46 protein-coding genes (1 of these 46 cut by a window edge) are annotated in these 46,917 nt (G+C 43.8%); 31 read left to right on the top strand and 15 right to left on the bottom strand.

The features are described 5' to 3' along the window. Nucleotides 1-363: 363 nt before the first annotated feature. The 6 genes from rpmH to SHAL_RS22315 all read left to right on the top strand — a co-directional run bounded on the left by rpmH (nt 364) and on the right by SHAL_RS22315 (nt 5,599). Nucleotides 364-501 carry a 50S ribosomal protein L34 gene (rpmH, locus tag SHAL_RS22335; protein ID WP_011867659.1) on the top strand — a complete coding sequence of 46 codons (138 nt, stop codon included), beginning with the start codon at nt 364-366 and terminating at the stop codon, nt 499-501. Nucleotides 502-513: 12 nt separating this feature from the next. Then, nucleotides 514-870 (top strand): ribonuclease P protein component, encoded by a 357-nt coding sequence (gene rnpA, locus SHAL_RS22330; protein ID WP_086020069.1) that lies wholly within the window; start codon nt 514-516, stop codon nt 868-870. Next, complete coding sequence (gene yidD / locus SHAL_RS22880; protein WP_012279355.1) at nt 837-1,091, top strand: membrane protein insertion efficiency factor YidD; 255 nt, start codon at nt 837-839, stop codon at nt 1,089-1,091. Before rnpA ends, yidD begins: the two co-directional genes overlap by 34 nt. Nucleotides 1,092-1,094: 3 nt before the next feature. Further along, nucleotides 1,095-2,729: a membrane protein insertase YidC gene (yidC, locus tag SHAL_RS22325; protein WP_012279354.1), complete on the top strand. Its 1,635-nt coding sequence runs from the start codon at nt 1,095-1,097 to the stop codon at nt 2,727-2,729. Between the two features lie 115 nt (nt 2,730-2,844). Then, nucleotides 2,845-4,206: a tRNA uridine-5-carboxymethylaminomethyl(34) synthesis GTPase MnmE gene (gene mnmE, locus SHAL_RS22320; protein ID WP_012279353.1), complete on the top strand. Its 1,362-nt coding sequence runs from the start codon at nt 2,845-2,847 to the stop codon at nt 4,204-4,206. 748 nt (nt 4,207-4,954) lie between these two features. Continuing rightward, entirely contained in the window at nt 4,955-5,599 is a 645-nt protein-coding gene (locus SHAL_RS22315) for a LysE family translocator (protein ID WP_012279352.1), read from the top strand. A 93-nt stretch (nt 5,600-5,692) separates the two neighbouring features. On the opposite strand, the gene SHAL_RS22310 is transcribed toward SHAL_RS22315, so the two are convergent. From SHAL_RS22310 to SHAL_RS22300, 3 genes are all read right to left on the bottom strand, one after another. Beyond that, nucleotides 5,693-5,986: a SemiSWEET transporter gene (locus SHAL_RS22310; protein ID WP_041416180.1), complete on the bottom strand. Its 294-nt coding sequence runs from the start codon at nt 5,984-5,986 to the stop codon at nt 5,693-5,695. Between the two features lie 41 nt (nt 5,987-6,027). Beyond that, a complete protein-coding gene (locus SHAL_RS22305; RefSeq protein WP_150102122.1) occupies nt 6,028-6,957 on the bottom strand; it encodes a DUF1186 domain-containing protein in 930 nt (309 codons plus the stop codon). A gap of 253 nt (nt 6,958-7,210) precedes the next feature. Beyond that, a complete protein-coding gene (locus SHAL_RS22300; RefSeq protein WP_012279350.1) occupies nt 7,211-8,182 on the bottom strand; it encodes a nucleoside hydrolase in 972 nt (323 codons plus the stop codon). Between the two features lie 419 nt (nt 8,183-8,601). Here SHAL_RS22300 and mioC point away from each other — a divergent pair, with 419 nt between their 5' ends. From mioC to SHAL_RS22215, 17 genes are all read left to right on the top strand, one after another. Continuing rightward, the gene (gene mioC / locus SHAL_RS22295) at nt 8,602-9,042 is read left to right on the top strand and encodes an FMN-binding protein MioC (RefSeq protein ID WP_012279349.1); all 441 of its coding nucleotides are present in this window, start codon (nt 8,602-8,604) and stop codon (nt 9,040-9,042) included. 457 nt (nt 9,043-9,499) lie between these two features. Beyond that, nucleotides 9,500-11,389, top strand: coding sequence for a tRNA uridine-5-carboxymethylaminomethyl(34) synthesis enzyme MnmG (gene mnmG / locus SHAL_RS22290; protein WP_012279348.1), 1,890 nt, complete (start codon nt 9,500-9,502; stop codon nt 11,387-11,389). A 119-nt stretch (nt 11,390-11,508) separates the two neighbouring features. After that, nucleotides 11,509-12,132: a 16S rRNA (guanine(527)-N(7))-methyltransferase RsmG gene (rsmG, locus tag SHAL_RS22285; RefSeq protein WP_012279347.1), complete on the top strand. Its 624-nt coding sequence runs from the start codon at nt 11,509-11,511 to the stop codon at nt 12,130-12,132. Between the two features lie 228 nt (nt 12,133-12,360). Then, nucleotides 12,361-13,149, top strand: coding sequence for a ParA family protein (locus SHAL_RS22280; protein WP_012279346.1), 789 nt, complete (start codon nt 12,361-12,363; stop codon nt 13,147-13,149). A 9-nt stretch (nt 13,150-13,158) separates the two neighbouring features. Next, nucleotides 13,159-14,049, top strand: coding sequence for a ParB/RepB/Spo0J family partition protein (locus SHAL_RS22275; protein WP_012279345.1), 891 nt, complete (start codon nt 13,159-13,161; stop codon nt 14,047-14,049). 224 nt (nt 14,050-14,273) lie between these two features. Continuing rightward, nucleotides 14,274-14,657, top strand: coding sequence for an ATP synthase subunit I (locus SHAL_RS22270; RefSeq protein ID WP_012279344.1), 384 nt, complete (start codon nt 14,274-14,276; stop codon nt 14,655-14,657). A gap of 12 nt (nt 14,658-14,669) precedes the next feature. After that, nucleotides 14,670-15,500, top strand: a complete 831-nt coding sequence (atpB, locus tag SHAL_RS22265; protein ID WP_012279343.1) for a F0F1 ATP synthase subunit A — start codon at nt 14,670-14,672, stop codon at nt 15,498-15,500. 32 nt (nt 15,501-15,532) lie between these two features. Continuing rightward, nucleotides 15,533-15,790 carry a F0F1 ATP synthase subunit C gene (gene atpE / locus SHAL_RS22260; protein ID WP_012157432.1) on the top strand — a complete coding sequence of 86 codons (258 nt, stop codon included), beginning with the start codon at nt 15,533-15,535 and terminating at the stop codon, nt 15,788-15,790. 27 nt (nt 15,791-15,817) lie between these two features. Then, a complete protein-coding gene (gene atpF, locus SHAL_RS22255; protein ID WP_012279342.1) occupies nt 15,818-16,288 on the top strand; it encodes a F0F1 ATP synthase subunit B in 471 nt (156 codons plus the stop codon). Nucleotides 16,289-16,304: 16 nt separating this feature from the next. Further along, a complete protein-coding gene (atpH, locus tag SHAL_RS22250; RefSeq protein ID WP_012279341.1) occupies nt 16,305-16,838 on the top strand; it encodes a F0F1 ATP synthase subunit delta in 534 nt (177 codons plus the stop codon). A 14-nt stretch (nt 16,839-16,852) separates the two neighbouring features. After that, nucleotides 16,853-18,394 carry a F0F1 ATP synthase subunit alpha gene (gene atpA / locus SHAL_RS22245; protein WP_012279340.1) on the top strand — a complete coding sequence of 514 codons (1,542 nt, stop codon included), beginning with the start codon at nt 16,853-16,855 and terminating at the stop codon, nt 18,392-18,394. Nucleotides 18,395-18,442: 48 nt separating this feature from the next. Continuing rightward, entirely contained in the window at nt 18,443-19,303 is an 861-nt protein-coding gene (gene atpG / locus SHAL_RS22240; protein ID WP_012279339.1) for a F0F1 ATP synthase subunit gamma, read from the top strand. Between the two features lie 35 nt (nt 19,304-19,338). Next, a complete protein-coding gene (gene atpD, locus SHAL_RS22235) occupies nt 19,339-20,715 on the top strand; it encodes a F0F1 ATP synthase subunit beta (RefSeq protein ID WP_012279338.1) in 1,377 nt (458 codons plus the stop codon). 31 nt (nt 20,716-20,746) lie between these two features. After that, on the top strand, nt 20,747-21,175 hold the full coding sequence (locus SHAL_RS22230) for a F0F1 ATP synthase subunit epsilon (protein WP_012279337.1): 429 nt from the start codon (nt 20,747-20,749) through the stop codon (nt 21,173-21,175). A 569-nt stretch (nt 21,176-21,744) separates the two neighbouring features. Then, nucleotides 21,745-22,974 carry an efflux RND transporter periplasmic adaptor subunit gene (locus tag SHAL_RS22225; RefSeq protein ID WP_012279336.1) on the top strand — a complete coding sequence of 410 codons (1,230 nt, stop codon included), beginning with the start codon at nt 21,745-21,747 and terminating at the stop codon, nt 22,972-22,974. A gap of 14 nt (nt 22,975-22,988) precedes the next feature. Then, nucleotides 22,989-23,693 carry an ABC transporter ATP-binding protein gene (locus tag SHAL_RS22220; RefSeq protein ID WP_012279335.1) on the top strand — a complete coding sequence of 235 codons (705 nt, stop codon included), beginning with the start codon at nt 22,989-22,991 and terminating at the stop codon, nt 23,691-23,693. Further along, on the top strand, nt 23,690-26,098 hold the full coding sequence (locus SHAL_RS22215) for an ABC transporter permease (RefSeq protein ID WP_012279334.1): 2,409 nt from the start codon (nt 23,690-23,692) through the stop codon (nt 26,096-26,098). The genes SHAL_RS22220 and SHAL_RS22215 overlap by 4 nt, the downstream gene beginning before the upstream one ends. On the opposite strand, the gene SHAL_RS23360 is transcribed toward SHAL_RS22215, so the two are convergent. Then, nucleotides 26,076-26,216 carry a hypothetical protein gene (locus tag SHAL_RS23360; protein ID WP_190273614.1) on the bottom strand — a complete coding sequence of 47 codons (141 nt, stop codon included), beginning with the start codon at nt 26,214-26,216 and terminating at the stop codon, nt 26,076-26,078. The two genes, SHAL_RS22215 and SHAL_RS23360, sit on opposite strands and share 23 nt — an antisense overlap. On the opposite strand from SHAL_RS23360, the gene SHAL_RS22210 reads away from it, so the two are divergent. From SHAL_RS22210 to glmS, 5 genes are all read left to right on the top strand, one after another. Further along, nucleotides 26,215-26,571: a DsrE/DsrF/TusD sulfur relay family protein gene (locus SHAL_RS22210; protein WP_012279333.1), complete on the top strand. Its 357-nt coding sequence runs from the start codon at nt 26,215-26,217 to the stop codon at nt 26,569-26,571. The genes SHAL_RS23360 and SHAL_RS22210 overlap by 2 nt on opposite strands. Nucleotides 26,572-26,686: 115 nt before the next feature. Continuing rightward, nucleotides 26,687-28,051 (top strand): bifunctional UDP-N-acetylglucosamine diphosphorylase/glucosamine-1-phosphate N-acetyltransferase GlmU, encoded by a 1,365-nt coding sequence (gene glmU, locus SHAL_RS22205; protein WP_012279332.1) that lies wholly within the window; start codon nt 26,687-26,689, stop codon nt 28,049-28,051. Between the two features lie 264 nt (nt 28,052-28,315). Then, a complete protein-coding gene (locus tag SHAL_RS22200; protein ID WP_012279331.1) occupies nt 28,316-30,448 on the top strand; it encodes a TonB-dependent receptor in 2,133 nt (710 codons plus the stop codon). A gap of 180 nt (nt 30,449-30,628) precedes the next feature. Continuing rightward, nucleotides 30,629-31,399, top strand: coding sequence for a DeoR/GlpR family DNA-binding transcription regulator (locus tag SHAL_RS22195; RefSeq protein ID WP_012279330.1), 771 nt, complete (start codon nt 30,629-30,631; stop codon nt 31,397-31,399). 96 nt (nt 31,400-31,495) lie between these two features. Beyond that, a complete protein-coding gene (gene glmS, locus SHAL_RS22190) occupies nt 31,496-33,325 on the top strand; it encodes a glutamine--fructose-6-phosphate transaminase (isomerizing) (protein ID WP_012279329.1) in 1,830 nt (609 codons plus the stop codon). Between the two features lie 154 nt (nt 33,326-33,479). Here glmS and hpf read toward each other — a convergent pair whose 3' ends face one another. After that, complete coding sequence (gene hpf / locus SHAL_RS22185; protein ID WP_012279328.1) at nt 33,480-33,848, bottom strand: ribosome hibernation-promoting factor, HPF/YfiA family; 369 nt, start codon at nt 33,846-33,848, stop codon at nt 33,480-33,482. A gap of 515 nt (nt 33,849-34,363) precedes the next feature. Here hpf and SHAL_RS22435 point away from each other — a divergent pair. Further along, nucleotides 34,364-35,926: a hypothetical protein gene (locus SHAL_RS22435; RefSeq protein WP_012279327.1), complete on the top strand. Its 1,563-nt coding sequence runs from the start codon at nt 34,364-34,366 to the stop codon at nt 35,924-35,926. A gap of 63 nt (nt 35,927-35,989) precedes the next feature. Here the strand turns inward: SHAL_RS22435 and SHAL_RS22175 are convergent, their stop codons facing one another. From SHAL_RS22175 to SHAL_RS22145, 7 genes are all read right to left on the bottom strand, one after another. Next, the gene (locus SHAL_RS22175) at nt 35,990-36,781 is read right to left on the bottom strand and encodes a helix-turn-helix transcriptional regulator (protein WP_012279326.1); all 792 of its coding nucleotides are present in this window, start codon (nt 36,779-36,781) and stop codon (nt 35,990-35,992) included. A gap of 264 nt (nt 36,782-37,045) precedes the next feature. After that, on the bottom strand, nt 37,046-38,089 hold the full coding sequence (locus tag SHAL_RS22170; RefSeq protein WP_012279325.1) for a GMP reductase: 1,044 nt from the start codon (nt 38,087-38,089) through the stop codon (nt 37,046-37,048). Nucleotides 38,090-38,385: 296 nt separating this feature from the next. After that, on the bottom strand, nt 38,386-38,667 hold the full coding sequence (locus SHAL_RS22165; protein ID WP_012279324.1) for a hypothetical protein: 282 nt from the start codon (nt 38,665-38,667) through the stop codon (nt 38,386-38,388). A gap of 250 nt (nt 38,668-38,917) precedes the next feature. Further along, nucleotides 38,918-39,667, bottom strand: a complete 750-nt coding sequence (pstB, locus tag SHAL_RS22160) for a phosphate ABC transporter ATP-binding protein PstB (protein WP_012279323.1) — start codon at nt 39,665-39,667, stop codon at nt 38,918-38,920. 13 nt (nt 39,668-39,680) lie between these two features. Then, a complete protein-coding gene (pstA, locus tag SHAL_RS22155) occupies nt 39,681-40,538 on the bottom strand; it encodes a phosphate ABC transporter permease PstA (protein ID WP_012279322.1) in 858 nt (285 codons plus the stop codon). Continuing rightward, on the bottom strand, nt 40,538-41,443 hold the full coding sequence (gene pstC / locus SHAL_RS22150; RefSeq protein ID WP_012279321.1) for a phosphate ABC transporter permease subunit PstC: 906 nt from the start codon (nt 41,441-41,443) through the stop codon (nt 40,538-40,540). The genes pstA and pstC overlap by 1 nt, the downstream gene beginning before the upstream one ends. Before the next feature lie 78 nt (nt 41,444-41,521). After that, a complete protein-coding gene (locus SHAL_RS22145; protein ID WP_012279320.1) occupies nt 41,522-42,331 on the bottom strand; it encodes a phosphate ABC transporter substrate-binding protein in 810 nt (269 codons plus the stop codon). A gap of 580 nt (nt 42,332-42,911) precedes the next feature. Here SHAL_RS22145 and SHAL_RS22140 point away from each other — a divergent pair. Continuing rightward, nucleotides 42,912-44,108 carry a potassium/proton antiporter gene (locus SHAL_RS22140; protein WP_012279319.1) on the top strand — a complete coding sequence of 399 codons (1,197 nt, stop codon included), beginning with the start codon at nt 42,912-42,914 and terminating at the stop codon, nt 44,106-44,108. Here SHAL_RS22140 and SHAL_RS22135 read toward each other — a convergent pair. The 3 genes from SHAL_RS22135 to SHAL_RS22125 all read right to left on the bottom strand — a co-directional run bounded on the left by SHAL_RS22135 (nt 44,105) and on the right by SHAL_RS22125 (nt 45,879). Further along, complete coding sequence (locus SHAL_RS22135) at nt 44,105-44,302, bottom strand: DUF2061 domain-containing protein (RefSeq protein WP_012279318.1); 198 nt, start codon at nt 44,300-44,302, stop codon at nt 44,105-44,107. The two genes, SHAL_RS22140 and SHAL_RS22135, sit on opposite strands and share 4 nt — an antisense overlap. A 182-nt stretch (nt 44,303-44,484) precedes the next feature. Continuing rightward, entirely contained in the window at nt 44,485-45,387 is a 903-nt protein-coding gene (locus SHAL_RS22130) for a 1,4-dihydroxy-2-naphthoyl-CoA synthase (protein ID WP_012279317.1), read from the bottom strand. A gap of 138 nt (nt 45,388-45,525) precedes the next feature. Then, on the bottom strand, nt 45,526-45,879 hold the full coding sequence (locus SHAL_RS22125) for a hypothetical protein (RefSeq protein WP_012279316.1): 354 nt from the start codon (nt 45,877-45,879) through the stop codon (nt 45,526-45,528). 88 nt (nt 45,880-45,967) lie between these two features. Here SHAL_RS22125 and ccoG point away from each other — a divergent pair, with 88 nt between their 5' ends. After that, on the top strand, nt 45,968-46,917 hold the 5' portion of the coding sequence (gene ccoG, locus SHAL_RS22120) for a cytochrome c oxidase accessory protein CcoG (protein ID WP_012279315.1). 472 nt of this gene lie beyond the right edge of the window; only the first 950 of its 1,422 coding nucleotides appear in the window; the start codon lies at nt 45,968-45,970; its stop codon lies off the right edge, out of view.

Genomic DNA, 46,917 nt, shown 5'->3' with positions numbered 1-46,917 from the left:
ATCCCCAGATAGATCAACTAACCATTAAGATCTCGATCTTAAAAGATCCCTTGCGATCAAGAAATATGAGCCAAGCTGCAAATCCAGCTTTATAAAGCGATCCAGATCGATCTATAATAGATGGCATTCGATCAGTTTTCAGTTCTACTAAACCACAACATGTAGTGGTAACTCACAGAGTTATCCACATATTCTAGTAGGCTCCAAGCATCGAAGTATATTCAAAGATGGCAATATTTAATCACTTGCGCTTATTCCTAGTTGACGTGCATAACTAAAGTGATTACAATTCGGCCTCTTTTTTGCCCTTAGCTCTTTTTTGGAGTTTAAGGTTTATTAACCTAACAAAGACGGATTGCCATAATGAGTAAACGTACTTTTCAACCTAGCAACCTGAAGCGCAAGCGTTCTCACGGCTTCCGCGCTCGTATGGCTACTGTAGGTGGCCGTAAGGTCATCGCACGTCGCCGTGCTAAAGGTCGCGCTCGTCTTTCTGCGTAAGTAGAAATGCAAGTGACTAGCTATACCTTTACGCGGGAGTTACGTTTGTTAACTCCCGCGCAATTTAAATCTGTATTTACCAAACCTATCAAAGCGTCCTCCGCTGAAATAACCTTACTTGCAATTCCTAATTCTGAACAACACCCTCGTTTAGGACTAACGGTTGCCAAGCGTTATGTCAAAAAAGCAAACCAACGTAACCGTATTAAACGCATAATTAGAGATAATTTCCGTTTACACCAGCATGATCTACCCGCTGTGGATATCGTTGTGCTTGTCAGAAATGGCGTGCTTGATATGGAAAACGCAGAACTAAAAAACTTAGTAGAAAAGCTATGGCGAAAACTCAGTCGCCGTTACAATGGCTAGCAACCACGATTATTCGTGGTTACCAACTACTCATAAGCCCCATGCTGGGGCCTCGTTGTAGGTTCAATCCAACGTGCTCACATTATGCAATCGAAGCAATTCGATTGCATGGTTTTGTGAAAGGGTGTTGGTTTGCAGCGAAACGCATATTAAGATGTCACCCTTTACATCCGGGCGGTGAAGACCCCGTCCCTAACAAAAAACATAGGTGCGATAAATAGGTTATGGAATCTCAACGCAATATATTGCTGATCGGTTTGCTGTTTGTCAGCTTCCTACTGTGGCAACAGTGGCAAGCAGATCAAGCGCCTCAACCGGTGGCAGCAGCTCAAACACAGTCTTCAATTCCAGCTTCAACAGTTGCTGACTCTCACAGTTCAGATGTGCCTGATGCTGATTCAGCCGTACCTGAAGCTATAACAGCATCTAAAGAACTGATCACCGTATTTACTGACCAACTAGAAATCAAAATTGATCCAGTTGGCGGTGATATTGTTTACTCTGCCCTACTTTCTCATAAGCTTGAGGAAAACGGAGATGACCCGTTTGTTCTTCTAGAGCAGACAAACGATATCTATTATATCGCACAAAGTGGCCTTATTGGTCGTGACGGTATCGACAGTAGCGTAAAAGGTCGAGCTCACTTTGACAGCGCTTCACGTGAGTACAAATTGGCAGACGGCCAAGACACACTTAGCGTGCCATTGACTTACGTTAGTGACAAAGGTGTAACTTACACAAAATCATTTGTCTTCACTCGTGGTAAGTACAACATCGCCGTTGATTACAAAATAAACAACACTTCTGATGCTTCGCTTCAAGTTCAAATGTATGGACAGATCAAGCACAGCATCAAGAAGAGCGAAAGCAGCATGATGATGCCAACCTATCTTGGTGGTGCTTTCTCTACAGATGATATTCGTTACGAAAAGTACAGCTTCGATGATATGGCTGACAAAAACCTAGATGATTCAACACTAGGTGGCTGGGTTGCTATGCTGCAACATTACTTCGTATCAGCATGGGTACCACCAGCAACTGAAAAGAACATTATCTTCTCTAGCATGAAGAATGGTCTTGCTAATATTGGTTTCCGTGGCGAGCTACATGATATTGCACCCGGTAGCGAACAGGTTATTAAGTCTGAGTTCTATGTTGGTCCTAAAGATCAAAAAGCACTATCAGTACTTTCTCCATCGCTAAACCTAGTTGTCGACTATGGCTTCCTATGGTGGTTAGCAGTACCTATCTACAAACTATTGATGTTCTTCCATTCAATCGTTGGTAACTGGGGCTTTGCTATTATCTTAATTACGCTAACAGTTCGTGGTTTGCTATACCCGCTAACTAAAGCGCAATACACCTCTATGGCGAAAATGCGCAATCTACAGCCTAAGCTTGCTGAACTGAAAGAGCGTTTTGGTGATGACCGTCAGAAGATGGGTCAAGCTATGATGGAACTGTACAAGAAAGAGAAAGTGAACCCTATGGGTGGCTGTCTACCAATCTTGCTACAGATGCCTATCTTCATCGCACTTTACTGGGTACTACTAGAAAGTGTTGAATTGCGTCACGCGCCATTCATGCTTTGGATTACTGACTTGTCAGTACAAGATCCATACTACGTACTACCTATCCTAATGGGTATCTCGATGTTCGTGATGCAGAAAATGCAGCCAATGGCACCGACGATGGACCCAATGCAAGTTAAGATGATGCAGTGGATGCCAGTAATCTTTACCGTATTCTTCCTATGGTTCCCAGCGGGTCTGGTTCTATACTGGTTGGTAGGTAACTTAGTCGCGATTACGCAGCAGAAAATTATCTATGCGGGTCTGGAGAAAAAAGGGTTAAAATAACCTTTAGCTCCGACTAACAAAAAGCGGTCTAATACTGAGTATTGACCGCTTTTTTGCTTTCTATATAGAAGCCGTATTTTTATAAACACCTGAAATTAGATTAGGAAACACAGTAATGACTACAGATACTATCGTGGCACAAGCGACCGCTCCAGGACGTGGTGGCGTAGGTATTATTCGCGTATCTGGCGACTTAGCGAGTAATGTTGCTATGGCTGTTTTAGGGCATATTCCTAAGACCCGCTACGCCGATTACTGTGACTTTAAAGAAGATAGCGGCGAAGTTATCGACCAAGGTATCGCGCTATTCTTTAAAGGCCCAAACTCCTTTACCGGTGAAGATGTACTCGAGCTTCAGGGGCACGGCGGTCAAATCGTTCTCGATATGCTGATTAAACGTGTTATGGAAGTTGATGGCCTGCGTATTGCGAAACCAGGAGAATTCAGCGAACAAGCTTTCATGAATGATAAGCTTGACCTAACTCAGGCCGAAGCCATTGCCGACTTAATTGATGCCACCAGCGAACAAGCCGCCAAAAGCGCTCTAAACTCACTTCAGGGTGAATTCTCTACTCAGGTACATGATTTAGTAGAAAAGGTCACCAACCTGCGTCTATACGTCGAGGCAGCAATTGATTTCCCTGATGAAGAGGTCGACTTTCTCTCTGATGGTAAAATTGCCGCGTCTTTAAATGGTATTATCGGTAAACTTGATGGTGTTCAAGCCAGCGCAAAACAAGGTTCAATCATACGTGAAGGTATGAAAGTGGTAATTGCGGGTCGACCTAATGCTGGCAAATCGAGCTTATTGAATGCCCTTGCAGGTAAAGAATCGGCTATTGTGACCGAAATAGCCGGTACCACTCGTGATGTACTGCGTGAACATATCCATTTAGACGGTATGCCACTGCACATTATCGATACCGCAGGCCTGCGCGATACCGCCGATACCGTCGAAAAAATTGGTATTGAACGCGCGTGGGATGAGATCAGAACTGCCGATCGAGTGCTGTTTATGGTCGATGGCACCACCACTCCCGCGGTTGATCCTCATGAAATCTGGCCAGACTTTATCGATCGCCTACCTAACAACTTAGGTGTGACGGTGGTGCGTAATAAAGCCGATCTTACTGGTGAAGATCTTGCTATCACAACTGAAGCAGGTCATAGCGTTTATCGTATCTCAGCCAAGACAGGTTTAGGGGTCGACGATCTCAAGCAGCACCTAAAATCATTGATGGGTTACCAAAGTAACCTTGAGGGTGGCTTTATCGCTCGTAGACGTCATTTAGAAGCACTCGACTTGGCAAGCAGCCACTTACTTCTAGGTAAAGAACAATTAGAAGTGTATCAAGCGGGCGAGTTACTCGCCGAAGAGCTACGCATGTGCCAGATGGCGTTATCTGAAATAACCGGTAAATTTACTTCTGACGACCTGCTAGGTAAGATCTTTAGTTCATTCTGTATCGGCAAGTAAAACCGCTCTAATTAAGAATAATCCCACAAAATATAAAGCCACAATAGACTTAACTACTGTGGCTTTTTGTTTATCTAAATTATGATCATGTTGCAGATAAGATCTATAACGATCAAAACAAAAAAACAATGATCGAGATCACCAAACGAGAGATAAGTATCAACAGAGATATCAACAAGCTGTATTGATCTGTGAACAGATCCATCCTCAAACACATAAACCAATATAAGCAGTTGAATAAAAAGACTTTAACCAACACTTAAAAACACGATCTATCTAGTATTTATTTTTTATTTGGATCTTTGCAGATAAGTTATACTCAGGACAAAAGTAAATGATCTCAGTTTAAATAGGATCTCAATTTGAAAGTAAAAAATAGAGTCTTTAGCTCGAAAATCCTCGAGGAATAGATCTTAAGTTCTCCCCGTAATTGACGTCTTGCCTATTCTTAATCATTTTCCCTTTACTCATACTGGTACGTTAGTTCCACGTGAAACCTTTTATCTTCAAGAATGCACACCGATGATCAGCTCTGAGTTTAGATAAACAACGTCTAGTTTTCATACCCCCCCCCATGACAGATTAAAGAGAACGCTAAAATAACGCTAAAAGTAGTCATATAGACAACAGCGTAAACAAAGGCTGCCAATCGAGTGAATGCTTTTACTAGCTGTATCACTTTCATTCCAATTCGATCACTGTAAAATCCGCGCCTTGTTATGATTTTTTACCTTTATACAGCGTATTTATGATGATCGATTTGGCTCTACTACCACTATATTTAACGACAGTCGTCGCCCTCCTACTTATCCCAGGTCCAGACATGCTATTAATAGCGAGTTCTAGCCTAAGCTACGGTAAAAAAGTCGGAGTTTACGCGAGCTTTGGTAATGCAACATCGGGACTCATCTTAACCTTATTAGCAGCTATGGGTGTGTCAGCGGTAATAGCCATGAACCCCATGGCACTCGAAGTACTACGGGTATTAGGTGGCGCCTATCTGCTAAAAATGGGTTGGGACTGCATGCGCAGCTCAGCTGCTGAAGCGCCGGAAATTGAACAGCAAAACAATCTCGCGAAACTGTTATATCGCCGAGCGGTAGTAAGTAACCTACTAAATCCCAAGGCATTGATCTTTTTTGTTTTATTTCTGCCACAGTTCGTTTCAACTCAATTAACAGCTAGTTCAGGCGAGCAAATGCTAGCACTTGGGTTATTACTTAACGTGATGGGATTAGTCTTTAACTTGCTGCTAGTGGCTCTCGTCGGTACCGTTGGTAAACCACTACTCAAGAATGAAAAATTCAGAACTTATCAGAATAAGTTTATGGGTATGATCTTCTTTGTTTTAGCCATCTGGTTACTAGCCTCTCAGGTACAAAATATCAGTTGATATCGTAAAACTAATATTAAAAAAGCGGGTAATTACCCGCTTTTTTGTCCGCTGAATCCATTGAGTCATATTTTCGTTCGCTATGGAGAGAAGTTAAAAAGTCCCTCCCGTTAGAATCATTATCCCAACCACCATGGCAACATACATTATGAAACCAAGACAATTACCAACCCAAATTGTTGGATTTTTATGGTATAGCCCATATGTCGTCCACAATAATGCAATAAAGGCATAAAGCACCCAAGTAATCAGTGATAGACCAGCTGCGTGTTCGCTGTGGGAGAAAAAAAGTTTGTATAGCTGCGGCAAAGTGGCAAGTGGGCTAACCAGCCCCATGACGAGCATAAGAGGCTCTAACGCTTTACCTACACGGTCAATGATAGACATATTAACACCTCTTTATTATCACTCTTATGTCGCGCAAATACTTAATTTAAACAACACTTTTTATATTTTTTACCACTGCCGCAAGGACAAGGATCGTTACGTCCAGTTTGAATACCTGCTATATATGGTTGCTGAGGCTCAACATTCTCAAAATAACTTTCGTCAAGTTCATTTGGGGTATTCATAAGATCATCAAAAACCGCCATTAATGCTTCATCACTCATCTCTGATTCAGCGTTGAACCCCGCCCACTGACTCAGAGAGTCAATAACATCGTATTCACCACATATCAGGCCACTTTCCCATTCAGAGTAACCAATACTGTTGTTGTTCCAATCAACAATACATTGATTCTCGACTGTACCTTCATCTATCACTTTACGCTCTACGTACTCTACCATTTGCGTGTGATACTGATTAAACTGGTTAGAAATTAATAGATTAACCAACTCAAACAACGCTATAGAATGATTATAAGTAACAAGATTTTCAATAAAGGCTGGAATATATTGATTAAGTGTCTCTTTATCAATTTGACCAGTATGAAACTGTGAGAATAGAGCCCCCAAAGCAGCCATTTTAACTATTTCACCGGCTTGCTTGGAGTTAACGAGAACGCAAAGCTGCTCAGGCTTCCCTTGAGCTAAGATATAATAAGCAGTAGAAAGTTCAGAACCAATAAAGTCACCGAGTAGTGTATCTAAAGGACTATTGCAGTCATCTTTGTTGGTTAAATTGATCAGAGAATCAAAACAACTAAATTGCTTACGGTCGACAAGAAGGCAAATACCGAAGAACAACAAATTAGCCTCAGGTTCCGTCAATGTTTCTTTGGCAATGAACGTCTGCATTAATTCATCAATAACGGGCAATAACTCTGACCACTGCAGCCTAGCGGATTGTAAAGCTTCAACCGGAAGTTCTGTTAAATCACCACGACTTAGGGTACTAATTATCTCATCTAATTTCATATTACATTCAAGGTTCATAAGGTATTTAGCATTCTAGAACACTCAAAAAGAAAGCTAAAGCCCTTATAAATAAAGCGCTACACATGGCTACGCTTTAACGAGCACCGATAAATGGCAATACATTGAATATTAAAATTAAATTTATTCAGATGCCGGAAAAATGGCGAATAAAAAAGCGGGAATTATCCCGCTTTTTTATTCTTAATGCGTTAGCCAAGATATGAAAATAATCAGTTGCTAACGCCTGAGTGACTTAGATTCTATGACCATATTCAATAATAGTTTCACGATAAAGCTTCAGTAGCGCCTCATCTTTTACTGCCACTCCAACTTGCTGAACAGTTTTTGATTCCCAGTCATCATGAGAATGGATACGACCATCAAACTTTTGGATTGTCATCCCTTCAGCAGGTCCATCGGTAACGACGCGAATAGGCCCCTTTCTTAATGTAAATAAAGAGGGATCGATAACATAAGCGATGGCTGATGGATCATGCACATGGCAGCCTTCTAAGCCGACTTTTTCAGAGTAAAACTTAAGGTAATAACGACTGATATCCCAAATAAACTGGCCAACTTCAGCGGCGTCATCTCTTAACTGATCAAGATAGTCCTTACTAAAGAAACTTTCTTCTGTCACATCTAAACCTATAACAACAACCGGCCAAGGCGCTGTAAACACGATATCAGCAGCATGAGGATCATCGTGAATATTAGCCTCTGCATAAGGCGTCACATTGCCTCTATGCTCGTTCACCCCGAAGGCGCCCCCCATCACAACGACCTCTTTTACTAAGCCAGCGATCTCAGGCGCCGCATCGAGTGCTAACGCCAAATTAGTTAACGGCCCAACAGCGACTAAAGTAATCTCACCAGGCTCAGCTTTTACGGCATCAATAATGTATTGATAAGCAGGACGAGGATCCGCAGTAATACTTAATTCTGTCGGTGCATGCACATCACCAAAGCCTGTTTCACCATGCACGACAACAGTTGGCCCAACAGGTTCGCGAACGATAGCTTTACTTGCTCCTTGTGCAACGTCAGCTTTAAAACCATACTTTTTCTTTAAAAACAGAGCATTGTTAGTTCCGTTCTCAATAGTGGCATTACCGTAAACAGTAGTGATAGCTTTAAGTTCGATAGCAGGATGAGCTTCAGCAAACAAGATTGCCATAGCATCATCAATCCCCGGATCAGTATCGAGAATTATTTTATTTATCATTTTTTCAGATCCTAATAATTACATTTCTATCATCTGTAGGTAGCCGAGTAAGATACCTTTATCCAGATTTCACAAACGTGATCTAAGCGCTAGAGTGGCAACATAATTACCACAACGCGCTAGAGTTATTGATTCAATTATCTATATTGTCCAGTTTTCACACTGACTAAACTAGCGAGTTATTCCTGTTCCGCTTTAAATAGCAAATCCAATACTAATTTTAGACCCTGCAGAGCAAAAAAATCAGCCATTAAGCTGGCTATATAGCGTGTAAATCACATCAAGCTAGAAGAATCAAAATCAAATTTACCTTATGATGCACGTAAATAATGAGCAGCAATAATCTATAATTTGACCTTAATATAGCAAGGGAATAGACAGATTAAGCTCTATTTAGACAGTAATAATTAGGACAAATAATGGCAAAAGTAGACATTTTAGTCGGCACCACACTAGGCAGCGCAGAATATGTTGCGGATGAAATATCCGATCAATTAAGCGATTTAGGCCATGAAACTATCGTTCATTTAACCCCAAATCTGAGCGATCTTAGCCAAGATTCACTTTGGTTAATCGTTTCTTCAACCCATGGAGCAGGCGATCTCCCCGATAATATAGTGCCATTTTTCGACGAGATCCAAGCCCAAAACCCCGATCTTAGCGCAATCAAATTTGCCTTATGTGCCATCGGTGATTCTAGCTACGACACTTTTTGTCAGGGCCCAGAAAAATTAGTCGAGCAGCTTAAATTATGCGGTGCACAAGTCTATGTGGATAAGATCCAGATCGATGTGCAATACGATCCTATTCCAGAAGAGCCAGCATTATCATGGCTTAGCAGCTGGCAAGATCAACTATAAGATCTCATTTCACCCCGCTTTTGTTGTTTATCTTTTCTGTAATGCACAGATTAGATCTAACTTATCCACATATAACCTTTTTATTTAATAAATATGTGGATAAGCTATTATTTTGATCTGATCAACTTCTGCATTACTTCACATCAGATCTGCTCAATGATCCACCTTGTGGATAAGTAGGCGATCTATCCCCAAGCTTAAGGCAGTTAGATCGCGATCAGATCACAAGATCGTTTTAGTGCTACCTGTTGATTTTAAACGGTTAATAGAGTTATCCACCGAAAACAGCGATCCTAATAGTAAACATAATAAGAGATCTATATAAAGATCTTAAGATCTATTAAGGCGATCCACCCTGATCAAAACAAGCTAAATAGATCGTTCACCTTAAGCAAAGCAAATGCTAAAATGATCCGCTCAAAAACAATTTATCCTTTTAAGAATCGAAGGCTGTCGAATGCAATTTCATGAACGGTTTGATGTAATCGTTGTTGGTGGTGGTCATGCTGGTACAGAAGCCGCTTTAGCTTCTGCTAGAATGGGCTCCAAAACACTTTTACTGACCCATAACATAGATACTTTAGGACAGATGTCCTGTAATCCTGCTATCGGCGGCATAGGTAAAGGACACTTAGTCAAAGAAATTGATGCATTAGGTGGAGCAATGGCTGTTGCTACCGATTTTGCAGGAATTCAATTTCGTACATTAAATTCAAGTAAGGGGCCAGCTGTTCGTGCAACTCGCGCACAAGCAGACAGAGCACTTTATCGACACAAAATCCAAGAAATTTTACAGCACCAAACGAATCTACGTATTTTCCAACAAGCGGTAGACGATCTTGTTGTTGAAAATAACAAAGTGATTGGTGTTGTCACACAGATGGGCTTGGCCTTTGAAGCTCCAGCAGTTGTCTTAACTGCTGGGACATTCCTTGGTGGAAAGATCCATATCGGACTCGAAAACTACAGCGGTGGTCGAGCTGGTGATCCACCGTCAATAGCCTTGGCTCATCGACTAAGAGAATTACCGATCCGTGTTGGACGTTTAAAAACGGGGACACCTCCACGTATCGATGCCAATACCATTGATTTCTCTCTAATGACAGAGCAAAAAGGTGATAATCCATTACCAGTGATGTCATTTATCGGCGATGTTAACGACCACCCTGAACAAGTTTCTTGTTACATCACTCATACCAATGAGCGTACTCACGATATTATTCGTGGTGGTTTAGACAGAAGTCCAATGTATTCAGGGATCATCGAAGGTATTGGTCCGCGTTACTGCCCTTCAATCGAAGACAAGATCAATCGCTTTGCAGACAAAACGTCGCATCAGATCTTTATTGAGCCAGAGGGATTAAATACGACTGAGATCTATCCAAACGGTATTTCGACCAGTTTGCCTTTTGACGTTCAGTTGAACTTGGTTCGCTCAATCAAAGGTATGGAAAATGCTGAGATCATGCGTCCAGGTTATGCGATTGAGTATGATTACTTTGATCCTCGCGATCTTAAAAATTCATTAGAAACAAAAGCCATTAGTGGCTTGTTCTTTGCTGGACAGATTAACGGTACTACCGGCTACGAAGAAGCTGGCGCACAAGGTTTGTTAGCGGGCATGAATGCTTCGCTGCAGGTTCAAGGTAAGGAAGCTTGGGCTCCACGTCGTGATCAAGCGTATCTAGGTGTATTGGTAGACGACTTATCGACGTTAGGTACCAAAGAACCGTACCGCATGTTTACCAGCCGTGCGGAATACCGTTTGTTACTACGTGAAGATAACGCCGATCTACGTTTAACCGAGAAAGGCCGCGAACTTGGCTTAGTTGACGATAAACGTTGGGCACTGTTTAGTGAGAAGATGGAATCGATCGAAACTGAACTGCAACGTTTACGTGGTCAGTGGATCCACCCTAACTCACCGTTAGTTGAGGCGCTTAATCCGAATTTGAATACGCCGATCACGCGTGAAGCGACATTCGAAGATCTACTTCGTCGTCCAGAAATGGATTATCCAAAGCTAATGTCTATCGATGGCTTCGGTCCAGGACTTGAAGATCAACGTGCTGCAGAGCAAGTACAGATCCAAGTTAAGTATTCTGGTTATATTCAACGCCAGCAAGGTGAAATTGATAAAGCGATTCGCCATGAAACCACTTTGCTACCGCTAGATCTGGATTATCAAGAAGTACCAGGTTTGTCGAATGAGGTGATTGCTAAGATGAATGAGCATAAGCCTGAGACGATTGGCCAAGCTTCACGTATCTCTGGAATGACTCCTGCTGCAATCTCAATCTTGTTGGTCCATCTGAAAAAACGAGGTTTATTGAGAAAAAGCGCCTAGTTCGTTACAGATTCGCGAGCTTTGCATGATAAAGGGAAGCTTTGAGGCTTCCTTTCATCTTTTCCGCGATTCATAATACTGATTGATTTTTGATTCGCTTTATTTTGAGGACACAAACTGTGTTATCTGCCCAATTAAATGATTATTTGGCCGAAGTTGGCCTGACTGCTACCGAGCAGCAAAAGAAGCAGCTTGTAGACTTTGTCGGCATGCTTAACAAGTGGAATAAGGCATTTAACCTGACATCTGTACGTGATCCTGAGCAGATGTTGATCCGTCATATTATGGACAGTTTAGTGGTGTCGCCTCACCTTAAGGGATCGCGTTTTATAGACGTAGGCACCGGCCCTGGTTTACCTGGGATCCCGCTGGCGATCTTAAATCCTGACAAAGAATTTGTACTGCTCGATAGTTTAGGTAAGCGGATCCGTTTTCAAAAGCAGGTGCAGTTTGAGTTAGGTATCAATAATATTTCTTCAATAGAAAGCCGTGTTGAAGCTTACCAACCTGAAGAACTATTCGATGGTGTGTTAAGCCGTGCGTTCGCTTCTATTCAAGATATGCTGCACTGGTGCCACCACCTCCCCAAAGCTGATGGTTGCTTCTATGCGCTCAAGGGGCAATTGAGTGAAGATGAGATGGCACAACTGCCTGCGGGTTTTGTGGTAACAGATATCTTTGAGCTTAAAGTGCCTAAATTGGATGAACAGCGTCATCTGTTACGTGTCATTAAGCAAGATTGATTAATTTTTAATGCGGTTGTTACTTTTTGATGACCGTAGCTTATTTTATCTCTGTCGCGATAAAAATAGACTAGGTGAAGCCAGTGGTTGCAGACAAAGCGAACTGAAGAGTTGCAATCTTTCGGCGCTTCAAGCAATTTGTTACTAATAACCATTAGATTAGTGCGCTAATTCCCTGCGTGAAACAACGCTCGGGAATATAATAAAAGTGACTTACAGGGTGATATTGTGGGTAAAGTGATTGCCGTGGCCAACCAGAAAGGTGGCGTCGGAAAAACAACAACGTGTGTGAATTTAGCGGCTTCTCTAGCAGCGACTAAACGTCGTGTTTTGTTGATCGATCTCGATCCTCAAGGTAATGCGACGATGGGCAGTGGTATCGATAAATATACTGTCGAGAACACCGCTTATGAGTTATTGGTTGAAGAAAAGCCATTTGAGGATGTTGTTTGCCGAGATACTACTGGAAAATATGATCTCATCGCCGGCAATGGTGACGTTACTGCTGCGGAAATTAAGCTCATGGAGTTTTTTGCCCGTGAAGTTCGTTTGCGTAATGCTCTCGCCCCTATTAAAGATGACTATGACTTCATTTTTATCGACTGCCCGCCTTCACTAAATATGTTAACAGTTAATGCCATGTCTGCAGCCGATTCTGTATTGGTTCCTATGCAGTGCGAATATTACGCGCTGGAAGGGCTGACGGCACTAATGGATACCATTAGTAAGCTTGGGGCTATGGTTAACTCGGGCCTTCATATCGAAGGGATCTTGCGCACTATGTATGATCCCCGTAACCGACTCTCAAATGATGTTTCTGATCAACTGAAACAGCACTTTGGTGACAAAGTTTACCGCACAGTGATCCCTAGGAATGTTCGGTTGGCCGAAGCCCCTAGTTTTGGTGCTCCAGCGATGTATTATGATAAATCGAGTGCTGGGGCTAAAGCCTATCTAGCACTCGCAGGCGAAATTATTCGTCGTGCAGAGCAGCTCACCCAGGCTGAGCAAGTTTAAGGATAAAAAATGACACTGAAAAAAAGAGGCTTGGGTAAAGGTCTAGATGCATTACTAAGCACAAGCCAAGCTGCAAACCAGCGCGCTGAACCAACTGTTGCAACTGAAGTTGAACAAGATATTAGAAACGATGATCTAATCACGTTAGATATCGATAGATTACAACCGGGTAAGTATCAGCCGCGTAAAGATATGTCGTCTGAGGCGTTAGAAGAGCTTGCTGAGTCCATTCGCGCTCAAGGTATTATTCAGCCTATCGTTGTCCGTAAAATATCTCCTGAAAGCTATGAAATTATTGCCGGTGAGCGTCGCTGGCGTGCATCTCAGCTTGCCGGACTGCCTAAGATCCCCTGTATTGTAAAACAGGTGGCAGATGAGGCTGCTGTTGCTATTGCACTTATCGAGAACATTCAACGTGAAGATCTTAATGCGATGGAAGAAGCCATTGCGTTAAATCGTCTTATTGAAGAGTTTAAATTGACCCATCAGCAAATTGCCGATGCTGTAGGCAAGTCTCGTGCGACAGTATCAAACCTATTGCGCCTTAATGGTTTAAATGAACCTGTAAAGCGTATGCTGGAGTACGGTGATATCGATATGGGGCATGGTCGGGCACTGCTCGCTATCAGCGGTGATGAGCAAACTAATTTAGCTCGATTGGTTGTAGCCAAAGAATTAACTGTTCGTGAAACGGAACGATTGGTCAATAAAACCTTAAATCAAACTGAAATCGCCGAAAAACCAGCTAAAGATCATGATGTAGTCCGTTTAGAGACCCAATTAATTGAAAGACTAGGTGCTAAGGTTACGTTAACACATAACAAGAAGGGCAAAGGCAAAGTGGTAATTAATTACCAAAATCTAGCTGAATTAGAGGGAATTATCAGCAAAATCCGCTAAAAGCTCAAAGTTAACACTATATTATGTAACTTTGTGACATTCGTTAATCTTACTCTTTTAGACTTTTGGCGTAGATCACACTAAAAGTCCCCTTTTTCTAGCGGTTGAACTTGCTTTGAAAGCCTGAAACGGTATACTTTCGCAAGCTTTTTGTACCTAGGGTTTGTGCAGGGTATTTGTAATCCTGTCATCTAAACAAGAAGTTATAATGCGGAGAAGGTAAATTGAGCAAGGTTTTAGCACGTCGTGGCCGGCGGTCAGCCTATAGATTAGTTTTACTGCAGGCGGCGGTTGCTGGATGTGTTTCCCTTTTCTTTTTCGCTATGTGGGGGGTTCAGTATGGTCTGTCTGCTTTGGCAGGTGGTGCTATCGCTGTACTCCCTAATTTTGTGTTCGCAACCCTAGCTTTCTCCCATTCGGGGGCACAAGCATCAGGAAAGGTCGTACGATCATTTTTCCTGGGGGAAGCGGTAAAGTTGCTGTTAACCATTGTATTATTTTCACTTGCATTTGGTTTGATGAAATCGTCATTTATGCCGTTATTCGTCTGCTATTTACTTGTGCTAATTGTGCCTTGGACAGTCCCTTTACACTTCAAACAAAATTAAGTGAGATTAATCATGGCGACAACTGGGGATGATACGTTAACTATAACGGCTTCCGACTATATCCAGCATCACCTGACTAATGCGAAAATGTGTTCCACTGATGGTGGGATTGCTTTTAACTATGCATGTCAAGATGCTGGATTTTGGACTTGGCACATTGACTCACTTTTATTTTCAGTAGGTCTAGGGGTTCTATTTTTGTGGTTATTCTACAAAGTAGGACAAAAGGCAACAATTGGCGTTCCAGGCAAGCTTCAATGTTTCGTTGAAATGTGCGTGGAAGGTGTAGATAAAATCGTTAAAGACTCATTTCATGGGAAAAATGCGGTTATTGCACCATTAGGTCTAACTATTTTCGTCTGGGTTTTCCTGATGAACTTAATGGACTTGATCCCTGTTGACTTTGTACCTGAGGCCGCCAAACGATTATTAGGCGTACCTTACCTAAAGATTGTACCTACAACTGACTTGAACGTAACTTTGGGCTTAGCTTTGAGTGTGTTCGTGTTAATTGTTTTTTACAGTATCAAGGTTAAAGGGTTTAGTGGGTTCACTAAAGAACTGACTATGCAGCCTTTCAATCACTGGGCTCTGATTCCAATTAACTTTGTTTTGGAAACAGTCACCTTGATTGCGAAGCCGATTTCATTATCGCTTCGTCTGTTTGGTAACCTGTATGCAGGTGAGTTGATCTTTATTCTGATAGCACTGATGCCTTGGTGGGCGCAGTTTGCATTATCAGTGCCTTGGGCCATTTTCCATATTTTGGTAATTGTGCTGCAGGCGTTTATCTTCATGATGCTTACGATTGTATATCTAAGCATGGCACATGAAGACCATTAATTTAATAAAATTAGTTACTTATCGGAGATAAAATGGAAACTGTAATTAGCTTTACAGCAATAGCTGTTGCAATTATGATCGGCTTAGCAGCGCTAGGTACTGGTATTGGCTTTGCTATTCTAGGTGGTAAATTCCTAGAAGCTTCTGCTCGTCAGCCAGAACTTGCTCCTGCACTTCAAACTAAAATGTTCATTGTAGCTGGTCTACTTGATGCGATCTCAATGATTGCAGTTGGTGTTGCATTATTCTTCGTATTCGCTAACCCGTTCTTAGGTCAATTAGCAGGCTAATCGTCCCCCTTAGAAGGAGTTGTCGTTATGAGTATTAACGCTACCCTGCTAGGCCAAGCGATTTCTTTTTTACTCTTTGTGTGGTTTTGCATGAAGTTTGTATGGCCGCCATTGATGAACGCTATCGAAGAACGCCAGAAGAAAATTGCTGATGGTCTAGCTGATGCAGGACGTGCTGCAAAAGATTTAGAGTTAGCTCAGGTTAAAGCAACAGAGCAGCTAAAAGACGCTAAAGCAACAGCAAACGAAATCATTGAGCAAGCGAACAAACGCAAAGCTCAAATCGTTGATGAAGCAAAAGTTGAAGCCGATACCGAGCGAGCGAAAATTATTGCTCAGGGACACGCTGAAATTGAAAACGAACGTAATCGCGTGAAAGAAGATCTACGTAAGCAAGTAGCTGCACTGGCTATTGCTGGCGCAGAAAAAATTCTTGAACGTTCGATTGATGAAGCCGCACACAGTGACATAGTTAATAAACTTGTTGCTGAACTTTAAATAAGGAGCTTGAGTTATGGCTGAAATAACCACCATCGCTCGTCCTTACGCAAAGGCAGCTTTTGAGTTCGCTCTTGAACAGAAAGCAGTAGAGAGTTGGGCAGAAATGCTGAACTTCGCCGCATTAGTGAGTGAAAACGAAACGATGCAGCCTTTACTGTCTGGCTCTGTAGCCAGCGGTAAGCTTGCAGAACTCTTTATTGGAGTTTGTGGCGAGCAGATCAACGAGCAAGCTCAGAACCTGTTAAAGGTAATGGCTGAAAACGGTCGTTTAGTTGTGCTACCAGCTGTTGCTCAACAATTTGTTGAGCTGCAACGTGAGTATGCGAAAGAAGTTGAAGCGCAAATCGTTTCAGCTACTGAGCTAACCTCTGAGCAACTACAAGCGCTTAGCGTTTCTTTAGAGAAACGTCTAGCACGCAAAGTTAAGCTGAATTGCAGCATAGATACCAGCCTTATTGCTGGTGTAATTATCACGGCAGGAGACTTAGTCATTGATGGCTCGGTCCGCGGAAAAGTTTCGCGTCTGTCTGATACGCTGCAGTCGTAATTGGGAGTTTGAGCATGCAACTGAATTCCACTGAAATCAGCGATCTGATTAAACAGCGGATCGAGCAGTTCAACGTCGTCAGTGAAGCTCGCAACGAAGGTACTATCGTTGCAGTAAGTGATGGCATCATCCGCATCCACGGTCTAGCCGATGTGATGCAGGGTGAGATGATTGAACTGCCTGGTAACCGTTTCGCAATCGCGTTGAACTTAGAACGTGATTCTGTCGGTGCCGTAGTGATGGGGCCTTATGCTAATTTAGCAGAAGGTGATAAAGTTAAAACAACTGGTCGTATTTTGGAAGTCCCAGTTGGCCGAGGTCTATTAGGCCGCGTAGTCAACACATTGGGCGAGCCAATCGACGGGAAAGGACCACTCGAACACGATGGTTTCTCTCCTGTTGAAGTTATCGCACCAGGTGTTATTGAACGTAAGTCAGTAGATCAACCAGTGCAAACTGGTTATAAAGCCGTTGACTCTATGATCCCAATCGGTCGTGGACAACGTGAATTGATCATTGGTGACCGTCAGATCGGTAAAACCGCTCTTGCGATCGATGCCATCATCAATCAAAAAGATACTGGCATTAAGTGTGTATACGTAGCAGTAGGCCAAAAGGCTTCTACCATCGCTAACGTGGTACGCAAGCTAGATGAACATGGCGCTTTGGCGAACACCATTGTTGTTGTTGCTACAGCTTCTGAAGCTGCTGCTCTACAATATTTGGCTCCATACTCTGGTTGTTCAATGGGTGAATATTTCCGCGACCGCGGTGAAGATTCACTGATTGTCTATGATGATCTTTCTAAGCAAGCAGTTGCTTACCGTCAGATCTCATTGCTTCTTAAGCGTCCACCTGGACGTGAAGCATACCCAGGTGATGTATTCTATCTACACTCTCGTCTGTTAGAACGTGCTTCACGTGTTAACGCTGAGTATGTTGAGAAGTTCACTAAAGGCGAAGTGAAAGGCCAAACTGGTTCTTTGACTGCATTGCCGATTATTGAAACTCAAGCGGGTGACGTTTCTGCATTCGTACCGACTAACGTAATTTCGATTACTGATGGTCAGATCTTCCTTGAAACCGATCTATTTAACTCTGGACTACGTCCAGCTGTTAACCCTGGTATCTCAGTTTCTCGTGTTGGTGGTGCGGCTCAGACTAAGATCATCAAGAAACTGTCAGGCGGTATTCGTAGCGCACTTGCACAGTATCGAGAGCTTGCAGCGTTCTCACAGTTTGCATCTGACTTAGATGATGCAACACGTGCTCAGCTTGAGCATGGTGAGCGTGTTACTGAACTTATGAAGCAAAAGCAATACGCCCCTATGAGCGTAGCTAATCAGGCTGTGTCTATTTTCTCAGCTGAAAAAGGTTACCTAAAGAGCGTAGAGCTTAATAAGATTGGTGATTTCGAAGCATCTCTGCTCTCTTTCATGAACAGCGAGCATGCTGACCTAATGAAGACCATTAACGATACTGGCGATTATAACGCTGATATCGAAGGTGAGTTGAAGGCCGGCCTCGATAAGTTCGTCGAAACCCAAACCTGGTAATCGAAAGAGGTGTCGTAAGACACCTCAGGTCCAGATTGGAGAGTTAAGATGGCCAACGCTAAAGAGATTAAAACCAAGATCGCGAGTGTTAAAAACACTCAGAAGATCACATCTGCTATGGAAATGGTTGCCGCCAGCAAAATGCGTAGAGCGCAGGACCGCATGGCTGCAAGTCGTCCATATGCAGAAAATATGCGTAAGGTGATCGGTCACGTGGCGCAAGGTTCTCTCGAGTATAAGCACCCCTATTTAGAGGTGAGAGAGGCTAAGCGTGTTGGTTACATTGTTGTGTCAACCGACCGTGGTCTTTGTGGTGGTCTGAACGTTAACCTTTTCAAAAAGGTTATCGCAGACGTGAAGAAGCAGCGTGAAGCTGGTGCAGAAGTCGAATTCTGTACGATTGGTGCACGTAGTGCGCAGTTCTTCAACAGTTTTGGCGGACAGGTTTCTGCTTCTGCTTCAGGTTTAGGCGATGCTCCAAAGCTAGTCGACTTGATCGGAACAGTACGTGTGATGCTAGAAGCATACAACGAAGGCAAGCTGGATCGTTTGTACGTAGTATTCAACAAGTTTGTAAATACTATGGCTCAAACGCCGGTGATCGAGCAGCTGCTACCTTTGCCTAAGTCAGAAGAAGGTGAGTTTACTCATCAGTGGGATTACATCTACGAGCCAGATCCAAAGTTATTGTTAGATACTTTGTTGGTTCGTTTTGTTGAATCTCAGGTTTATCAAGGTGTTGTTGAGAATATCGCATCTGAGCAAGCAGCCCGTATGGTTGCTATGAAAGCTGCGACAGACAACGCTGGTGAACTTATCGATGACTTGCAGTTGGTCTATAACAAAGCCCGTCAAGCTGCTATTACGCAGGAACTGTCGGAAATTGTTGCTGGCGCTGCAGCCGTTTAGGCTAGGTAACGAATACAAGTTTTAGAGGATTAATCATGAGCACAGGTACTGTTGTCCAAGTCATTGGCGCGGTTGTGGACGTAGAGTTTCCACATGATGCCGTACCTCAGATATATGACGCTCTAGAGATCAAAAGTGAAGGCTTGGTGCTGGAAGTTCAGCAGCAACTTGGTGGTGGTGTAGTTCGTACCATCGCTATGGGTACTTCAGATGGTCTGCGTCGTGGTCTTGAGGTCGTAAACTCTGGTTCACCAATTTCTGTTCCGGTAGGGTCAGCGACTCTTGGCCGAATCATGAACGTTTTAGGTGATCCTATTGATGAATGTGGTGAAATCGGTGAGCAAGAACGTTATGTTATTCACCGTGAAGCGCCTTCATATGAAGATCAATCAAGCTCAACTGAACTTTTAGAAACGGGTATCAAGGTTATCGACCTTGTTTGTCCATTTGCTAAAGGTGGTAAAGTTGGTCTGTTTGGTGGAGCTGGTGTTGGTAAGACCGTCAACATGATGGAACTTATTAACAACATCGCTAAAGCACACTCAGGTTTATCTGTATTTGCTGGTGTAGGTGAGCGTACTCGAGAGGGTAACGATTTCTACTACGAGATGAAAGATTCTGGTGTTCTCGACAAAGTGGCCATGGTTTATGGTCAGATGAACGAGCCTCCAGGAAACCGTCTACGTGTGGCACTTACCGGTCTAACTATGGCTGAGAAGTTCCGTGACGAAGGTAAAGATGTTCTTTTCTTCGTTGATAACATCTATCGTTACACCTTGGCAGGTACTGAAGTATCTGCACTGCTAGGCCGTATGCCATCAGCAGTAGGTTACCAGCCAACATTGGCTGAAGAGATGGGTGTACTTCAGGAGCGTATTACATCGACTAAGACAGGGTCTATTACCTCTGTTCAAGCCGTATACGTACCTGCGGATGACTTGACGGATCCGTCACCAGCAACAACCTTCGCTCACTTAGATGCGACTGTTGTACTGTCACGTAACATCGCCTCTATGGGTATTTACCCAGCGGTTGACCCATTGGATTCGACTTCGCGTCAGCTAGATCCTTTGGTTGTTGGTCAAGAGCATTATGATGTTGCGAGTGGTGTGCAGACTGTACTTCAGCGCTATAAAGAGCTGAAAGATATTATTGCGATTCTTGGTATGGATGAATTATCTGATGAAGATAAGACAACTGTAGCGCGTGCTCGTAAGATTGAAAAATATCTTTCACAGCCTTTCTTCGTAGCAGAAGTATTCACCGGTTCTCCAGGTAAGTACGTTTCTCTTAAAGACACAATCCGTGGCTTCAAGGGCATTCTAGAGGGTGAGTTTGATCACCTTCCAGAGCAAGCGTTCTACATGGTTGGTTCAATCGACGAAGCTGTTGAGAAAGCTAACAAAAAATAACTAGGTCTTTGACTTAGTTTAAGGAGAACGGATGGCAGCCATGACAGTACAGCTTGATATGGTAAGTGCAGAGAGCAATATCTTTTCTGGTCGAGTAGCTCAGCTACAAGTATCAGGTACTGAAGGTGAGCTAGGTATTATGCCTGGTCACGCCGCTCTGCTGACAAGTATCAAGCCTGGCATGGCGCGCATCGTCAAGCAAGATGGAAGTGAAGAAGTGTTTTATCTTTCAGGTGGTATCCTGGAAGTTCAACCTTCTTCAATTTCAGTATTGGCTGACGTCGTATTGCGTGCCGAAGAGATTGATGAGCAGGCAGCTGTAGAAGCTAAGCGTCGTGCAGAAGCCCATATGGCTAATGCTGGTGCAGACTTCAACTATGCAGCAGCAGCGATTGAGTTAGCTCAGGCTATCGCTCAGCTTCGCGTTGTCGAGACCATCAAGAAGAACATTTCCCGCTAAGGGATTGTTTGATGAAAAAAAGCGCCCTAGGGCGCTTTTTTTGTGTCTAAAAGAAGGTTAAAAGCAGGCCCTAGGAAAAGCTAAGAAAGGTCCTAGGTGCTAGGAAAAGCAGAGGCGAACGCTTCGCTGACGGATAACAGAACGTTCGCAAGCTTACTGACGGAAAAGACAAAAATATAAAGACTATAAAGAAACTTCTTAGGTTAAAAGATTAGAGGTTGTTAGCTTGAACCCAGAACCCAGAACCCAGAACCCAGAACCCAGAACCCAGAACCTAGAACCTAGAACCTGTTAACACTCAAGCCTAGAATCGACTAATAGATAAGCTAGAGCAGGAACAAGCTGCTAATAGTGGTATTTCTAGCCATATATATAACTATAGATGTCTCGAGTTAACTCATAAGTAAATGAATATCAATGATATTTTTGAATGTTATTTAGTCTGTTTAAGTATCAATGAAAAAATGAAAATGCTAATGTGTGGACAAGTTTTAACCGCTTCATTACAAGTTTGGCTATCTGCTTAGGCTTGTGTTGCGTTTATACCTAAGAAATTCATGGAGCGGTAAATGAAAAGGACTAAAGGCCGTATTATCTACGGCGCAATTCTGATGTTGTCAGGGGCACTGCTTATCAGTGGCTGGAGTATCGGCTTTTCCGGTAGTCGTCACTATATCGATGCAACAAGCGTGATGACAGCTAAAGTGCAAAGTGGCGAGTTTACTCAGCGGATCAGAGGTTATGGCACGCTGATGTCACAAAACCAGCGACTCATTACCGCCAGCAGTTTGGCTGTGGTCGATGAAATAAAGCTCCATCCTGGGGCCGAAGTTAGCGCCAATAGCATCTTACTCATCTTAAAGAATCCCCAGCTCGATAGTGCGCTACAGCAAGCGGAAACCAATGTACATAACAGTCGTACGACCAAGCGAAAGCTGATGCTTGAGCAGCAGCGTGAACTGCTGGATCAAGCCTCTAGCTTGGCTGAGTTTAAGGCCGATGCCGAAATCGCTAACTTACAGGTGGAAGCCGAGTCGCCACTGGCGGCAGAGGGGATCATCTCTGCAATGGATATGCGGCTCAGTCGCTTGAGGGCAAAACAACTCAATGAACGCTTAAAGCTTGGCCAGGATAAACTGGGTAAGTTACGTGAGGTTCATGCCGAGCATCTGCTTATTCAAACAGAAATAATCAAGCAGGCAGAGTCAGAGCTCGCTACGGCGCAAAATCGACGAGAGCAACTTGTTGTGCGTGCAGGTATTGAGGGAGTGCTGCAACGCTTACCGATAAAGTTGGGGCAGAGCGTTAATGTGGGGGATGAGCTGGCTCTGGTGGGGAGCTTGTCGCCTCTGATCGCCGAGATTAAGGTGCCGCAGATGCTTATTCAGCTGGTCCGTCATGGTGCTAAGGCTGATATCGATACCCGCAGCGGTATTGTCAGTGGGCAGGTTATTCGAGTCGATCCCGTGGTCAGTCAAGGTGCAGTAAGAGTCGATATTCAACTGCTCGATGAGATATCGAGTGATATTCGACCCATGCAGATGGTTGATGCGGTGATCTTCGGTAAGAGTCGCGCCCAGGTCAATTATGTCGATAAGCCCGCAGGCGCTATCGAAGACAGATCCTTAGCGGTATTTAAGTTAGAAAGTGCTGAACGTGCTATCAAGGTGCAGGTGCAATTTGGCAAGGCGGTAGGTAACAGCATAGAGATCATCTCCGGCCTACAAGCTAACGATAAAATTATCATATCTGCATTGGATATAGACACAGATATTACCCAGCTGCAGCTGAGCCAATAAACAAGGAATGTAAGATGAAAAAGGAAGTACTCAACATAAAGCAGATCTATAAGTCCTTTGCCGCCGGACAGGTGAAAACGCCAGTGCTCAATGGTGTCTGTTTTTCTGTTTGTGAGGGCGAGTATGTCGCTATATCTGGGCCATCGGGTTGCGGCAAATCGACGCTGCTTAATATCTTAGGGCTGCTCGATACCCCTGATAGCGGTGAATATTATATCGATGGTCTACTGGTCTCAGATATGAATGCCAATGAGCGCGCTGCAGTGCGCAGTCGTCGGATTGGTTTTGTATTCCAAGCGTTTAACTTAATCGATGAAGAGTCGGTGCTGGATAATGTTGCCCTGCCGCTTAAGTATCGTGGTGATAATCTTAAGCAACGCCAGCGAAGAGCGTTGGAGTGCTTAGACAAAGTGGGGCTGTCCGATAAGGCAGCGCTATTTCCTAATCAACTCTCTGGTGGTCAACAGCAAAGGGTGTCGATTGCTAGGGCCCTGGCGGCAGATTCAGGCATCATGTTGGTCGATGAGCCTACGGGAAACCTAGACTCGAACAATGGTGACGCCGTGATGGCGCTGCTAAGCGAGCTTAACCGTCAGGGAACCACCATTTGTCTGGTTACTCATGATCCCCGCTATGCTCAGATGGCAGATAGACAGATTAACTTACTCGATGGCAAGGTCGTTATCGAAACGGCTGTCAATATCGAGTGTGTCGCATGATAGCGTTGAGTCATATGTTGACTGCCGCCCAGCGCCAATTTGGGCGGGCTAAACAATATTACCTTACGGTCACCCTAAGTTTGGCACTTACCTTAAGTCTGGTATTTAGCGTATTTAGTATCTTAGATGTGGCCTATCTGCAGCCCTTGCCTTATGGCGAAGCCGATGAGTTGTATTATGTTGAGGGAACACTCAACTACCAGCAGCAAATCGTTGTAGGCACTAACACCCAAAACCTGTTGACTCTGCAGCAGCAACAGAACATATTTTCCGATCTCGCTATTTATTTTAGCTGGAGTGAATATAAGCTACTGGATTCTCCTGAACGGCCCGATGTTCCGGTAATGTTGGCCTCACATAATTTGTTTGAAGTGTTACAACTTAAGCCTGTATTAGGGCGTTTCTTTAATGTCGATGAGACGATGGGCAACAAGCAGCCATCGGCAATCTTAAGTTATCAGGCTTGGCAGCAACATTTTGCTGCAGATCCCAGCATCATAGGCAAAAGCGTACAGCTTAATCAGCGTCGCTTCACCATCATCGGCGTGACTCCCGATAACTTGGTTCTACCCCAGCGCAGTGATGTTGCTCAGGCTATCTGGCTGCCTCTGGATATGGATGAGCAGTTAGACCCCAAAAGCTTTGGTGGCTATGGCAGCGCAATAAAGGCGCTGGGTCGATTACAAACTGGAGTCACTCCAGAGCTTGCCAGTGAGCGCCTTGGCGAGCAGATGCTGGCGGCGGCCAAGTTAAATACGCCAGAGTTAGTTAAAGAGTATGAGCTTTCCGGCCGGTTACAAGACTTTACTGCCGCGATGCGCGGTGACAGTGGCAAATTGATTGTTATGTTGGTCGGTGGTGTGAGTTTGCTGACTCTAATGGCTTTGATTAACTTGGGTAATTTACAGTTAGCCAGGGCAGTGGGACGAGTACAAACCGTTGCTATCAGTTACGCCTTTGGTGCGACTCGTAAACAGCTATTTAAGGATATTTTTCGTCACAACGGTTTATTGATAGGCTTGGCTTCACTATTCGCACTGCTGCTCACTAGCTTTGCTTTCAACATGATAGGTTATCTGGGTGAAGAGCTATTGCCACGCCTTGATGCGCTCAGTTTAAATGCCAATATGTTGCTCTTCGCCGTGTTGGTGACTCTGGTCATCGCTTTTGTCTTTAGCTGGATAGAGCTTAAGGCCATCGATGAATCTCAACTGCAAAGCTGTTTGCAGGCCAGCGGCAAGGGCACGGGCAAGCAGTTATCCAAAGGCGTTAGCCATGGACTTATCGGCTTGCAATTATTGTTTGCTGTACTCACCTTGGTCGCATCGAGTCAGGTATTGATGGCAAGTTTGAACGAGGCATTAAGACAAAACCATATAATTAGTAAGGATCTTTGGTCCATGGTGGTCAATTACGGCGCCATATCGGACAAGGAGGCCAGAGTTAATTTGCAGCGCGCGGTGAGTGAGCATTTAAGGGCGCAGTCAGGCGTAGTAAGTGTGAGTCGCGCCAGTGATACCCGCGTTCCCGATACTTTTAATATAGGGCCTATCTATAATGAAATGGGCGATAATATTGCCAATGGTCGAGTCACGGTAATGGATGATAATCAGCTGCCGTTATTTGGTATGCAGATCCAGGGGCGTTTCTTTAGTCGTGAAGATCTGCAACTAGAATATAAGCCTGTCATTATTAATCAGCGGTTGGCGGCTAAATTTGATGGTGATGCCATTGGTCAGAAGGTGATGAAGCACGATAAGGTGCCAATGGAGATTGTCGGCGTAGTCAGTAATACCGATTTTCCTGGTAGTGCTAGCTATGAGGCAGATGAGCTATTTATACCAGGAAATTATTCCGGATATCGCGTCGATACTCTTGTCATTAAGGTTAAGGAAGATCATGCAGGTTTTAATCAAGCCCTGATGTATGCCCAGTTGCTTAAGCTAGATCCTAGGCTGGATATTATGTTACTCAAATCGGTGGATGAGCATTTTGCCAATATCAGTCGTAATCAGCGTTTCTCTGCCTGGCTTGCTGGCGGTATCTCCTTGGTGTCGCTTATCATGGTTCTAGCTGGTATCAATGGCATGATCAGCTATATGGTGAGGATGCGTCGTTATGAACTTGGAGTCAGGCTCGCGATGGGAGCGAGCCAAAAGCTGCTACTGCGCTCTCAACTATTCGAACTAGCTAAACCTATGGCTACGGCTGCGTTATTTGGTTTTTCTATCAGCTATTTTGTGATTGGTTATAGTCGTACCCAAGTCGACTGGCGTTTTGCCCTCTATTGGCCTGAATTGATCTCCAGCCTAGCGCTGTTACTGGTGTTCGCTGTTATTGTGAGCTTTATTCCTATTTGGCGAATCCTTAAGACTGATCCCATTAAGGCGCTGCGTAACGAATAATCGCAATTTTATCGGTATAAGAGTCATTGCCGTCATCATTAACGTGATGACGGCAAATTTCTGGCTTGAGTTTGAGTGTTACATTGTTGGCATTATTTTTAATAAAGGGTTCTGCCATGCAACACGTACTTATCATCGCTAATGACGCTCCTTATGGTTCAGAAAAGCTATTCAATGCGCTTCGTCTCGCCATACAGCTCAATGAGCAAGACTATTCACCAGTCAGAGTGAGCCTATTTTTGCTGTCTGATGCGGTAACGGCTGTTTTACCTAATCAAAAGCCAGTCGAAGGTTATAACATCCAGCAGATGCTAGAGATTGTTATTGCACAAAAAACACAGGTTAAGTTCTGTGGTTCCTGTATGCATGCTCGCGGCCTAACAGAGCTTAAAGTGATTGAAGGTTGTGAAATGGCTACCATGGATGATCTTGCTCAGTGGGTGCTGGTGGCTGATAAAACCATTACTTTTTAATACTGATTCTGCCGTAAGTCGAGTCGCTTTTAATAACTGTATCGCTTAAAATCGGCTGTCTAATAAAGACCTCATTTTTCTAACATCAGTTAAAGCATTAGCTCAAGGATAATCCATGGCATTGAATGTAGTAATTTTGGCCGCAGGCAAGGGAACCCGCATGCGCTCAGATCTTCCAAAAGTTCTTCACCCTATCGCTCATAAGAGCATGGTTCAGCATGTAATTGATACTGCACATCAAGTGGGCAGTGATGCTATCCAGCTGGTTTATGGCTATGGCGCCGATAAGCTACAAGCAAAACTGGGTGAGCAGCAGCTAAATTGGGTACTACAAGCTGAGCAATTAGGCACTGGGCATGCGGTAGCGCAGGCTAATGATAATATTAGTGATGACGATACGGTGCTGATTCTTTATGGTGATGTGCCACTGATCCAAGCTTCTACACTTGAAGCTTTACTTGCTGCTCGAGAAGATAATGGTCTAGCTATTTTGACTGTTAACCTGCCTAATCCGACAGGCTATGGCCGTATAGTGCGAGAGGATGGAAACGTCGTTGGTATTGTTGAGCAGAAAGATGCCAATGCCGAGCAACTAGCTATCAGTGAGATCAATACTGGCATTATGGCGACGCCGGGTAAGCAACTAAAGGCTTGGTTAGGTCAATTATCATCAGACAATGCTCAAGGTGAATACTACCTTACTGATATCGTTGCCATGGCACACAAAGATGGTGTTGCCATTACTACTGCGCAGCCTGAATCCGCTGTGGAAGTTGAAGGTGCAAATAACCGCGTACAACTGGCGCAGCTTGAGCGTGCTTACCAAGCGCGAGCAGCTGAAAAGCTGATGCTTGAAGGGGCCAATCTGCGCGATCCTGCTCGTATCGACATTCGCGGTGACGTCACCGTGGGCATGGATGTGATGATCGACATTAACGTGGTTATCGAGGGTAAGGTGACTATCGGTAATAATGTCACTATTGGCGCGGGTGCCATCCTTATCGATTGCGAGATTAGCGACAACGCAGTGATAAAACCTTACTCGATTATCGAGAGTGCAAAGGTTGGTGTTGATGCCAGCGCAGGTCCTTTTGCACGCTTGCGTCCTGGCGCAGAGCTTAAACAAGACGCCCATATTGGCAACTTCGTTGAAATGAAAAAAGCGGTATTAGGTAAAGGCTCTAAAGCGGGACATTTGGCCTATATTGGCGATGCGACTATCGGTGCTGGGGTAAATATCGGTGCAGGTACTATTACCTGTAACTATGATGGTGCCAATAAGTTCCAAACGATTATTGAAGACAATGTATTTGTCGGCAGTGATACCCAGTTGGTTGCACCTGTGACTATTGGTGAAGGTGCTACTTTGGGGGCGGGTTCTACCATAACTAAAGATGTTGCGGCTGGTGAGTTGGTTATCACCCGCGTTAAACAGCGTCATTTGACTGGCTGGGCGCGACCCGTTAAGCAGAAAAAGTAAAGATTAGTTATTTCAAAAAAGCGACTCTAGTGTCGCTTTTTTGCTTTTTATTTAATCGATTATTTAGGCGTTCAGTTTATTGGAATAACGCCAATACCGATGATACTTGTTGATACACTTGTGTTGCTAAATGTTTATTTTCAATGGTAATTTTGAAGTGCGTCACCCGTCACCGTAAAGAAGTGTAAAGAAACTTAAATAAAAATAGTTCTCATTTATATTGCGACTCAATTAATACATTCATGTGTCATTTTGAGGTTGGATATGTCTGTTGGGACGTCATTTAAGTTTTCACGTTTAGGCCTAGCAATCGTTGCTGCATTGGCTTCATCTTCTGCATTTGCCGAGGATACAAGTGCTGAATCCACTATTGTAGCCGAGCCAAATATCGAGCGCATCAGCGTTACCGGTCGTAGCTTTAATGATTATAATGTTGGTTCATCTTCAGGCGCGATGCGTGGTGATATCGACATCTTGGACACGCCTCAATCTGTCACTGTAATCCCTGACTTCGTTACCGATGAGCAGCTAGCGACTAACCTTTCGGAAGTTCTCGTTAATGACTCAAGCGTGACAGGTGGCTCTGAGAAGTGGAACCGCCAAGTATTCAACATTCGTGGTTTCGAACTCTCTTCAGGCTCAGGTTTCTTAATTAATGGTCAGCAGCAGTGGTCTCACTATGTACAGCCAATCGAAACGCTGCAGCAGGTTGAGGTATTAAAAGGCCCTTCGAGCATGCTTTATGGTCAGTCTGGTCCTGGTGGCTTGATCAACATGGTTACCAAGAAGCCTACCTATGAAACTATGTTAGATATTGGCTTCGATACCGATGAGAATGGCTCGACACGTTTCCAACTCGATGCCGGTGGCAGCCTCAACGAAGCCGAAACAATTCGTTACCGCACCGTGTTAGTTAAGCAAGACACTACCTACTGGAGAGAGTATCAAGATGGCAGCCATCAGGAGCGCGACCGTTGGTTAGGTTACCTAAACCTAGAGTTTGATATTACCGATGATCTACTGCTATCGCTTAAGTATGACCATACTCAAGACAAGACTGGTATAGATCGTGGTGGCTGGCTAGATAGCAGTGGTGACTTGATTGGTGGCCGTGACATCATCTGGGATCAGCCATGGGCATTTACCGATAACACTATCTCTAACCTAGGTGCCGAGCTAACTTATCACCTAACAGATGATTGGAAAGTTAAAGCGGGCTATAACGACCAGCAGTTTAACCGTCAGCGTTTAGACTCTTCTCCATCACTAATTAGTGGTTCTGAAGATCCATTTACAGATGGTTATTACATAAGCCCGTTTGACCGTTATGATGATTGGCAACACAAGACGGGTTTTGTTGATTTCACCGGTAACTTCTACACGGGTGATTTAGAGCATCAACTACTTATCGGCGCTAACATGCTCGATTATTACTATGGTCAGTTAAAAGAGTCTGGTGAAAAGAAACAAGTTGTGATGCCTGGACAGCCAGTACCTAAGCCAGATCTTGATTACAATCGTGATGTAACTAAGTACGAGAGTGAATACAAGCACTACGGCTTCTACGTTCAAGACCTAGTGACGATTACCGATGAGTGGCAAGTGCTTGCTGGTGTGCGTTACGACGAGCAGAAAAAAGAGGGAGCTGGTAGTAACAGCTATGCGGTCTCGCCTAAGTTTGGTGTGATCTACTCGCCTGCTGATAACGGTAGCATCTACGTTAACTACTCGAAGAGTTTTACTCCTCAAGGAATAGTGAACAACATTGATGACGTTAACGATGGTAAGAACCTAGATCCTGAGTACGGCGAGCAATATGAAATTGGCACCAAGTGGGAGCTGTTTGATGGCAGTCTACTATTAACCGGTGCGGTATTTGATATCACGGTATCAAATGTGACGGTAACCGAAGAGATTGAAGGTAGTAGCCAAACCATTACTACTCAGTCTGGTGAGCAGCGCCATAAAGGTTTCGAGATGGGCGCTCAAGGTCAGGTCAGCGATAGCTGGTTTATGACGGGCTCTATGATGTACCTAGATGCAGAGTATCTTCGTCCAGAAACCGATAGCCTAAACGGTAAGACACCTGTCGATGCGCCAGAGTGGTCGGCAAACGTTTGGACACGTTATGAGATGACCGATGATTTAGCATTCAACTTCGGCGCTCTCTATGTGGGTGAGCGTTTTGCCAATACGAGCAACACGATCAGTAAAGATGGTTATGTACGTTTCGATATGGGCGCCGCATACACTATGGACGTAATGGGTAGCGATGTGAGTGTTCGTGTAAACGTGAAGAATCTATTTGATACCGATTATCTGGCCGGTGGTACCAACACTGATGTGACTGTGGGTGAAGGCCGTCACTTTAGTCTAGCACTGGAAGCTAAGTTCTAAATATAGGCTTCAAGTCTAATGAGTATTAAAAGCCTCAACCTTAGGGTTGGGGCTTTTTTGTATCTGTGATTTACTCACTTAGAGGTTAATGGCTATCAGTATAAGTCGCATCAAAAACTGGCAATTAAGTTTCGTTTCACTATAATACTTCTTTCGAATCGAAACTTAATGAAAGGTTTTATGAACAAACGAAACACTCAACAGCGACGTCACAGCATTATTAGCCTGCTAAATCAGCAAGGCGAGGTGAGTGTTGAAGAGCTATCTTTACGTTTCGAAACCTCTGAAGTCACTATTCGTAAAGACTTAGCCACCTTAGAGAAAACCGGCTTATTATTGCGCCGTTATGGCGGTGCAGTCGCTGTACCCGATGAGGTGACGCAGCAGTTTTCAGCCAAGATCGCACCTAACAAATTATCGATTGCTAAAGCCGCAGCTCAGCTGATTAAAGATCATAACCGTATCATTATCGACAGTGGCAGTACCACATCAGGTTTGATCGGCGAGCTTAATAATAAGCGTGGTTTATTGGTGATGACCAATTCACTCGCACTTGCTAACTCAATTCACGAGCTTGAAAACGAGCCGACGTTATTGATGACGGGTGGTACATGGGATCCGCACTCAGAATCTTTTCAAGGGCAGATAGCCGAACAGGTATTACGTTCATACAACTTCGATCAGCTGTTTATTGGTGCCGACGGTATCGATCTTGAGCGTGGTACCACAACCTTTAATGAGCTTACTGGCCTTAGTAAGGTGATGGCCGAGGTATCGCGAGAAGTGGTAGTGATGCTCGAGTCAGAAAAGCTGGGTCGACGCATTCCAAACCTTGAGCTGCCTTGGAGCAAGATCAGTGTGTTGGTAACTGACGATAAGTTACCGAGTGAAGCGCTAGAGACAATTTCTAATCATGGGGTGCGCGTCATTCTTGCACCTTATGCTGGGTAACGACTACAAGCATGCAGCTTGAGTTAATTATCTACTTTCAAATTCAATTTTTAACTTTTAATTTAACTCTCCTATAGAGAGGCTAGGTAACTAAATATGTGTGGAATCGTAGGCGCTGTAGCGCAAAGAGATGTAGCTGAAATCTTGGTTGAAGGCCTAAGACGTCTAGAATACCGTGGTTATGACTCAGCCGGTGTTGCAGTACTCAATAACGGTGAGTTAAATAGAACTCGTCGCGTGGGTAAGGTGCAAGAGTTATCGGCTGCACTCGATGTTGCACCTCTTGCTGGTGGCACGGGTATCGCGCACACACGTTGGGCAACCCATGGTGAGCCAAGCGAGCGTAATGCGCACCCGCATCTGTCTGAAGGCGATATCGCCGTTGTTCACAACGGGATTATCGAAAACCACAATAAGCTACGTGAGATGCTAAAAGGCTTAGGTTATACCTTCACATCCGACACTGATACCGAAGTGATCTGTCATTTAGTGCATCATGAGCTGAAGACTCACGACACGCTACTTGCGGCAGTTCAAGCAACGGTTAAGCAGCTAGAAGGCGCCTATGGCACAGTGGTTATCGACCGTACAGACAGCGAGCGCATGATTGTGGCTCGCTCTGGCAGCCCACTGGTTATCGGTTATGGTTTAGGTGAAAACTTTGTTGCCTCCGATCAGCTAGCACTGCTTCCGGTGACTCGCTCTTTCTCTTTTTTAGAAGAGGGTGATGTTGCTGAAGTGACTCGTCGGGCTGTGAGCATTTTTGACGTCGATGGCAATGCAGTCGATCGTGAAGTAAAAGAGTCGGAAGTGACTCATGATGCTGGTGATAAAGGTGAATACCGTCACTATATGCTTAAAGAGATCTACGAGCAGCCAGCGGCAATCGCTCGTACGCTTGAAGGTCGTATCGCTGGTGGCAAAGTGTTGGATACCGCCTTTGGTGAAAATGCCGCAGAATTCTTAAAAGAGATTAAGCACGTACAGATCATCGCTTGTGGTACCAGTTATCATGCCGGTATGGCTGCGCGTTACTGGTTAGAAGATTGGGCTGGTGTTTCTTGTAACGTCGAAATCGCATCTGAGTTCCGTTACCGTAAATCGCATCTATTCCCAAATAGCTTATTAGTGACAATTTCACAGTCTGGCGAGACTGCCGATACCTTGGCGGCAATGCGTTTAGCGAAAGAGATGGGCTACAAGGCAACGCTAACAATCTGTAACGCTCCCGGTTCATCACTGGTTCGCGAATCAGATATGGCATACATGATGAAAGCGGGCGCCGAGATTGGTGTTGCATCAACTAAAGCCTTTACTGTGCAGTTAGCTGGTCTATTGATGCTGACAACAGCAATTGGTCGTTACAACGGTATGTCTGACGAGATGCAAGCGGCGATTACTCAGAGCCTACAGTCTATGCCTGCTAAGGTAGAGCAAGCGCTAGGACTTGATGATGCTATTGCTGAACTTGCAGAAGACTTTGCCGACAAGCACAATGCGTTGTTTTTAGGCCGTGGCGACCAATACCCAATTGCGATGGAAGGGGCGTTAAAGCTTAAAGAGATCTCTTATATCCACGCAGAGGCTTATGCTTCTGGTGAACTTAAGCATGGTCCATTGGCACTGATTGATGCCGATATGCCTGTTATTGTTGTCGCGCCAAACAATGAGCTGTTAGAGAAGCTAAAGTCTAACGTCGAAGAGGTGCGTGCTCGTGGTGGCTTGATGTATGTGTTTGCCGATAAGGATGCTGAGTTTGAGTCGGATGACACCATGAAGGTGATCCCGGTTCCGCATTGTGATGAGTTTATGGCACCGCTAATTTACACCATTCCATTGCAGTTGCTTTCTTACCACGTTGCCTTGATTAAGGGGACCGATGTGGATCAGCCGCGTAACTTGGCTAAATCAGTTACTGTTGAATAATGCACTAAACTGACTTAAGCCTTATTGATTTGTTGTAAAGAAACCTCCCTCGTGGAGGTTTCTTTGTTTTCAGCCCTAAGAAACACGTTTTAGTTGTTGATTTAAAAAGGAATCGAGTTTAAGTAATGACATTGAAAAAATTAAAAATACAAGATTATAGCTTTCTTAATGTCTCTTCTTCTTTTTCTTCTTCATTAATCAGGCGCTCTTTTTCTTTTTCACATTTCTCAGAACGATGAGCATATGGTTTTTCTTTATGTTTAATAAGCTGACGGTCTAAACGATCAAACGCTTCATTAAATGCATCCATAAGTTCATTCGCTTCCCCCTTTGAATCTATTTTCCCAAGATCAGACTTAGTCGCAATTTCTACAATAAACAGATGGCCGGGTTCAAGCTTCATGAATACATCTTTGCTATAGAAGGATATTTTAAACTTATCGAATTTTACAAATGCTTCTTTAATGGTTTGCTCTAAGTAGTCAGGAAGTTCAAATCCACGTGCGGTAATTTTAATGCTCATAGTTAGTCACTCTTAATCCATTACATTTTGTGCTAATTACAATAGTCCAATCACATTAATGTAGTGTGATCTAGGTCATGTTTTTGCACGTGTTATTCATAAATTAAATTTCATTATCAAAAAGAATGAATAGCAGGTTCTGTAGTCATTTTAATTTTAACTTGGTTGTTTTTTTTATCGGTTTGCAGCTAAAAAGATACTATCTCAGGTCGATCACTTATCTGTGATATATGGAGTATCAGCTTGTTCAAGCACCTCTATTTTTAACTTCAGTGCCAATATTTCACTTTTCTTACCGCGTTAGTTTTTTCGGATTATATAGCAGAGGTATAGAGGTGTTCTTTACGTACTTTACGAATGTACGGTAGTTAAATGCTGTCTGCTTTTAACCGATAAGTATGGCCACTCTTCAGAAGTAAACTCGTTATTTATCCTAACCTATCCCCCTTAGGGGGGATGCCGCAGTCATTGGGTTATCGCATGCTAACCATAGGCCAATATCAAGGAGATAAATAATGAACAATTTATTAAGGCTTAGCGTATCGGCCTTGGCTGTGAGCAGCATGTTAGCGCTTGCTGGCTGTGGTAGCGATAACTCCCCTACACCGACTCCCGAACCTCAACCAAGGGTATTAACAGGTATCTTTTCTGATAGTCCTGTGGCGGGCATTGGTTATGAGACCACAGATCACAGCGGAGTGACCGATGCTCAAGGACTGTTTAGTTATAACGAGGGGGAATCGGTAGAGTTCTACATAGGTGCGACACGTTTTCCGAGCGTCACAGGTCAGGATGAGGTGACTCCGATGGACCTATATCAAACGGATACGGCTGATCATACCGGGGTGATCAATACCTTGCGTTTACTGCAGTCACTCGATACCGATAATGATCCGGATACGGGAATTCAATTAGCTGAAGATATTCATGAAACCTTAGCGGGTCATGAAGTGGATCCAACTGCGGATAACTTTGATGAGCAGGCGCAAGAAGCGCTGGTTGCATCTGGTTTGGCTGCTGAAGATCTCGTCGCTGCCGATGAGGCGCTAGCTCATTTTGGTCAGAGTCGAGGCTATCAACTGACGGACTTAACAGGCCAATGGCATACGGTATTCTTTACCACACCTGTTGCCGGAACATACTCAGCCGATGCCTTTAGTTATGTGGTCGAGGAGTGGATCATCGATGCCGAGGGTAATGTCACCATGGAGGCTAAGGTTAAGAGTTATGGTGAGTTAGATACCGATACGTTTAAAGTTAACTTAAGTGAAAGCGGTATGTTGAGTTTCGCAGAGATTGAAAACCTTGATATGGGCTTAAGCAGCAATAAAGATAAGATTGCGAACTACTTTGCTGAAGATGGTGAGCAAGAGCTTGGATTGTCTATAAAGCTAGCTGGTGGGCAGCAGTTGAGTGATCTCGAAGGCCAATGGTGGGGAACTGGGATTGAAACCCCTGTGAGTGCCAACTTTAATCAAAACGAATTTGGTGTCTGGATCGATAAGCTTGTAATTGACGACCAAGGTAAGGCTGATATTACAGAGCTTACTTTAGGAGATCAGCAAGCGAGCAGAGAGGTCGAGATAGTTCAGTTTGCTATGGATGAGATGGGCAAGATCACCATAGAGGACGATGATGAAGTTGCCGTGACTTACCTGTCTCGTGGTAAAGATCTAATCCTACGTCATAGCCACAAAGATACACGGCAGAATATGTCGGTATTGCTCAGGGCAAACCCCTCTCCTGTACTTGCTGACTTAGAGGGAAGTTGGCGCCTGTATAATTTACAGATGCCTGATGATGGCAGTATGAACTCCGATGGATTTGGTTACTGGATCGTAGAGCTTGAGTTTGATGCCGATGGTCTTGCCGTTTGGAGTCATGTGGCAACTTCTGAAGATGAGGTGTTGACCGAGCAATCTATGCAGATGAGTTTAGTTGATGGTTTGTTTATTAGTGAAGAGGATAAGTGGGCGATGAACCAAGACAAAGACATCATGGTCGTGGTTTCACAATGGGCTGAGGGGGAAAGTGAGTTTTCTGCCTATGCCATTGCCATTAAGCAAGTGACGCCATAAGTTTTAAAGAAAAGGGAAAAGCCTGCAAAATCTGCAGGTTTTTTTTATATTTTTGTTAGGTTATTAACTGTTAAAGCCAATTGTTACTAGTAGTTGGTCGTGGTTGTAGCGCCACAAAAGCTGGTTTTGGTGTTTAGATCCGGTTTTGTGTAATACGCTTTTTATCTGACTCTTAACGGTTTCCTTGCTGACACGACGTATATCGGCGATATCGGAGCCTGAGTGGCCACCCATTAATAGGCTTAACACCTGATATTCGGCGGGGGTGAGCTTTACTGGTTGCTGTTCGGTCGTGATGGGGAAGTCTTTCTGACAGCGGCACAGCGCTTTATCCTGCTCCGTGTCGGCTAACTGTTTGGCGTGAAAGGCGTTGACCCATGGCTGCATCGAGTGTCCTAGTTTCTCATGTAACCGTCGTGTGCCACGGTTAAACTCTTTATTGAGGTGATGAGCGGTAAAAAACAGGTATAGGTGCTGATTTATCCCTAAAAGCAGGCCTATGGTTGAGCGGTAATGCATATAAGGTAGAAGGCTTTCACACCAGTTATCATCTTGAACTCGAGCGGGTGCGACCAAACTCTCCATTATTTGTGAGCTATTGATAAGACCTTTGCGTAGATAGGCGTTGAGAAAGATATCGTGTCGCCAATGTTGCTGATAAAACCGAATATCGTTGTCGGAGATTTCAGGCGACCAGGTCTGTTGCCGCTTTAAGCTGGTATCAATAATTGTGATGGTAATGGCATCGACCTGTAGACAGTCTGAAAGGTAACTAAAATCTTCTCCCTTAATCTCTCTGCGAGTCATGGCCTCTATCAATTGATACTGCCATTTGGAAAACTTTTCCCAATTCACAAGCCCTCCCACTCTAGTCTAACTCAAACGTCCATGTAACCTTAATTTAACAAATTCGGTTGCATAAAAATTGATAGAGATCATAAATATGTTTAAGTTATGGAAGGGAAAATGGTAGAACAAATCGAATAATGTGATTGATGGGTAAGCTTTATCTAATTAGTTTTGTTAGGAAGGTTTTTGTTAAATTTATAGAGGCTTTATAAAAAGCCCCTATAAATTAGTTGGACATAATAATATGCCTAAAGTGAGTTGCCTTATGGCTTACTCTTTACCGTAAACGTTGTTTTCTTGTTCTTGAACACGAATAAACGTAGTGCGCTTAGTGAGCTCTTTTAGAGATGCCGCACCAACATAGGTACAAGTTGAACGTACACCGCCCATGATGTCATTAATCGTATTATCTACGCTGCCTCTAAATGGTAGTAATACCGTTTTGCCTTCTGCTGCACGGTACTTAGCGACACCGCCTGAGTGCTTATCCATAGCAGACTGTGAAGACATGCCATAGAACTTCACCATCATCTTACCATCTTGCTCAATGACTTCTCCGCCACTCTGTTCGTGACCCGCTAGCATACCGCCAAGCATGACAAAGTCAGCGCCGCCACCGAAGGCTTTAGCCACATCACCAGCGCAGCTACAACCGCCGTCACCAATGATTTGGCCACCTAGGCCATGGGCTGCGTCTGCACACTCGATGATAGCTGAAAGCTGTGGATAGCCAACACCAGTTTTAACGCGCGTGGTACATACCGAGCCTGGGCCAATACCGACTTTTACGATATCTGCGCCAGCAATAATTAGCTCTTCAACCATGTCGCCAGTAACCACATTGCCCGCACTGATCACGGCTTGTGGATGAGCCTGTCTCACTTTACGAACGTAATCAACCAGGTGTTCTGAGTAGCCGTTAGCGATATCGATACAGATAAAGTTGAGCTCCTCTGACATCGCTAGAATTTCACTTAACTTGATAAAGTCAGCATCAGAAGTACCGCTTGAAACCATAACGTGCTTTAGTACATCTGCAGTTTGGCTGGATACAAACTCACCCCATTGTTCAACACTGTAATGCTTATGAACAGCTGTCATCACATTGTGCTTGGCTAGGCTAATGGCCATCTTAAAGCTGGCTACAGAATCCATGTTAGCGGCAATAATGGGGACACCTGACCAGGTTTTACCACTATGCTTGAAAGTAAATTGACGGTTTAAGTCTACTTGAGAACGGCTCTTCAACGTTGAACGCTTAGGTCGGATAAGAACATCTTTAAAACCTAACTTTAGATCTTGTTCAATACGCATAGTTTATTCCTCACATGGATTTTGCGCGCAGCAAAACCGCCGATAAAAGTAAGTTTTATCGGATATTAAATTAATTCCTGAGCTTATTTCAGGCACAAAAAAACCGGAGCGTTTTGGGGCGCTCCGGTTTTAGGCATTATAGGAACAGATTTTCAATTAGCAAGTTCTTAAATTAAAACTGTCATTCCTTAAAAAAGGAAGGTTAATGCGCTGTTGGTGTCTGTTTGTATTTGTGTTTATTTTTGGCGGCCTAAGTTCTACTTTTAACAGTTGTTAAAAATGGGAGGACTACCCAACTATTTCTCTATAGCACCTTTCTCTTTAGATATTTTGATGTCGAAATTATCTAGTAATAGCAGGGTATCCGCTAAGGCTGATTTGAGTTTAGTTGCTGGGGGAGAGTTTAACTTTTTAGCTTGTTTCAAGGATTCTCTTCGAGTGACAAATTCTAACATTGTCTCGAGATTTTCTGGGCAATCGATATCAAGCGGGGGAAGTTTTTTGGTGGATGCATTGTTGTAGATTTCAAATTCTTTTTGCAGGTGTTCTTGAGCTTCTCTAGTTCTTTCCATGTCCATGTCTGAGCGCCTCTGTGTTCAATAAACCTATCTACCGAAGCTATCTTAATAATGCGGCTTAAACAAGTTTGTGGCGTAAATTTAGCCTGTTACTGCAGCTGAGGTTAGTAAAATCCTCCTTATGTATTAGGCTTCTTGCCGTATTTGTTGAATTATTAATAAAAGGTCTAGCTAGTGATGGGAGAGTAGAGCTATTTAGCAGGGGATATAAGGCGCTCACTTTAGTTGTGAGCACCATGCCGAATATAGATTAACCAAATTCGCCGCTTACGTAACCTTGAGTACGTTGATCTAATGGATGGTTAAATATCTGGGTCGTTTCACCATGCTCTACTAACTCGCCCATCCAAAAAAACGCAGTTTTGTCGGAGATCCGCTTTGCTTGGTTCATAGAGTGAGTCACTATCACAATAGTAAATTGTTTACGTAACTCATCCATTAGCCCTTCAATCTTGTGAGTCGCAATAGGGTCGAGTGCGCTGGTGGGCTCATCCATTAAGATCACTTCAGGCTTCATGGCGATAGTTCGGGCGATACACAGGCGTTGTTGCTGGCCGCCGGAGAGTCCAAATGCCGGCGTATTTAATCTATCTTTGACTTCATCCCATAAGGCTGCGCTGCGTAGTGATTCTTCAACGGCACTGTCTAGCACTTGCTTATCTTTAATGCCTTGTGCTTTTAAACCAAAAGCAACATTTTCGTAGATACTCATCGGAAAGGGATTTGGCTTTTGAAACACCATACCAACTCGCATTCTTAGTTGTTTAACATCAACATCTCGGTAGATATTACTGCCTTCAAACATGACATCACCATCAATCTTTACTCCTGCCACCAAATCGTTCATGCGGTTTAGTGTGCGTAGTAACGTTGACTTACCACAACCCGATGGGCCGATCAGGGCGGTAACTTGGCGAGCTGGGATTGCTAATGTGATATCTTTTAGCGCATGGTTGTCGCCGTAAAACAGGTTTAAGTTGTTCACTTCTAGCTTATTCATGGAGATAACCTTACTAAGATGATTTATTTAAACGAGAGGCAATCACTTTGGTCGCCAGATTTAAAATAAGTACCAACACAATCAGAACGGTCGCCGTGGCATAGGCCTGATCCCATTCATTTTGAGTAAATAGCTCTTGGGTCAGTTTATAAAGGTGCACTGTCAAGGTGCGGCCAGACTCAAGTACTGACTCAGGTATTTGAGTCACCATGCCTGCGGTTAAAAATACTGGTGCTGATTCACCAATAACTCTACCCGTACTCAAGATAATAGAAGTCACAATCCCAGGGAGTGCGCTTGGTAACACTAAGCGGCAGATGGTGTAGATCTTAGAACTACCCAATGCATAGCCACCTTCGCGGTAACTCATAGGCACAGATAATAGGGCTTCCTCCGTGGTGCGGATGATCACAGGTAAAATCAGCATCGCTAAGGTTAGTGCTCCCGAAAGAATCGAGAAGCCCAGCCCAAGCGTGGTGACAAAGAACGTCATACCAAAGAGGCCGTAAACGATGGAGGGAATACCGGCTAACGACTCTGTGCAGAAGCGGATCACTTTTACTATACGGCTGTCAGGCGCAGCATATTCGGTTAAATAGATGGCAGTCATAATGCCGATGGGAGCTGCGAAGGCGAGTGATAAGCCAACCATGTAGATGGTAGAGATGATCATCGCCCAAATCCCAGATGCCTCACCAATGCGAGTATAGGCTCCTGTAATAAACTCCCAGCTAACGTGGGCTAGCCCATTACTTAATATGTGCCATACCACCCAAAGCAAGAATAGCACTGTTGTTGCTGCGGCAGACCAGATGGTTGCTAGCATTAATCTATCTTGGTTGTCACGTGAGATAAGTGGTCGTTTCAACATTAGTGAGCTCGCTTTCGGTTGAGGTAAAGCAGTGAACCGTTAAGTAATACGATAAAGGCCAGCAATACTATGCCTGTTGAATAAAGCGCACTGGCATGAATACCTGTAGCGTATGACATCTCCATCGCGATATTGGCGGTTAGGGTTCTTGCTGGCTCTAGAATAGAACCGGGCATTGCAGGGGCATTACCCATCACCATAATAATGGCCATGGTTTCGCCGATGGCACGGGCCACACCTAAGGCTATACCGGTATAAATGCCGCTTCTTGCTGCTGGTATAAGCACTTTAAAGATGCTGTAGATATGCGATGCACCGAGTGCCAGTGCGCCCTCTTTATAGGTTGGTGGTAGGGCGCGTAGCGATGTTTCTGAAATAGTAATGACCGTCGGCAAGATCATCATGGCCAGAACGATAACGCCTGCAAGAATGGTGTTACCGGCAGGAATATTAAAAATGGTCTCGATGGCTGGCACGATAATGACCAAGCCAAAGAAGCCATACACAACAGAGGGGATACCTGCCAATAGCTCTACTGCGGGTCGAATAATGTTGGCTAACCAGTTGGGAGCTAATTCGGCTAGAAAAACCGCTGTAAGCAGCGCGATAGGCACCCCGATTATTACGGCTCCAGCCGTTGAAATAAGTGATGCAACCATCATAGGAAGCAGGCCGAAAAGGGCTGGTGGTAGCCACTCCTTGCCTAATATCATTTGCGAAACGCCGGCTTCTTTAAAAGCGGGTAAGCCTTCGCTAAAAACAAACCATCCTATGGTTGCAACTGACAATACCCCTACCATAGCGCTACATAGGAAGAGTATGTGGAAACTCATCTCTTTCCAGTCGTATGATTTTGCTGGAGCAAGTTGCAGCTCTTTTACTAGGGTTTTACTAGCCGTAGTCATCACTTATCCTCGACATCTATCTAAAAATGATCCGCTCGATACAGAGGAACACCTATTCCTCTGTATCTTGTTATTGAATTACTGAACGCGGATATAGCCTTCTTTAGCCACTATGTTTTGGCCATCTTCAGATAGGATGTAATTAATAAAGTCATTGGCATTATCTGGGGCATTTTTATCAATTAACAAGATAAACGGACGGGCAATTTGGTAGTCGCCTGCCGCAATGCTTTCATCTGTTGCTGTTACACCGTTGACATCAATTGCACGTAGACTGCTATCAACACTGCCTAGGGAGATGTAACCGATGGCATAAGGGTTATTGGCAACAATGGTTTTAATCATGCCATTACCGTTACCCACTTGAGCCGTTGGTGAAATTGCGGTGACCTTGTGGCCGTTAATCGTGCGTTGTAGCTTCATGATCTCTTCAAATGCACCGCGAGTTCCCGAGCCGTTTTCACGGGTTACCACCACGATAGGACGAGATTCTCCGCCGACTTCGCTCCAGTTTTTAATCTCACCACGGTAGATTTTTGATATCTGCTCTTGGGTGAGATTCTTTACCGGGTTAGCTTTGTTCACCGCAGCCGCAATACCGTCACGAGCGATGACGATCTCTTTAGTACTGCTGTTGAGCTCGCTTTCTTTTACGTTGCGTGAAGACATACCAATCATGCTGGTACCATCTTTTGCTGCACGAATGCCAGCCGATGAGCCAGTACTTTGTACTTCAACGTTAGTGTTAGTGGTGTTTTGATAATTTTCTGCAAGCACTTCCATTACATGGGCTACAGATGTTGAACCTGATATTGTTACTGTGCTTGCCTGGGCAAGTGGTGTAGTCATTAGACCTACTGCGGTTAACAAGCCAAATACTTTTTTCATTACGATTTCCACTCTATTGTTTGGTCGCTTAGATACGAGTTATTTACAAAACCAAGTTGCTGCCTCACTGAGGACAAGCGCATTAAGACAGAGAAATATGACAGTTAGGTGACAGTTTTATAGAGTCGAGCGTATGGCATATGAATCGATAGCAATGTTGCAAGGCTCTATTGGAGATGGCTCTCTGTTCATTTGTTAAATAAACAATAATTAAGCCACGATTTCTTAATTAGTCATTTCAAGGCCACTATTCAGGCGTTTTAACGCTTTAAAGAGAGGGGCGAAGGCTCTCTACTTATTACTGATGGGCTCTGTTTAACTTATTATTAAGTTTGTTTTAACAAAGTGGGGGCCGTTTTATGTTATGTTTCGCTTGTTCGAGTAAGGGGTAAATTAATTATTAAACTTTTATGACAGGGACTATTATAGGGACCATTATAGGGTTTATGACTGGGACATTTTCGACTTCAATGTGGAGAATTTATGATCCTAATATCAGTCACTCTTCATCGTAAAATATCCTATATCGATACTCGCTAACTTATATTCATCACACAATTCACGCAAAAGGTGGCTCTCTATGACGACTGAAATGATCATGATTGGTATGTCTGTTTTGATCTTAGTCGGAATATTGCTGCATCATCCCTCGCGAACCTTAGGTATACCGTCACTGCTGATCTTTATGGGTGTCGGGCTTATGTTGGGTAATGGCGAGTTTAACTTTGTCTATGATGATTTAGATAAGACTGCGTGGATAGGCGGCTTAGCGCTAAACATTATTGTGTTTGTTGGTGGCATCAATACCTCAACAGACAAGATAAAAGTGGCTTATAAAGAGGGCGGAATACTTGCTTCTTTTGGAGTGCTATTTACGACGCTGATTTTTGGCGTGATTTTATATTGGCTGTTGGATTTTAACTTTATTACCTGCCTACTGTTTGCTGCTATTGTTTCATCGACTGATGCCGCAGCCGTGTTTTCAATCCTTGAATCTAAAAAGCTTAAGCTAAAAGAGCAAACCGATACCGTATTGGAGTTTGAATCGGCAACTAACGATCCCGTTGCCATGCTACTGGTTATATTCTTAACGGATATGGCACTTTCAAGCAGTAAGGCTGTTGTTGCCTCTGAGATAGTTATGGAGCTAGTAACGCAAATCGGCGTCGCTATGATAGTGGGGTGGGGGATTGCTAAAATAGCCGTCTGGTTACTAAATCGTATTCATCTATCTGAATTTGGTCTCATTCCTGTATTTGTATTGGCAAGCTTTGTGATTGCGACCTATGGCGCAGAAGTGTTAGGCGGTAATATTTTATTGGCTTCATATATAGCGGGGGTGGTGATAGGTAACGGCATTAAGCGAGGTCAGCTTGTTAATCAGCACTTCTTTAATAGCTTATCTTGGTTAGCGCAGGCATTGATGTTTATCGTGCTGGGCTTACAAATATTCCCACAGTCATTAGCCACAGTGTTTGTAAGCTCATTATTACCGGCTCTACTATTGATGTTGGTGGCTAGGCCATTAGCTGTGCAGCTTTGTTACTTGCCTTTTACCAAGGCGAGTTGGAAGAAACGGTTGTTTATCTCCTCTATTGGTCTTAAGGGCGCGACACCTATTGTATTCGCATTGATCCCTGCGGCGGCGGGTGTGCCGGGATCTTTAGATATCGTGCATATGGTGTTCTTTATCGTATTGTTTTCAGTGTTTATTCAGGGGGGAGCTATAGCGCCGCTAGCGAATAAATTGGGTTTAAACAATAGCGACAAAGATTAGGTGGACACAGCTTCCAGTGCGTTTTTAGACTCGATACCTTTCCACACTTTTTCATGGAAGTAGAAAACAACGGTATTCACGGCAGGTTCGATTAAGGCTACTGCGCCACCAATGACTACGCTTCCAGTTAAAAGATAGGTAATAGTAAAAGCGACACTAAAGTGAAGAATCGCGAAAGTCATGGTTTTAATCATAATAAGTGCCTCTAATTAATTTAGGTAAATGATAATGGTTATCATTTGCAATTGAAAGAGGTTTACATAGATTAGTTTGATAGGATTTGTAGATTGGGAATATATTTTGGTTATAAACCCATCAGCTTACTTAACCTATTGATGGGTTTATAACGATATAATTTACAGTGAATAGTTGTAAATTAGTAATGCCAAGGGAATGATGAGAAGTCCTGATCGCGCTTCTCTAGGAAAGCATCACGGCCCTCTCTAGCTTCTTCGGTGCCGTAAGCTAAGCGTGTCGCTTCACCGGCAAATAGCTGCTGTCCCACCAAGCCATCGTCAGGCAAGTTAAAGCCGTACTTCAACATACGCATTGCCGTTGGAGACTTAGAGTTGATCTCTTTGGCCCATTTTAATGCTTCTGTCTCTAACTCTTGATGAGGAATAGCACGGTTAACCATACCCATATCGAAGGCTTCTTCTGCCGAGTAGTTAAACCCAAGGAAGAATATTTCACGAGCACGCTTCTGGCCTATCATCTTCGCCAAGTAAGCGCTGCCGTAGCCTGAATCGAAACTGCCTACATCGGGATCAGTTTGTTTAAAGACGGCATGTTCTTTTGAAGCAAGGGTTAGATCACATACGACATGTAGACTATGACCACCACCAACAGCCCAACCTGGAACGACAGCGATAACGACCTTTGGCATAAAGCGAATTAAGCGCTGCACTTCGAGGATATGTAAACGCCCCATACGTGCAACATCAGGCGTACCCTCTTCGGCGCCTTCATATTTGTAACCATCTTTGCCGCGAATACGCTGATCGCCACCGGCACTAAAAGACCATTGGCCTTTAGCCGAAGGACCGTTTCCTGTTAGTAATACACAGCCTACATCAGACCACTGACGCGCGTGATTGAGGGCGGTATAGAGTTCATCAACTGTTTTAGGACGGAATGAGTTTAAGCAATCTGGACGATTAATCGCTATACGTACAGTGCCCTGCTCTTTGGCTCTGTGATAGGTAACATCTTCGAAATTAAACCCTGGAACCACATCCCATAATTCGGGATCAAAAATGTCAGATACTTGTTGTGTCATGAGCCTATAGCCTTCTTATTTCATTGAAATACGATAATAGCTAAAGGCTAGGCTGAATCAGATCTCAGGTCAATCTTGTTTGTACGCTAATCTAGTAACTGAGATCTGCTGCATTATCTATGTAGTTAATTAAGCTCATTAGTTAAGCTTGTCGCAGATGTAAGTTTGATTGTCTTTACTAAATGCTGAGTGTTTATTCGCACCACTGCCACAGAAGTCGTCTTTAAACTGATCTAGTTGAGCTTGTGATTGAGTAATAAGGTGTAATGCTTGCTGTTCGGTTGCCGAAAGACGATCGGCGATATCAGTTTTTAGTAAATCAACTTTATCGTCGATACGCTGGATCTGAGTCCCCGTCATACTGTCGAGCTTATCTTCGGCTTGTTGATATATATCCTGAACCTCTGCTATTGGCTCATCTAAGGTGTCAGTTTGCGTATAAAGGTAGTAAATAATGCCACCAATTATTGCCAATATGATCCAGCCTTTCATCTTTTAGTCCTATGCAGGTGAATAACTTGTAGTATAGGCGTTATAATAAGCTACTTTTTTAGTAATATTAAAGCTGTAAGGCTGCAAAATGAGCGCAGATCAAAATAAAAAAGAGTTCTCAAAAACTGAAAGAATCAAGATCCACCAACCCGATGCAAGTAAAGCTGACCGCTTTAATCCGCGTAACCGTATCTATGTTAGAGCCGTAGAAGGGTTATGGACAACTCTACGTCGTCGTTTGGGCTGGATAGCTATGCTGTTCTTTTTACTCTTGCCGTGGATCCCTTGGGGTGACCGTCAAGCTGTTTGGTTTAATCTTGCAGAGCAAAAATTCCATGTCTTTGGCTTAACTATATGGCCACAAGATTTTACCTTGTTAGCCGCGCTATTGATGATTGCGGCATTTGGTTTGTTTTTTATCACCACATACTTAGGCAGGGTATGGTGTGGCTATACCTGTCCGCAGACGGTTTGGACTTTTATCTTTATCTGGTTTGAAGAAAAGTTAGAAGGCTCACGCAATAAGCGTATCAAGCTCGACCAGATGCCATGGAGTTTCAACAAACTATGGCGAAAGACGGCTAAACACACATCTTGGTTGCTAATCTCTTTGCTTACCGCAATGACATTTGTGTCTTACTTTGTGCCGACAAGTGAAGTCTATAAAGAAGTATTTACTCTAAATGCCAATGGCGGGGTTTATTTCTGGGTTATCTTCTTCACCCTTGCGACTTATGGTAATGCAGGTTGGATGCGTGAAATCATGTGTCTGCATATGTGTCCTTATGCCCGATTCCAGTCTGCGATGTTTGATAAGAACACTTATATAGTGGGTTATGATGCTCAGCGTGGTGAAGCGCGTGGGCCAAGATCAAGAAAAGCTGACCCTAAAGCGATGGGTTTAGGTGACTGTATCGATTGTGACTTATGTGTTCAGGTATGCCCGACAGGAATCGATATTCGTAATGGTTTACAGTATGAGTGCATTAACTGCGGTGCTTGTATTGATGCATGTGATACGACTATGACGCGTATGGG

The organism is Shewanella halifaxensis HAW-EB4 (assembly GCF_000019185.1).
GTDB lineage: Bacteria > Pseudomonadota > Gammaproteobacteria > Enterobacterales > Shewanellaceae > Shewanella > Shewanella halifaxensis.
Note: the sequence above shows the minus strand (reverse complement) of the source record. Positions and strands in the feature narration are given on the sequence as shown.

Coding starts and splice junctions, on each gene's coding strand:
- rpmH (WP_011867659.1), top strand. CDS start 364: ATGAGTAAACGTACTTTTCAACCTAGCAACCTGAAGCGCAAGCGTTCT.
- yidD (WP_012279355.1), top strand. CDS start 837: ATGGCGAAAACTCAGTCGCCGTTACAATGGCTAGCAACCACGATTATT.
- yidC (WP_012279354.1), top strand. CDS start 1,095: ATGGAATCTCAACGCAATATATTGCTGATCGGTTTGCTGTTTGTCAGC.
- mnmE (WP_012279353.1), top strand. CDS start 2,845: ATGACTACAGATACTATCGTGGCACAAGCGACCGCTCCAGGACGTGGT.
- SHAL_RS22315 (WP_012279352.1), top strand. CDS start 4,955: ATGATGATCGATTTGGCTCTACTACCACTATATTTAACGACAGTCGTC.
- SHAL_RS22310 (WP_041416180.1), bottom strand. CDS start 5,986: ATGTCTATCATTGACCGTGTAGGTAAAGCGTTAGAGCCTCTTATGCTC.
- SHAL_RS22305 (WP_150102122.1), bottom strand. CDS start 6,957: ATGAAATTAGATGAGATAATTAGTACCCTAAGTCGTGGTGATTTAACA.
- SHAL_RS22300 (WP_012279350.1), bottom strand. CDS start 8,182: ATGATAAATAAAATAATTCTCGATACTGATCCGGGGATTGATGATGCT.
- mioC (WP_012279349.1), top strand. CDS start 8,602: ATGGCAAAAGTAGACATTTTAGTCGGCACCACACTAGGCAGCGCAGAA.
- mnmG (WP_012279348.1), top strand. CDS start 9,500: ATGCAATTTCATGAACGGTTTGATGTAATCGTTGTTGGTGGTGGTCAT.
- SHAL_RS22275 (WP_012279345.1), top strand. CDS start 13,159: ATGACACTGAAAAAAAGAGGCTTGGGTAAAGGTCTAGATGCATTACTA.
- atpB (WP_012279343.1), top strand. CDS start 14,670: ATGGCGACAACTGGGGATGATACGTTAACTATAACGGCTTCCGACTAT.
- atpE (WP_012157432.1), top strand. CDS start 15,533: ATGGAAACTGTAATTAGCTTTACAGCAATAGCTGTTGCAATTATGATC.
- atpF (WP_012279342.1), top strand. CDS start 15,818: ATGAGTATTAACGCTACCCTGCTAGGCCAAGCGATTTCTTTTTTACTC.
- atpH (WP_012279341.1), top strand. CDS start 16,305: ATGGCTGAAATAACCACCATCGCTCGTCCTTACGCAAAGGCAGCTTTT.
- atpA (WP_012279340.1), top strand. CDS start 16,853: ATGCAACTGAATTCCACTGAAATCAGCGATCTGATTAAACAGCGGATC.
- atpG (WP_012279339.1), top strand. CDS start 18,443: ATGGCCAACGCTAAAGAGATTAAAACCAAGATCGCGAGTGTTAAAAAC.
- atpD (WP_012279338.1), top strand. CDS start 19,339: ATGAGCACAGGTACTGTTGTCCAAGTCATTGGCGCGGTTGTGGACGTA.
- SHAL_RS22230 (WP_012279337.1), top strand. CDS start 20,747: ATGGCAGCCATGACAGTACAGCTTGATATGGTAAGTGCAGAGAGCAAT.
- SHAL_RS22225 (WP_012279336.1), top strand. CDS start 21,745: ATGAAAAGGACTAAAGGCCGTATTATCTACGGCGCAATTCTGATGTTG.
- SHAL_RS22220 (WP_012279335.1), top strand. CDS start 22,989: ATGAAAAAGGAAGTACTCAACATAAAGCAGATCTATAAGTCCTTTGCC.
- SHAL_RS22215 (WP_012279334.1), top strand. CDS start 23,690: ATGATAGCGTTGAGTCATATGTTGACTGCCGCCCAGCGCCAATTTGGG.
- SHAL_RS22210 (WP_012279333.1), top strand. CDS start 26,215: ATGCAACACGTACTTATCATCGCTAATGACGCTCCTTATGGTTCAGAA.
- SHAL_RS23360 (WP_190273614.1), bottom strand. CDS start 26,216: ATGGCAGAACCCTTTATTAAAAATAATGCCAACAATGTAACACTCAAA.
- glmU (WP_012279332.1), top strand. CDS start 26,687: ATGGCATTGAATGTAGTAATTTTGGCCGCAGGCAAGGGAACCCGCATG.
- SHAL_RS22200 (WP_012279331.1), top strand. CDS start 28,316: ATGTCTGTTGGGACGTCATTTAAGTTTTCACGTTTAGGCCTAGCAATC.
- SHAL_RS22195 (WP_012279330.1), top strand. CDS start 30,629: ATGAACAAACGAAACACTCAACAGCGACGTCACAGCATTATTAGCCTG.
- glmS (WP_012279329.1), top strand. CDS start 31,496: ATGTGTGGAATCGTAGGCGCTGTAGCGCAAAGAGATGTAGCTGAAATC.
- hpf (WP_012279328.1), bottom strand. CDS start 33,848: ATGAGCATTAAAATTACCGCACGTGGATTTGAACTTCCTGACTACTTA.
- SHAL_RS22435 (WP_012279327.1), top strand. CDS start 34,364: ATGAACAATTTATTAAGGCTTAGCGTATCGGCCTTGGCTGTGAGCAGC.
- SHAL_RS22170 (WP_012279325.1), bottom strand. CDS start 38,089: ATGCGTATTGAACAAGATCTAAAGTTAGGTTTTAAAGATGTTCTTATC.
- SHAL_RS22165 (WP_012279324.1), bottom strand. CDS start 38,667: ATGGACATGGAAAGAACTAGAGAAGCTCAAGAACACCTGCAAAAAGAA.
- pstB (WP_012279323.1), bottom strand. CDS start 39,667: ATGAATAAGCTAGAAGTGAACAACTTAAACCTGTTTTACGGCGACAAC.
- pstA (WP_012279322.1), bottom strand. CDS start 40,538: ATGTTGAAACGACCACTTATCTCACGTGACAACCAAGATAGATTAATG.
- pstC (WP_012279321.1), bottom strand. CDS start 41,443: ATGACTACGGCTAGTAAAACCCTAGTAAAAGAGCTGCAACTTGCTCCA.
- SHAL_RS22145 (WP_012279320.1), bottom strand. CDS start 42,331: ATGAAAAAAGTATTTGGCTTGTTAACCGCAGTAGGTCTAATGACTACA.
- SHAL_RS22140 (WP_012279319.1), top strand. CDS start 42,912: ATGACGACTGAAATGATCATGATTGGTATGTCTGTTTTGATCTTAGTC.
- SHAL_RS22135 (WP_012279318.1), bottom strand. CDS start 44,302: ATGATTAAAACCATGACTTTCGCGATTCTTCACTTTAGTGTCGCTTTT.
- SHAL_RS22130 (WP_012279317.1), bottom strand. CDS start 45,387: ATGACACAACAAGTATCTGACATTTTTGATCCCGAATTATGGGATGTG.
- SHAL_RS22125 (WP_012279316.1), bottom strand. CDS start 45,879: ATGAAAGGCTGGATCATATTGGCAATAATTGGTGGCATTATTTACTAC.